Here is a 54440-nt window from a genome sequence, read left to right on the forward strand (position 1 = left end):
GGGCCCCGCGCTCGTCCCGCAGGTGGGAACCGCCCGCGCGGGCAGCGGCAAGTACAGCGAGGACAAGGACGTCTGGACGAAGGTCCGCATCGCCAACCGGCCGGACTACGCGGTCACTTCACAGCTCTCCGCCGCGGACGACGACAGCAGGCGGCTGCGGGTGGGGGCGCGCAACGACGGCTCCGGCGACCCCGGCGGCGGTCTCGGAGGTGTCTCGCTCACCGTGACCCTGCCGCCGGGGACGGACGTCCGCAAGGAGCCCATGGAGGAGATCGACGACGACGTGTTCGAGCCGCTGTGCCGACACCGCGGGCTCACGTACACCTGCCCCCTGAGCCCGCCCGCTCCCCACGAGTCCTCGACGGTCGACTTCGAGGTGCGCGAGAGCGGGGACGGGGTGACAGGAAAGGCCAGGGCCGCCCTCAAGGCCGCCGACACCAGCCGGGACCACGCCGACGAGGACACGACGAACAACACCCGTACCTTCGCCCTGTTCGGAGCGGATGCCCACCTTGTGGCCGCCGACACCGAGTCGGGGCCGGGGACAGGTGTCGTCGTCGCCTGGGTGTGCGCGGGGGCCGCGGTGCTCGCCGGTGCGACCCTGCTCGTACGGCGGAGGGTGCGCGGCCACCGGTGACGCGACGGCCCTCAGATCCTCCGGATGTCCGAAAGTCAGTCGGCCTGCTTCGGTACCGACGGAGTCGACTGCCACGGTGCGCCGGGCACCACCAGCGGGCTGCCGGTCACCGGGTCGGGGACGACCACCGAGTGCAGGCCGAAGACGGTGTGCACCAGATCCGCCGTGATGACGTCGGACGGCGGGCCCTGCGCGACGATGCGGCCGTCCCGCATGGCCACGAGGTGATCGGCGTAGCGGGCGGCCTGGTTGAGGTCGTGCAGCACGGCGACGACGGTGCGGCCGCGCTCGTGGTTGAGGCGGCGCACCAGGTCGAGGACCTCGACCTGGTGGGCGATGTCGAGGTACGTGGTCGGCTCGTCGAGGAGCAGCAGCTCGGTCTCCTGGGCCAGCGCCATGGCGATCCACACCCGCTGCCGCTGCCCGCCGGACAGCTCGTCCACCGGACGGTCCGCGAGGGCCGTGGTGTTGGTGTGCTCCAGGGCCTGCGTGACGGCGTGCTCGTCGGCCTCGGACCACTGCTGCCACCACTTCTGGTGCGGCTGCCTGCCGCGGGCCACGAGGTCGGCGACCGTGATGCCGTCGGGCGGGGTCGGGCTCTGCGGGAGCACACCGATGGCGCGGGCGATGTCACGGCCGGGGATGCGGGCGAGCTCGGCGCCGTCCAGCAGCACCGAGCCGCTCTTGGGCTTGAGCAGCCGTCCGAGCGCGCGCAGCAGCGTCGACTTGCCGCAGGCGTTGGGTCCCACGACGACGGTGACCTTGCCGTCGGGGATCTCCAGGTCGAGGCCGTCGACGACGGTCCTGTCCTCGTACGCGAGGGTGAGGGACCGGGCGGTGAGCCGGCTCGTGCCGTCGGTCGTACGGCGGGTGGCGGTACTCATGAGGTGCTGCCTCCGGAACGGCTGAGGCCGCGCGCGATCAGCCACATCAGGTAGGGGGCGCCCACCGCTGCGGTGAGGACGCCGACGGGGAGTTCGACGGGCGAGAACAGGCGCCGGGCCAGCAGATCGGCGACCACCACGATCAGCGCACCGGTGAGCGCCGACGAAAGCAGCGGGATCTGCGCGGTACGGGTCAGGCGGCGGGCGATCTGCGGGGCGAGCAGGGCGACGAAGTCGACGGGCCCGGTGGCGCCCGTCGCCATCGACGCGAGCACGACGCCGAGCACGGTCAGGCCGAGCCGCATCCGGTTGAGCCGGACGCCGAGGGCGGTCGCCGTGTCGTCGTCGAGGGACGCCGAGCGCTGCGCCCGCGCCGCCCACAGGACGGCGGGCACGGCGACGAGCAGGACCAGGGCGAGCGGGGCCGCCTGGTCGTAGCCGCGGCTGTTGAGCGAACCGGTGAGCCACACCTTCGCCTGCTGGGCCACGAGCGCGTCGCCCTTGGTGAGGAACAGCTGGGTGAGCGAGCCGAGCGCGACCGAGATGCCGATGCCGATGAGGACGAACCGCGAGGCCTGCATGCCGCGCCGCCAGGCGAACACGTACACCAGCAGCGCCGCCCCGATGCCGCCCGCCACCGACACGTACGGCAGCGCGGTGTACGAGGCGAGGCCGAAGCTCATCGCGGCGACGGTGACCGCGCCCGCGCCGTGGGTCACGCCGATGATGTCGGGGCTTGCCAGCGGGTTGCGGGCGACGGTCTGCACGAGGGCGCCCGCGATCCCGAACGCGAGCCCGGCGAGCAGCCCGACGGTGAGCCGGGGCAGTCGCAGCGTGCCGACGACGAGCTGGTCGGGACTCGGCCTGCCCAGCAGGACGTCGACGACCGAGGCGGGGGAGACGAAGGCCTCGCCGACGCACAGGTACGCGACGACGGCCGCCGCGAGCAGCACGGCGAGTGCGCAGGCGACGACGAGGGACCTGCGGTGCACCAGGAAGCTGGAGCGGCCGGGCCGCAGCACGGTGTGTCCCGCGGGACGCAGCCGGCGGGCGGGCGTGGTGGTCGCGCTGTTCATGCGGCGGCCACCGCCCGGCGACGTACGAGCACGATCAGGAACGGCACACCGAGCAGGGCGGTCATCACGGCCACCGGCACCTCCGACGGCGGGAAGACGATACGGCCGATCACGTCGGAGACCAGGAGCATCACGGGGCCGAGCAGGGCGGCGGCCGGCAGCACCCAGCGGTGCGCGGTGCCCACCAGGGCGCGCGCGATGTGCGGAACGGCCAGGCCGGTGAAGGCGATCGGCCCCGCGGCAGACACCGCGGCGCCGGTCAGCACGGTCGCGGCGACGGCGCCCTGGACGCGCAGGAGGCCGACGTTGTGGCCGAGGTTGCGGGCGGCGTCGTCGCCGAGCGCGAGCGCGTCGAGGCCGCGGGCCGCGACCGCGACGAGCACCAGGCCGACGAGGACGAACGGCCAGATCTGGCCGACGACTTCGCCGTCCCTGCCGCTGAGCGAGCCCACCTGCCAGAACCGGAACTCGTCGAGCGCGTGCGCGTCGGTGGTCACGATGCCGGAGACGATCGCGGCCAGGAACGCGTTCATCGCCGCGCCGGATAGCGCCAGCTTGACGGGCGACGCCCCGCGGTAGCCCCCGGCCGCGACGGCGTACACCGCCACCGCCGCGAGCGCCGCGCCCGCGAACGCGAACCAGATGTACCCGGTGAGGCTGTGCACACCGAGGAACGCGATCGCGCACACCACACCCGCCGACGCGCCCTGGCTGACACCGAGGATGCCCGGCTCGGCGATCGGGTTGCGGGCGATGCCCTGCATGACCGTCCCCGCGACGCCGAGCGCCGCCCCGGCGAGGATGCCGATGAGGGTGCGCGGCACCCGCAGGGAGCGCACCAACTGGGCGTCGGGGCTGGTGCCGTGCTGCACCAGCGCCCGCACCACCTCAGCGGGTGCGATCTGACGGCTGCCGACGGCCAGGCTCAGCAGGACGGCGACGAGGAGCATCGCCGCGCACCCGAGCAGCCAGGCGATCCGGCGGCGGGAAGCTCGCGCCATGTGCCGCGCTCACTCTCTTCTCTTTCGGGCTTCGCTTACGGGGGCGGCTACTTGGTGAGGTGTCGGCCCAGGTCGTCGAGGACCGCGTCGGCCGCCATGGTGCCGAGCCCGAGGTACCAGGTCTCGTCCGGGACGTCGTAGGCGTGACCGGCCTTGACCGCCTTGAGGTTCTTCCACAGCGGGTTCTTCTGGACCGCGGACTTCTCCGTGGCGTTCGGCTTCCCGTAGACACCGGTGAAGATGTAGTCGGCGTCGGCCTGGTCGATGTTCTCGGCGCTGACCTCGGCGGCCAGGTCGGAGATGTCCTGGTTCTTGGGCCGCGGGATGCCGACGTCCTTGAGGATGGTGCCGATGAACGAGTCGTTCGCGTAGAGGCGGATCTTGCCCTCGGGCATGAAGCGCAGCATCGTCACGGTCGGCTTGTCGGCGCCGAGTTCCGTACCGAGGTCCTTGGCGCGCTTCTCGTACGCGGAGAGGTTCTTCTTGGCCTGCGCCGTCTTGTCCAGGGCGGCGGCGTTGAGGAGGTAGTTCTCCTTCCACGTGAAGCCGGGGCGGATGGAGAAGACGGTCGGCGCGATCTGCGACAGCTCGTCGTAGGAGTTCGCGGCGCGCAGCTGGCTGCCGAGGATCAGGTCCGGCTTGAGCGCGGCGATGGCCTCCAGGTTGAGGCTGTTGATGGTGCCGACGTTCTTCGGGTGGCCCGCGTCCTTCTTGAGGTACGACGGCAGCTCCGGCGAGCCCTCGCTCGGCGCGAGGCCGACGGGCTTCACGCCGAGCGACACGACGTTGTCCAGCTCGCCGACGTCCAGGACGACGACGCGCTTGGGCCGCTGCTTGATCTCCGTGCTGCCCATGGCGTGCTTCACGGTGCGCGGCCACTCGCCAGGCTTGGCGTCGGTGCCCATTGCGGCGGTCTTCTTGGCCGCGTCGCCGAAGTCCTCGCCGCCCTGCGCGACGGACTTCGAGTCCTTGCCGGAGCCGGCGGCCGCGGACTCGCCGCCGCCCGCCGCGCCGTCGCCGGATCCGCCGCACGCCGTGAGGGACAGCAGACCGGCGAGAACGATCGAGGCCGCGGCAGCGCCGCGCCGTCGGAGAAGCATGGTGCCCCCGGAGCAGTCATCAAACATTCAAAGGAAAGGTGAGGCATACCTTACGCACAGGAATGGATGGTTCGACAAGAGGGGCCGGATCTTGTGGGCGGTGTGGACGGGGTGTCGTTGTGCGCGATGTGCAAGGAGTGGGCGGAGCGGTCTCGCCCGTGGTCGCTCATGAGTTGAACCGAGACGTCTCGTCTTGTTATGGTGTCCGCATGGCTTTCCTCTTCTTCGTCTGAGTCCGGGTGCGGCGCACCGCCGCCGTCTCTGTCCGCCCGTTAGACCCTTCGCACGCCCAGAGGAACCCCCATGCGCGAACGCGCTCGCACCACCCTGCCCACCGCCGCCTCCGCCCCGGCCGCGGCGCAACTGTCCGTCCGGTCGGTCACCAAGTCGTACGGCACCCGGACCGTGCTCGACCAGGTGTCCTTCACCGTCCGCCCCGGCGAGAGGGCCGCCGTCGTCGGGGAGAACGGCTCCGGCAAGTCCACGCTGCTGCGGCTGCTCGCCGAGGTCGAGGAGCCCGACGCCGGCGAGGTGACCGTCCGCTTCCCCGGCGGCATCGGTCACCTCGCCCAGACCCTGGACCTCGACGCGGACCGCACCGTGCAGGACGCCGTCGACCTCGCCCTCGCCGACCTGCGCGCCATGGAGCGCGCGCTCCGGGCCGCCGAGGAATCCCTCGGCGCCGCGACCGAGGCCGAACTCGCCGCGTACGGCGAGCTGTTGATCGCGTACGAGGAGCGCGGCGGCTACGAGGCGGACGCCCGCGTCGAGGCCGCCATGCACGGACTCGGCCTCGCCCGGATCACCCGCGAGCGCGCGCTCGGTTCGCTGTCCGGCGGCGAACAGTCACGCCTCGCGCTTGCCTGCACCCTGGCCGCGGCACCCGAACTGCTCCTCCTCGACGAACCGACCAACCACCTCGACGCGACCGCCGTGCGCTGGCTGGAGGAGCACCTGCGTGCCCACCGCGGCACCGTCGTCGCGGTCACCCACGACCGAGGGTTCCTGGAGCGCATCGCCACCACGATCTTCGAGGTCGACCGCGACGAGCGCACCGTGCGCCGCTACGGCGACGGGTGGGCCGGTTACCGCGCCGCGAAGGCCGCCGCCCGGCGCGGGGCGGAGCAGCGGTACGCGGACTGGGTCGAGGAGGTGGCCCGCGCGGAGGAACTGCTCGAGGCCGCGGGACGGCGGTTGGCCGGTACCGGCGGTGACCCGAAACAGGGCTTCGGCAAACACCGCCGTTCCAGCGAGGCGAAGCTCGGCGGGCAGGTCCGCTCCGTGCGCGAACGCCTGGACCGCCTCCGGCGCACCCCGGTGGCCAAGCCGCCGGAGCCCCTCCGCTTCACCACGTCACTGCCATCGACGACCGAAGGACCCCCATCGGGTCCCTTGGCCGAGCTCGACAACGTACGCGTCGGCGAACGCCTGCGCCTGGACGGCCTGTTGACGATCCAGCCCGGGTCCCGCCTCCTGGTGACGGGCGAGAACGGCGCGGGCAAGACGACGCTGCTCCGTGTCCTGGCGGGCGACCTGCTCCCGGACGCGGGCACGGTGCGCCGCTCCGCCCCGACCGGCTACCTCGCCCAGGAGCTGCCCACCCACGCCACACGCCTGCCGCTCCTCGCCGCGTTCGCCTCCGGACGGCCGGGCCTTCCGGACGAGTACGCCGAACAGCTCCTGTCCCTGGGCCTGTTCCGCGAACACGACCTGCACGTCCCGGTCGCCGCGCTGTCCGTGGGACAACAACGCCGCCTCCAACTCGCGACGCTGCTGACCCGACCGGCCGACCTCCTCGTCCTCGACGAGCCGACCAACCACATCGCCCTCGACCTGATCGAGGACCTCCAAACGGCGCTGGCGGCCTACCCGGGCGCGGTGGTGGCGGTCTCCCACGACCGCGCTTTCCGTGCCCGGTTCAAGGCCGAACACCTGGAACTGCGGGCGGGCCGTCGAGTCTGACCCGCCCGGCCATTTCAGGCTCCCGCCCGCCCCACCGGCTCCTCACGCCGCACCTCCACCACCGGCCCCGGCGGGAGCTCGGCCTCGCCGCGGCGTGAGCGTCCGCCGTTGAAGGCCAGGTTCAGGGCGAATGCCAGGAGCGTCGCGCTCGTCACCGGGGAGCCGAGGACGATGCCCACGCCCTCGGGGAAGCGCGAGTAGAGGTCGGGGGCCACCTCGGGGGCCATGCCGACGCCGATCGACACCGCCACGATCAGCAGGTTGTGCGTGCCGTCGAAGTCGACCTTGCGGAGCGTGTTGATGCCGACCGCGGCGACCGTCGCGAACATCACGAGCCCCGCGGCGCCGACCACCGGCTGCGGCAACCCGGCGACCAGCGCCCCGAGCTTGGGCACCAGGCCGAGGACCACGAGGATGCCGCCCGCGATCGTCGCGACGTGCCGGCTGCGCACCTTCGTCATCGTCACCAGGCCCACGTTCTGCGCGAACACCGTGTCGAGGAAGGCGTTCATGACGCCTCCCAGCACCCCGGAGAGCCCGTCCGCCGCCAGTCCGCGCGCCATGTCGGCGGTCGTGAGCCGCTTCCCGGTCAGCTCCGCGACCGCGATCAGATCCGCCGTCGACTCGGCGAACAGGACCAGCATCACCACGCACATCGAAAGGACGGCGACCGCGGGGAACTCCGGGGCGCCGAAGTGGAACGGGGCACTGACCCCGACCCAGTCCGCCGTCCGCGCCGCCGAGAAGTCGACCAGGCCGAGCGGAACGGCGACCGCCGTCCCCACCAACAGGCCGAGGAGTACGCCGGTCTGGGCGAGGAAGCCACGCCCGAACCGGGCCACCAGCAGGATCACGACGACCACGAACGCGGCGAGCGCGAGCCGCGAGGGCGCCGCGTGATCGGCGGCCTTCGGATCGTTCCCGACGACCAGGTCCACGCCCACACCGATCAGCGCGAGCCCCACCACCGTGATCACGACGCCGCTCACCAGGGGCGGGAAGAAACGGACCGCCTTCGCGAACGGGTAGGCGACCAGCAGCCCGAACACCCCGGCCGCGAGCATCGACCCGTACACCGCCTGAAGGCCGTACTCCCCGGCGATCAGGATCATCGGCGTCACCGCGGTGAACGCGGCCCCCGCCATCACCGGCATCCGCACACCGAGGAAGCGGCCGACGCCGGCGCCCTGAATCGTCGTGACGACGCCCGCGACGAGCAGATCGGCATTGATCAGGACGGCGATCGTCGCGGCATCGAGGCCGGCCGCGGCGCCGAACACCAGCGGCACGGTCACACACCCCGTGTACATCACGAGCACATGCTGGAGTCCCAGCACCGCGAGCCGCCCGAAACCGGCCCGCTGTCCGCCCTGCGCGGGCATCGTCACGTCAACCACCGTCCTATCGCGCGAAGTTGGCAGCGATCCGCTGCTGGATGTAGTCGGCCGCGGTGATCGGCGGGTAGCGGCCCTCCGGGCCCTCGATCACCACGTCACGGTCGGCCTGCGCGAAGAACGCGATGCTGTGCCGCGCCGACCGGTCGTCGTCCGGGCCGGGCGACCTGACCCGGTGGAAGTTCGACGGGAGCCGGTCGTCGCTCCACCGCATCAGCATGTCCCCGATGTTGCAGGTGATCACGGAGTCCGCCGGCTCGACCGGCGTCCACTCCTGCGCCTCGGCCTCCTTGCCGGGACACACCTGGAGGCCACCCTGCCCGTCCCGCTGGAACAGCAGCGTCAGGCAGTCGAAGTCGGTGTGCGCCCCGGCCCGCCACACGTTCTCGGGGATCACCGCGTCGTCGGGCACGGCGAAGTAGTGCAGCATCCGCAGCGTCGACTGGTACCGCGGGCTCGCCGGGTCGTGGGCGCGCGCGAAGAACCCCGCCGGCATCCCGAGCCGGTCCGCGAAGCAGGACAGCACCTTCATCGCCAGGTCCCGGCACTGTGCCTCGAACGCCAGCACGCGCTCCTGGAACCCGGGCAGCGCGTCGTCGGGCCACAGCCCGTCCATGTGCGGGCGGGTCACCTGGAACGACTCCTTCTGGTCGGGCGTCCCGATGGAGGGACGCACCTGGGTCATCGACTCCCAGCCGGAGTTGAGCCCCTTCTTCAGGCCGTGCCGCGCCTTGGTCTCGTCCGGCAGCGCGAAGAATGCCTCGGCGTCGGCGAACGCGCCGTCCACGGCGTCGGGTTCGATGCCGTGGTTGACCAGTTGGAAGAAGCCGATGTCGGTGGCCGCCGCCCACAGCTCCTCGGTGATCTCCGCCTTGCGGCGGTCGAAGTCGGTGAGGTCGATGCGGCGGATCTCGCGGGCGGACGTCTCCGTCCCGGCCCCGCCCATGCGGGTCTCCTTGGCCAACTCGTCGAGTGTGTACGTGGTGTTCGTCATCGCGTCTTTCGCTCCTCGGACACGCAGTGGCGTACGGGATGCAGTCACCGCCCCTGCGATCCCCAGCGCGGACACTCAGAGGTCCGCGTGCACGGTCACGTCGGACCCCTTGGTGGGCCCGGCGCCGTGGGCTGGCGCGGGCCCCGGTCGCCGGGGCCCGCACGCGATGGGGTCAGCCTGCACGGTGTGTGTTACTGGTGGGGATCGTGCTGTTACGCGGCCGTAAAGCCCGCGGCGAGGCCCGCCGCCAACTCCCGGGACGGCAGCCGGACGTGCTCACCGTCGCGTACCAGCACCTCGCCCCCGACCAGCACGGCCGCCACCGTCCTGCTGCCCGCGCAGGTCAGCAGCGTCGCCCCCGGATCGCGGACCGGGAGGCAGGCGTAGTCACGGTCGAAGCGGTGCAGGACGAGGTCCGCCCGCATCCCCACCCGCACCCCGCCGTCCGGGTTCTCCTCGATCCCGAGCACCCGGTTCGCGCCGCCCGCCGCCATCGCCAACATCTCGGGGAAGCCGAACAGATCCGCCTTGCGGTGCGCGGCCCGCTGCAGATACGCGCCGATGCGCAGCGCCTCCAGGATGTCCTGCGTGTCGTTGCTCGCGGCCCCGTCGACGCCGAGTCCGACGCTCAGTCCTGCCTCCAGCATCTCGGGCACCGGCGCGATCCCGCTGCCGAGCCGCATATTGCTGAGCGGGTTGTACGAGACACCGACGCCGTGTCGGGCAAGGGTGGCCCGCCCCTCGGCGCCGAGCTCCACGCAGTGCACGGCGAGCAGCCGCTCCCACAGAAACCCGGCCCGCTCCAGGTAGGCGACGGCACCGACCCCCGTACGGTCACGGCACATCACGTCGTCCGTCACGGTCTCCAGCAGGTGCAGCGAGACGGGCAGCCCGCGCTCCTCGGCGTACGCGCGCACGGCGCCCATGCCCTCCGGCGTCAGACACCGCGGATTGGGCACGGCCACGCCGACGTCGACCCGGCTGCCGCGCGCCCGCGCGATCAGCTCGTCGGTGTGCGCGAGGGCCTCCTTCAACGGCTGCATGAGCCGCGGATCGAAGCCCCACTTGCGGCTCGCGTCGGCCCGGTCGGCGACTCCCCGGCACAGCACGGCCCGTACGCCGCTGTCCTTGAGGGCCCGCAGCACCGCGTCGTGCACCTCGGGTGAGGGGTGCGGCCACATGTGCTCGACGAGCGTGGTGGTGCCGCTGCGCAGTGCCTCGGCCGCGGCGGCGGCAGCGGTCGCGTACGCCCGCTCCGGTGTGAGCAGCGCCGCCTCGTCGCCGACGGCGCTGAGCCACGCCAGCAGCCCGAGTCCTTCGCCGATGCCGCGCAGCCCCGCCTGGAAGAGGTGGGTGTGGGTGTTGACGAGGCCCGGCGTCAGGTGTCCGCCGCTTCCGTCCAACACTTCACCACTGTGCGGGAGTTGACCGTGCTTCGTGAGCGCCGTGACCCGTCCGTCGGCGATGTGCACGTCCATCCCGGGCAGCCAGCGGCCCCCGCTGAAGACGGTGACGTCCGTGATCGTCCCGAGCGTCATCGGGCGGGCTCCTTCCGGGGGCGGGCCGCGCCCGTGCGGTGGAACAGCAGATTGAGCAGGAACGCCACGATCCCGGTGACGGCGATGCCGCTGTCCAGGACGGTGCGCAGGTACGAGGGGAGCGGCGCGTAGAAGTCCGGCGCCCCGAGCGGGATCATGCCGAGTGCGAAGGCGAGGGCGACGGTCAGCAGGTTCCGCGGCTCGCTCAGATCGGCGCGCGCGAGGATGCGCAGCCCCACGGCGCCGACGGTCCCGAACATGACGAGCGAGACCCCGCCGAGCACAGGGCCCGGCACGGCGGCGACGGCCGCCCCCAGCACGGGCACGAACGCGAGCACCACCATCAACACCCTGGACAGCGCCACGACATGACGGCTCTTCACACGGGTCACGCTCACCAGGCCCACCGACTGCCCGAACGTCACGATGGGGAAGGAGGCGAGTGCCCCCGAAACGACGGTGGCCGCCCCGTCCGCGCGCAGCGCCCGTACGACGGTGGGCGCGTCGTCGCCGCGGCCGACGATCTGGCCGACCGCGAGGGTGTCGCCGACGGACTCCACCATGTTCACGAGCTGCACGACGAGCATCGCCGCGATGGCGGGCACCACGAACGTGGGCGCCCCGAAAGCGGTCGGATCGGGCGCCGTGACGATGTGCGCGTCCGCGACCCCCGACCCGTCGAACAGCCCCAGCGGCAGCGCGGCCGCGGTCCCCACCGCCATGGCGAGGAGCACGGAGAACCGGGCGAGAGCGGGTGGTGCGAGGCGCTCCACGACCACCACGAGCAGCACCGTCCCCGCGGCGAGCGCGAGCCCGCTGCCGCCGCCCCCGTCGCCGGTGACGAGACTGGCGGCCGAAGGCACGAGCGAGAACCCGATGACAGCGATGACCGTCCCGGTGACCAGCGGCGGAAACAGATGCAGGCAGCGCCCGAACCACGGCGCGACGGCCAGCGTCACCAGACCGGACACGACGGTCGCCCCGAACACGGCGGCGAGCCCGTGCTCCTGCCCGATCAGGATCGCGGGAGTGATCGCGGTGAACGTGGAGCCCATCACGACCGGCAACCGCGCCCCGAACCATTTCAGGCCCAGTGACTGCAACACGGTGGCGATCCCGCTGACCAGCAGGTTCGCGCTGATCAGCAGCCGGATCCGGTCCTCGGGCAGATGCAGCGCGGTCCCCACGAGCAGCGGCATCGTGGCCATGCCCGCGTACGCGACGAGCAGATGCTGAAGACTCAGCGGCACGAGCCGACGCCACGGCGGGCGGGCGTCGACGGGGTGGGGTCCTGGGTGTGCGGGCGCGACGGCATGCTCGACAACAGCCATCGTTCCTCCTCACAGCTCGGCGGAAGACGGCTGGTTAGCGCCCGGACGAGCGCGCAGCCGGACGCCCACCGGCCGTTGCAGCCATGACCGGTGTGGGGGTGACACTAGAGAGGCGGTATTTCGTCGCCGTTGCGCTCAGGAAACCGCGGCGTACCCGGGTGGGGCGTGGAGGGGGCGGGCCTCAGGCGCCCGCGGGAGCGTTCGGTGGCGGGCCCAGGATCTCGATGTGGTGGCGGGCCGCGGCGTGGCCGAGGACCGCGGGGTCGACCGGGCCGGGGTCCGGGAGGCGGCGCTCACGGGCCGGGGTGCCGGCCTCCGCGGCGAAGTCCTCGAAACCGGACGGCGTGGTGATCTGGAGACACCGCAGCGGTTCCTCGGAGCCGACCACGAAGGTGTGCGGCAGCCCCACCGGCAGCAGCACGAAGTCCCCTGGGCCGGCGGCGAGTTCCTGCTCGTCGCACAGGAAGCGGACCGAGCCCGACAGGACGTAGAACATCTCGTCCTCTTCCAGGTGCCGGTGCAGCGGCGGGGCGAATCCGGCGGGATTGAGGAACTCCACCACACTGACGCGACCTCGCGTCTGGGGCCCCGCGGCCTTCACGGTGGCGAGGTTGCCGGTGAACCACAGCGCCTGACCCTCGCTGCTCGTCATGACGTAAGGACGGTCGACGGACGCCATGGCCGCCTCCAGGAGTGGAGATCGAACGGGAGAGACCGTACGTCGTGAATTTTACGCCGGTATGTCGGTCCGAGAGAGGTCGGCGCGGGCCCGACGCCCGGCCGACCCGATGGGGCCGGCCGGGGAGGGGCGGTGGGGTCAGCGCACGTCCACGCAGTCACCGGTCGCGGTGACGGGCGGCGTGGTCGAGGTGCCCTCGAACTTGTACCGGTAGCAGCGGTCGGTGGTGGCCGTGCGCGTCTGCTTCTCGACGCCCGCCAGGCTGCCGGTGCCGGTCTTGTGGCTGCTGGTGGTGGCGTACGAGCCGGTCAGCGAACGCTCCTGGAGGCGGACGGTCTGCTGGGTGTAGCCCGCGTACTTGTGGGTGTCCCAGTTGGCGCGCTCCAGCTTGCCGGTGATCGTGATCGTCCTGCCCTTGGCGACGGGCTCGGGGGCGGCGTTGTTGCTCAGCCGGGACCAGCGCTTGAGGTACCAGGTCCTGGCGTTGTCGGTGTCCACGTCCGTGGCCGCGTCGGTGACCGCCCAGAGGGCGATCTTCCAGGCTCCGGCGTCCTCGTTCGCGAGGTCGCTCCGCGGGTCGATCTTGAAGGTGGCCGTGCAGCTGAACGTGGTGTCACCGGACCGGACACAGGGGTCGACGTCGTCGGCGAACTGCTCGGAGTTCATGAACTGCTCGAGGCCGCTGTCGCGGTCGGTGCCGCGCCAGATCGACGCGTTGCTGCCGTAGAGCTTCGTCCCGCCGCTGAGCGTCCACTTCACGGTGATCGTCTGCGTGTTCGTCGTGCCGACGCGGGCGCTGTTGCCGCCGTCGACGGTGACGCCGGAGACGACGGTGGACGCGTCGGCGCTCGCGGCCAGGGTCTTGGCCCTGGGCGCGGCGTCCTTCGCCGCGGAGGCGTCGGCGGCCGCGGCCCTGCTCTGCTCCTGCGCCTCGGCCGCGTCGGTCCCGCCCGCCATCGCGGACGGTGTGACGAGCAGGCCGACGGCGAGCCCGGAGGCCGCCAACGCGCCGACGCCCAGGGTCACCTTCTTGCCGGACGTCAACTTCTTGCGGGAGTGCTGGGACATGAGGAGGCTCCGTTGTCACCTGTCGACGGGCGGACGCGGGTCGGGGTGAGCCGGACCCGCGTCGCGCACGGCCTCAGCGGCCGCACAGTCTTGATCGGCGATGGAGCGAAAGGGTTGTACGCGCGCGGCAGTTGGGGCGCGTGAGGTGCGTCACTCCGGGGGCCGCGCGCGCCGCTCCTAGTCCTCGACCTTGCTCCGGCTCTGGTACGCCAGGTCCTGGTAGTCAGGGTGGCGGGCCATCCAGCCGGAGATGAACGGGCACACCGCGAGGACCCGCAGGCCGTCCGCGCGTGCCGCGTCGAGCGCCGCACGGGCCAGGGCCGAGCCGATGCCCTGGCCGTTGTACTCCGGGGCGACCTCGGTGTGCGTGAAGACGACCAGGCCGCTCTCCTTGGTGCGCATGTACTCGGCGACGCCCGCCCGCTGCCCGTCGACACGGGCCTCGTAACGGTTCGCCTCGGCGTTGTCGGTGATCTCGATGGCCATCGGGGCCCTCCGTGTCGTGATGATGGTTCGTGATGGTGGATACGGCTCAGGGGTGTGGCGTATGTGGCGCTGTGCGTAGTTTCACGCAGGGAAGGGGCTCGGTCACTGGACCGACGGGCCCGGCATGGCGGACCGGCGCACCGGGTGCTTGCTGAGGATCGAGACCCGGTTGAAGGCGTTGATGGTGATCGCCGCCCAGATCGCGGCGGAGATCTCGGCGTCGTCGAACACCTCGCGGGCGGCCGCGTACGCCGACTCCTGCGCGGTGTCGTCGTCCGGGTGCGTCACCGTCTCGGCGAGGCCGAGCGCCGCCCGCTCCCGCTCGGAGAACACGGCCGCGTCCCGCCACCCCGGCAGCACGCCGAGGCGCAACGGGGACTCGCCGTCACGCAGGGCCGTACGGGTGTGGCGATCGAGGCAGAAGGCGCAGCCGTTGATCTGCGACACGCGTACGTTGATCAGCTCGAGGAGCGCCGGTTCCAGACCGGCCGCCGTGGCCGCGGCGCGGACCGTGTCGGAGGCCTGGCGGAAGGCGCGGTACGCGTCCGGGGTCTGCTTGTCGATGAAGATCCGCCGCCGGTCGCCGACGTGCGTGTCCGTCGTGGCTGCGCTGGTGCTCACTGAGGCCCTCCCTCGTTCGTGGCCGCCGGTCGGGGTGGCGGCCCACGTCAATATAGTTTACTGTTCAACCACCGCGCTACGGGGAAGATCAACAAGAAGATCCACAGAGGGGGCCGAGAGTCATGACCGAACGTGAACAGGAGCTGGTGAGGCGGCGGGTGGAGGTGCTGCCCGCCCGCGAGGTGCCGCTCGGCGGGCCACGGGCCATGACCGTACGCCGTACCCTCCCGCAGCGGCAGCGCAGCCTCATCGGCGCCTGGTGCTTCGCCGACCACTACGGGCCCGACGCCGTCGCCGCCACCGGCGGGATGGACGTCGCGCCGCACCCGCACATCGGTCTCCAGACGGCGAGTTGGCTGTTCGACGGCGAGATCGAGCACCGCGACAGCCTGGGCACCCATGCCATGGTGCGGCCCGGCGAGCTGAACCTGATGGCCGCCGGACACGGCATCAGCCACTCCGAGGTCTCCACCCCCGACACCACGATCCTGCGCGGCATCCAGCTCTGGATCGCCCTGCCGGACGGCCGCCGCGACGTGGCACCTGCGTTCCAGCACCACGCCCCCTCCGCCGTCGCCCTGGACGGGGGAGAGGCGAAGGTCTTCCTCGGTACGCTCGCCGGCGACACCTCCCCGGTCCCCACCCACACCCCGCTGCTCGGCGCCGAGATCGTGCTCGAAGCGGGCGCGCGGGTCACCCTCGCCGTCGACCCCGCCTTCGAACTCGGCGCCCTGGTCGACGAGGGGGCCGTTCGGGTCGAAGGAACCCTCGTGCCCGGCGGCGAACTGGGCTACCTCGACCCCGGCGGTGACACCATCACCCTCGCCAACGAGGGGAGCGGCCCGGCCAGGCTCCTGCTGCTCGGCGGCACGCCGTTCGGCGAAGAGATCGTGATGTGGTGGAACTTCATCGGCCGCAGCCACGACGAGATCGTCGCCGCGCGCACGGAATGGCAGGCCGCCGCCGAACGCTTCGGTACCGTCACCGGCTACCCCGGCGACCGCCTCCCGGCCCCCGAACTGCCCAACAGCACCCTCAAGTCACGCGGCAACCGCACACACCACTGACACGCCCACCAGCCACCGTTCAAGGAGACACGCACCATGACCACCCCCACCACCCCGATCGTGGAACACCGTCCCGACGAGCAGCGCTACATCATCGCCGTCGACGGCGAACTGGCCGGACTCACCGAGTACCGCGACCGCGGCGACCAGCGGGTCTTCTTCCACACCGAGGTCGACGAGCGGTTCGCGGGGCGCGGACTGGCCGGGACCCTGGTGACGGAGGCCCTCGCCGATGTCCGCAACAGCGGCAAGCGGGTGGTTCCGGTCTGCCCCTACTGGGCCAAGTACGTGAAGAAGCGCGAGGAGGAGACCGCGGACGTCGTCGACGCCGTGACCCCGGAGATCACGACCTGGCTGCGCGGTCGGCTGGGCTGACGGACGAGCCGCTCCTTCGGACGCCCCTTCTTCGCCGACGCGCCGTCAGAAAGCCTTCGGCCGGGCCTGCCCGGCCGTGGGTACGCTCGTTCCCTGCCCTCGCCCCGCCGGGCCGTCGCCCACGACCGAGACGCGAGAAGGGACCACGGCATGACTGCCGACGCCGACGCCGCATCCGCGAAGACCTCTCCCGAACCCGTCCGTGACACCACCGCCGACCACCTGCTCACGCCGGACAACTGCGCGGTGGTCTTCATCGACTACCAGGAAGGCCAGTACGCCACCATCGGCTCGGCCACCCGTGAGGAGATCGACCTCGGCGCCATCACCCTGGCCAAGCTGGCGGGCGCGTACGAGGTCCCGACCATCCTCTCGACCGTCGGCGTCGGGATGGGCGTCAACCAGGGCACGGTCGCCGAGATCGCGGGTGAGCTCCCCGACGTACCGGAGATCGACCGTACGGGCGTCAACTCCTGGGAGGACGCGGACTTCCGCGAGGCCGTCACGGCGACAGGACGCAAGAAGATCGTGATGGCGGGGCTGTGGACGGAAGTGTGTCTCGCGTTCCCCACGCTCGACATGCTCCGTGAGGGCTTCGAGGTGTACCCCGTCGTCGACGCGGTGGGTGGTGTCTCGCCGGTCACCCATGCCACGGCCGTCGAACGGATGACACACGCGGGCGCGCAGCCGATCACGTCACTCGCCTTCGGCTGCGAACTGATGCGCAACTGGGCCCGTCCGGAATCGGACCGCTTCCGCGTCGTCATCAACGACTACTTCGACCGCAAGCGGGCGATCGGCGACAAGACCGGGACCCTGTTCAGGTAACCGCCCCCTCCCCGAAACCTACGAGGTGTCACCCCCCGCCCACGGGGCGTCACTCGACGCCTGATTAGATGTGCATGCCAAGAAAGACGTGTGCCGCCGACGGTGCACGTCGACAACGGCATGCACACACGGGGAACTACGGGGAATCACGGGGATCTGATGAAGACCACGCACGTCAACACGCACGTCAACACGCAGGCCGGCGCGCGCGTCCTGACCGCCCGCCGCGCCGCCACCGCGCTCGCCTGCGCCGCGGCCCTGCTGTCGCTGACCGCCTGCAACGACGGCGACAAGGCCGACGGCGCCTCCGACAGCAAGGCGTCGACCGCCGCGGACAAGCCGGCCCAGGCGGACGCGAAGCCGAACGGCGCCGAGAAGCTCTCCGCCGTCGAACTGCGCACCAAGGGCATGGAGACGAAGGCCGCCGCGGGCTCAGTCCACGAGGTCATGTCGCGCTCGGACGCCAAGTCCGACCTGCGGCTGTCCGCCACGGAGTGCGTCGGCAAGGTCGAACTGATCGGCATGGGCGGCTTTGACGTCATCCGCAAGGGCGACGACGTCTGGGGCAAGGTCGACGCGAAGTTCGCCTCCTGGCTGAAGAAGAACGGCAGCACCGTCCCGGCCGACCAGTGGATGCACGGTTCGCCGACCGACGGGGCCACGAAGGTGTTCGCCAGCTATTGCCACGGCGAACAGTTCGGCAAGCAGGAGAAGAGCTCGCTGAAGTTCACGAAGGGCGCCGACGGCGAGGTCGACGGTCAGCCGGTGGCCACGGTCGTCGCCAAGGGCACGGCCCCGGGCAAGCAGGCCACGTACAGCATCGCCACCACGGGCAAGCCGTACCTGCTGAAGCAGGTGGCCCCGTACAGCAACGGCACGGGCGACCAGACCATCACCTGGTCCGACTTCGGCACCCCGGTCTCGGCGAAGGCCCCGTCGGGCAAGGTCGTGAAGGCGCCGCAGATCTGACGCCTGAACGCCGCGGCTCGCGAGAACCGTCGCCCTCGCGAGCCGCGGCGCCGCCCGCTCAACCACCAGCCCTCAGCTGCCAGTTGAGCCACCGACGTACGTGAGGATGCGCTCGATGTCCCACGCGTGGTGCGCCGCGTCGTGGGAGTTGTTGCGCGCCACGTCCTCGGCGCGCTGCACACCGCGGTCGGCGTGCTCGAGTGTCACGTCCTCGTCCAGCGCCGCGGACACCGACTCCACCCAGGCATCGGCCGCACGCTGCAGCGACCACAGCGCACCGGCCAGGGACACGTCGTTGTAGTGACGGGCCTGTGCCAGCAGATCCTGGTCGTATCCCGGCACCTGACGTATGCCGGCGATCCTCGCCCCTGCCAGGCGCTCCGCCCACGTGCGCAGGTTGTCGGTGACGTGACTGACGTAGGCCGAGACGTTCCAGGCGAGGTCCGGATGCCGTTCGTCGCCCCGGCGACCCCTGGCCTGATCGGCGTACCGCGCGTGCAGGCGCCTGACCTGTTCCACGGCTTCGCCGGGAGTCAGTGACCAGTCGAATCCGCAGTCCCGGCACGGGTTTCCATAGAGCTGTGCTCCCCAAAGTTCCATGGGAGGCCAGCCTATCGAGCCGCCGCCGGCCGGTATCACTTGGCCGAGATGCTCCACGCGCCGTCGGCATCCGCAGCGGTCTGCTGGAGGGCGGACCATGGCGTGGTGTCGAGCTTGAGGGTGTCCAGCAGGTAGGCCGATATCGCGTCGGCCACCAGGGTTACGCGGGTCGGGTTCTCGTCCGTCGTCTCGGCGACCGCCTCGCCCGCGACGCCGCCCATGGTGTGTTCGCCGTCGGTGACGGTGAGGAGGGTCTTCGGGGACGGGGCGAGGTGGTACGCGTCGGTGAACCAGTCGGGGCCCCGGGTGGAGAGCTGGGACTGGTCCTTGCCGCCCGCGACGACCAGGGCCGGGGTGGTCATGGTCGTGAAGTCCGGTCGCATGAACGGCAGATGCTCCGCGGCGAACGGGGTGAGGGTGTCACCGTTCCCGGCCGCGGCGATCAGCGCGCCGGCCGAGACCGCGGGGTGGGAGAAGTCCTCGCCGGGCACGCCGTCGGCGTCGAGCACCCGCGCCCCGAGGAGCGTGCCCGCGGTCTGCGCGCCCCAGGAGTGGCCCACGACCGCGACGCGCGTGAGGTCGGCGCGGCGCTCCAGGTCGCCGGCCTGCCGAAGGGTGTCGGCGAGGTGGTCCACGACCGCGTGAAGATCGGAGATACGGACCCGCCAGATGGTGCTGAATCGGGGATCGTCCCAGCTCAAGCCGTTGCCACGGGAATCCAGGTGGGTCGGCTGCGCGACGACGAACCCTGCGGCGGCCCACCGGTCGACGAGGGGCTCGTAGCCGTCAAGGGACCACGCGTTGCCGTGGGAGAACACGATGACGGGCAGCCCGTCGCCCGACACCGGCGCGGTGACCTTCACCTGCAGGTCGATGTCGCGGCCGGGCGCGGGCACCGTGAGGGGCTTGACCGAGAGGATTCGCTGATCGAGGTTGCGGAAGGGCATGGGAGACCTGCGCTTTCTCTGAGAGGCGGCGCTGCCGTAGATTGACGGAACGCCGTTCCGTCAATTTAGCGGAACATTGTTCCGCGAGTAAAGGAGGGCCTGTGCCCGAGCAGGTGGGAGTACGTCAGGCGCAGGCTCGGCGCACCCGTGAGGGTGTGCTGGCGGCCGCCGCGGAGGTGTTCGTCGAGCAGGGGGTGCAGGCGCCCATCCGGGACATCGCGGAGCGCGCGGGCGTCGGCGTCGGCACGATCTACCGGCACTTCCCGACACGCGCCGACCTCGTCACCTCCGTCTTCCGGCATCAGATCGACACGTGCGCGGCGCTGGCGCCGCGGCTCCTGGAGGAGTCGGAGTCACCGTTCGCCGCGCTGACGGGCTGGGTGGACGCGTTCGTGGACTTCCTCGTGACGAAGCACGGCCTCGGCGCGGCCCTCGGCTCCGACGACCCCGGCCTCGAGAACCTCCACGACCTCATGCTCGGCACGCTCGTCCCGGCGTGCGGGACGCTCCTCGAGGCGTGCGTCGCCGCCGACGAGATCGCCCCTGACACCGTCACCGCGTACACGCTCATGCGCGCCGTCGGGAACCTCTGCATCACCGGACCCGACTACGGCCGGGACGACGCCAGGCGCATGGTCGCCGTGCTCCTCGCGGGGGTCCGCGAGCGGGCGTGAGCGGGGTGGTTCGTCAGGCGAAGGAGAAGAGCGCGGCCGCTTCGGCGGGCGTGGTCGCTTCGCGGCGGCCGGGCACGTCGTGCACGGCGATCGCGCCCTCGGCGCGGAGCCGGTCGCTACCGGCGTCCCGGGCCATGGCCTCGGCGTAGGCGCGGACGTCCGCGGCGGTGAGGTCGGTGCGGCCCCGCTCGGTGTACTGCTGGAGCAGGTCGGCGACCTCCGGGACGAAGCGCAGCATGGTCACCGGGGCGTCGAAACGGCGGGCGACGGCGACGAGCCGCTCGCGGGCCCGAGGCGTGACGTTCGTCGACTCGGCGACCGCGCTGCGCCCGGCGGCGAGCCTGGCGGCGATCCTGCGGTCGCGTTCCTCGAAGATCCGGGCGTCCGCCGCGTCGGACACCGCCTCCACGGGTGAGGTGCCGAAGAACTCCGCGCGGATCTCGTCGCTGGACACCACGGCATCCGCGTCGATCCGCCCGCTCTCGATCAGCGCCCGAACGAAGCTCGTCTTGCCGGAGGCGGGCGGGCCGACGAGCACGACGAGCCCTGCGGGGATGTACGGCACGACCCCATCCTGCCGGACCGCGAGGACCATTGCGCGAGATTACGTAATTACGTAATCTCGTTGTATGGGGTTGGAAGAGCGCGTGGCCGAGCTCGAGCGGCGCATGGCGGAGTTGGAGAGCGGGGGGCCCGCCGCGCCACCCGTGGGTGAGGGCGACTTCTGGGCCCTGGACGCGCTGAAGGAGCGTCACCCGGTCACGCGGGACGCGGACGGCGCCGTCATGTTCACCGGAGCGGTCCGGGTGCCCACCGGGCACCGCTACGAATGGCAGTACGGGCAGCTCACGGAGGCGCTGTTCGACGACGACTGTGACTGGCAGCAGGCGGCCGAGTCGTTCGCCGCGCTCGGCAACCCCGTACGCCTCAGGCTGTTGCGCGAAATCCTGGGCGGCGTGCGCACGGCGGCCGAGCTGGCCGCCCTCGCGGACATCGGCACGACGGGCCAGATCTACCACCACCTGCGACAACTGACCGGCGCGGGCTGGCTCCACACGCCGGACCGCGGGCGCTACGAGGTCCCCGCGGGCCGCGTGGTGCCCCTGCTCGTCCTCCTCACCGCCGCGCGCCCCGTGACCTGACCACCGACCGCACCAGGGGGAACCATGTCCGAAGGCCGTCGCAAGCTCGCCGCCCGGGTCCAGCACGGGCTCTGGCTCGTCTTCTTCGTGCAGATCGTCGTCGGATTCTTCACGGAGCTGCCGTACGGCTACGGGGTGAGCTGGCTGCCCGCGATCGGCGCGATCGCGATCGGTCTGGTGGCCTCGCGCGCCGCCCGTGAGCGGATCAAGTCCCGGCCCCCGGCGCCGATCGAGGTCGCCCCTCCGGTGGTCGGCAGGTGGTCGGCCGTCAACAGCCCGGCGGACAAGGTCCCGAGCCACGGCACGCACAACCTCGCCCAGACGTACGCCATCGACATCGTGGCCGAGCCGACGGAGGGGCCGCCCCGGCCGGCTCCCGTGTGGTTCTGGCCCCCGGCCCGCCGTGGCCGCGAGTACCCCGCCTTCGGGGAACCCCTGCGTGCCGTCGCCGATGCCACCGTCGTGCGCGCCGAGGACGGCCAGCGCGACCACCTGAGCCGCAGCTCCCTCCTGGGGGTGCTGTACTTCTGGCTCGTCGAGGGGATCGGCCGGACACTCGGAGGGAGCCGCCGGGTCGTGGGCAACCACGTCGTCCTCGACCTGGGGGAGGGGACGTACGCCCTGTACGCGCACGTCCAGCAGGGCTCGCTCGAGGTCGGGCCCGGTGACCGGGTCGCCGCCGGACAGGTGCTGGCCCGCTGCGGAAACTCCGGCAACTCCACTGAGCCGCATGTGCACTTCCAGCTCATGGACGGCCCCGACCCGGACACGGCGGGCGGGCTCCCGTTCACCTGGCGCGACGTCGGAGTGCCCGCATCGGGCGAGACGTTCACCGTGGGCGCGGGGCAGGAGAGTCGTTCCGGGGCGAGTCGATGACTCCGGCTCCAGCGGCTAACGAGGTGTCGCCAGGACGTCCTGGAGGACGTCCTCGAGGGTGACGCGGGAGAGTTCGTTCCTCAAGGTGTCCTCGATGCCGTCGTAGATGCCCCGCATCGTCGGCTGGATGCCGTGGCCCACCACGCAGTCCTGGTCGGGGGTGGCCCGGTGCATCGCGAAGAGGGGGCCGGTCTCCACGGCCTCGTACACGTCGAGCAGGTTCATCGACTTCAGTTCGCGCGCCAGCGTCCAGCCCGCGCCCGCGCCTCGGCGTGACTCCACGAGCCCGGCGGCGCGCAGTTCGCTCAGCAGGCGCCGGACGACCACGGGGTTGGTGTTCGCGCTGGACGCGATCTGCTCGGAGGTGGCGACGTCGTGGCCCTGGCGCTGGTAGAGGCCGATCCAGGCCAGCGCGTGGGCGGCAAGGGTCAGCCTGCTGTTGGCGCTCATGAACCCTCGGCCTCCTCTCTGCCGCAACGCTTCATGTTACGACGGCCGCAGTCGTAACAGAAATGGTTGCGTCTGTCGGTCGTAACAATTAGCGTTACGACGAACGAGCGAACAGCAGTGAGGTCGGTCGAGACCTCATGTCACGCAACGAGGTGGGAACAATGAGCAAGCCGCTTGAGGGCAAGGTCGCCCTGGTCACCGGAGGTACGCGCGGACTGGGGGCCGCGACCGTACGACTCCTCGCGGAACGCGGTGCCGACGTCGCCTTCACCTACGTCAGCTCCGAGGACCGGGCGCGGGCCGTCGTCGAGGAGGTGCAGGAGCGGACCGGGGTGAAGGTCGTCGCCTTCCGCTCCGACCAGGCGGACACGAGCGGGGCCCCGGCGCTGATCGACGACGTCGTCGCGCGCTTCGGCGGCCTGGACATCCTGATCAACAACGCGGCGATCGGGATTGGGCGCACGGTCGACGACCCGGACACCGACACCACCGCGGTCGACCGGGTGCACGCCACCAACTACCTCGGCGTCATCGCCATCATCCGCGCCGCGTCCCGGGTACTGCGCGAGGGCGGCCGCATCGTCACGGTGAGTTCGGGTCTCGGCTCCCGGGTCGGCGTCCCGGGCCTCGCCGACTACTCGGCGACCAAGGCGGGGGTCGAGAGGTTCACCATGGGCGCCGCGCGGGACCTCGGGCCGCGGAACATCACGGCGAACGTCGTGGAGGCGGGCCTGATGGAGGGTGGCATGGACGCCCCGGACCCCGACACACTCAAGGCGCTGCTCAGTTCGCTCGCCCTGCAGCGCAAGGGCCGCCCCGAAGAAATCGCCGAGGCGATCGCCTTCTTGGCGAGCCCTGCCGCGTCGTACGTCACGGGGGCGGTGCTGGACGCGCACGGCGGGTACAACGCCTGACCGGTTCGGTTCCTGCGGCCCGGTGCCTACAACTGGTCGCCCACGGAGGGTGATTCGGGTGGGTGGTGGCCGCCGCCGTCCTTGAGGTCCTCGTCGCAGGTCCGCCCGTTGTAGGACTGGTCGTTGGGGATCAGCAGGACCTTCGCGACGCGTTCCGGGTGGTCGACGGCGAGATAGGGGTCGGCCGTGAGAGCGTCGGCCGGCCCGAACGCCTCGCTGGAATGGACCGTCCGGCACCCGAGCGCCACACGCTTCTCGTCCACCGCGCAGCTGTCCACGGCGGGACCGACGTTGGGGGAGGCGAATGCGTACGCTCCACCGAACCGGACGCGGAAGTGGACCTGGTCGCCCTCGGCCGGCGTCTGCGGGTGCGGTTCGAGCCGCCAGTCGACGATCTCGGCGGTGGCGCCGGTCGGCCGCTCGGACGTGTCCACGATCCGCACCTCGGCCGCGGCCTTGCCGCGCTTCGCCGTCGTGTCGGTGCAGTTCCACACGAGGGAGCAGCCGGACAGTGCGACGACGCTCGCCAGGGTCGCTGGAACGGCGATACAGGTGCGCGCGAGTGTCATGGAGTTATCTCCAGTCGAGGGCGGAGGAGGGGGGGCGTGGCGTGGCGGGCGGCATCTGTGGCGTGCGCCGCCACGCTCAGCCTCCCGCCGCGGCCCCCGCCGCCCCCAGCGCAGCCAGCGTGAACCCGTCCCGCAGCGTGCCCTCGCGGATCGCCTTCGCGAGGTCCGACGGGGTCCACCACCGTGCGGCGGCCACCTCGCCGTCGCCCGCCGCGTCGGCGTGCGGCGTGGCGTCGTCGGGGACCCGGACCTCGACCACCGTCACCTCGCTCTCCAACATGCCGGAATCCACGTCCAGATGGGCGATGACCGTCGCGTCGGTGCCGGTCACGCCCGCCTCCTCCTGGAGTTCGCGGAGTGCGTCGGAGACGGGATCGCTCTCGCCGAAACCACGGGGCAGCTCCCACGCCCAACGGCCCAGCGTGGGCCGCCACTGCCGGACCAGGAGGACGTCGTCGCCGCGGCGTGCCAGCACCACGACTCCCGGACGGCCGCCACCGACACGCACCCGGTGCAGCACGGTCTCCGTGCCGGACGGCGACCGGTAGGTGTCGAGGTGGACCTCGCACCAGCGGCCGCCGTCGGAGTCGACGTACGCCCTCCGGGACTCCGCGCGAGGTGTCTCGGCGTCCATGGGGACCTCCGGTGTCGATCGGGGCAACGTACTCGCCGTTGGTCGCCGTACGTAGCAGGGCAATGGGTACTCGTAGGCTATGCGGGCCACGGGGCGTACAGCTATGGCGACGGAAGTTCGATCACGTCGTACCGTCCGCGGAACGAGCCCAGGCGGTTCACCCCGGCCGTCACCGCCGCCACCAGCATGGGTGCCAGCGCGCCGCCCGCGCCCGCGGCGAACGCTCCCGGCAATCCGCCGCCCAGGATTCCGGTCGCCGCGCTCATCCCGCCGCCCGCCACCATCTGCGCGGTGGCGCCGCTCGCCTGCCTGACGAAGCGCTGGAGGCGTGTCACGGGCACCTCGTCCTCGCCGCCGGACGCCGGCTCCTTCGTACGGCCCGCGAGCAGATCGCCCACCTCCTGCAGCGCCGCCAGGTCCTGCCGTCGCCACCATCCGGTCAGCGCGTCGGCGGCCTCGTCCGTGAAGCGCTGCCACTCCGCCGCCGTCATCAGACCGAGCCGCAGTTCGAAACGGGTGGGGAAGAGGACCACGCGGGTAGACGCCGGCAGTCCGGTGGTCTCGCGGCGCAGCAGGCCGCGGCGGGGCGAGGAGAGCCCGAGCGCGCAGCCCTCGCTGATCGCGATGGCCCGGTAGTACGTCTCGTCGAAGGACTCGCGCAGCATCTGCGCGTCCGCCCGTTCCGCGGCGTCCCCCGAGCGCAGGAGCGGGTCGAGGTTCTCGTGCAGGAGGCTGCGGTTGGGCAGGCCGTTCCTGTCGTACCGGCCGCTGGTCCAGGCCTCAAGTTCCGCACGGCCTGCGGTGCTTGACAGGGCGTCCGGTCGGGGCGGCGGGCACAGGGCGTACGCGGCCGGGTAGTCGGCGGGGGTGAGGGAGGAGACCCGCAGCAGTCCGCTGTCGGCGGCGTCCAGCCAGTGGCGCCAGCGGGCGACCGTGCGCCGCCGGAGGGGCGCGTCGAGCACACCCGTCGCGGCGAGCAGCCGGTCGGCCGCGCCCGCCGGGCCCTCGGCCGCGAGGAGTTCGGCGGCCGATTCGCGGTCGGAGCGGGCGCTCAACTCCCGGTGCAGGAGCAGGCATTGGCTCTCCGGCAGCGGCAGGGAGTAGAAGACGAAGCCGGTCGTCAGCATCCCGATCAACTGCCCGGCCAGGTCGGCGCCGCGGGCGTTCACCCGGAGCGGGAGCGCCGCGCCTCCGTCGATCGCGCGGACGGCGAGTTCGTCCAGGAGCTCGGCGGGGCGCAGGTCGGCGAAGGCCGCGCCGTCGAGGAGCTGCGGGTAGACGAGGAAGAGCGAGCCGCCCTGAATGACCTCCCAGCGCAGCCGGCCGAGCAGTTCGGCCCGCTGCCGCGCCGACGGCCGTTCCAGCGGCACCCCGGCCCCGCTCGCGTCGGCGCTCAGCCTGGCACGCTGCCGTACGCTGTCCCACTCCGTGCTCAGAACCGCAGCCATGCGCCCCGAATCCCCTGCTCCGCTGTTCAGTTGACCGCCGAGGCACTGCCCGACGGTGTCGACACGTTCCACGGCGCAGGGTCGCACGTGGTGCGGCCGTGGTCGAGACCGCCGGCAGGGGGAAGGCCGTTCCCCTGCCGGCGGGGTCTGTTTCCCCCTTCACCCCCACAGGCCCAGCGCGAACTCCGCCGCGACGGCCGACAGGAGGAAGGAGGCGATGATCGCCGTCGTGCCGACGGGAAGGATGCGCCAGCCGATCTTCCGCAGCATCGGAAGGTCCTTGCCGAGGCTCAGGCCCGCGACGGTGAGGAGCATCGTGATGACGGTGAGGATGTCGACGCTCTCGCCGACGGAGGCCAGCCGGTCGGCGATGGGGGAGACGGGCGAGGTGGCGAGCGCGCCCAGCGTGATGACGACGACGATCGCGGGCAGGCGGCCCCGCGTGAGCCGGGCGGCGCCGAGGCCCGTCAGGACGAGCGCGGCCAAACCGAGGTGTGGCGCGACGGCCGGGTCCCCGTCACGACCATCGCCGAGCGCCACGGCTTCTCGACCCAGCGGGTCGCCGACGCCCTGGCCACGCTGAGGCGCAACGGCGACCTGCACTTCCGCACCGACCTCGCCCGCGAGGTGTCGGGCTGGCCCGTCTACACGTGGTACTTCGTCGAGGCCTCGGCCCGCACCATCGAAACGGTCCGCACGTCCCTCGCCACCGTCCCCGAGGTCCGCCTCGCGTTCACCTCACCGAGCCGCTACAACCTGATCCTCGCGGTGTGGCTCCGCAGACTCGCCGACGTCAACCGCTTCGAAATGGCCCTCGGCTCCGCCCTCCCCGACTCCCGCATCGCGGACCGCTCGGTGGTCCTCAGCATCAGAAAACACATGGCACAGTTGATCGGCCCTGACACGCGGGCGATCGGGCATGCCGGGGGAGGCTGACCAGGCGCCAGGCGCACACGACCTCAACCGGCTTGGTGTGTCTACGAGTTCGGCGTGCGTGCTGCATGTGATGCGTCGTCGTCCCGTGCCGTCACCGCCCCTCCCTCCAGCGCCTCCGCGATCTCCTCGGCCGTCCAGCCGGCCGCGGCCAGTACGGCTCTGGTGTCGGCGCCCGGCGGGCTCGGCGGGGCGGCGGGGCGGCCCGGGGTGCGGCTCAGCTTGACGGGCACTCCGATGCCCCGGTAGCCGTCCTGTTCGACGACCAGTTCGCGGTGGCGTACCTGCGGCGCCGTCAGTGCCTCGGCGATGTCGTGGACGGGGGACGCCGGTACGCCCCTGGCGAGGAGTTGCTCGGAGAGTTCGGCGCGGTGGCGGACCGCGATGCGCTCGGCGAGGATCGCCCGCAGTTCCGCCACGTTGCGCACGCGGTCCGGGTTGGTCGCGAAGCGCGGGTCGGCGGCGAGGGACGGCTCGCCCAACACCGCGGCGAGCGAGGCGAATTGGCGGTCGTTTCCCGCGCCGATGAAGAACAGGCCGTCGCGCGTGGCGAAGTTCTCGTACGGGGCGATGGTGGGGTGCGCAGAGCCGGTGCGGGTCGGGACGCGGCCGTCGGCGAGCCATGACGCCGAATGCGGGTGGAGCAGGCTGACGACGGTGTCGAGGAGCGTGCTGTCGACGAGCTGACCGCGTCCCGAGCGCTGTCGCTCGTGGAGGGCGAGCAGGATCCCGGAGAAGGCGAGGATGCCGGTGACCTGGTCGACGACCGGGACGCCGATGCGCAGCGGTGGGCCCTCCCGCTCGCCGTTGACGCTCATCAGGCCGCCGTACGCCTGGAGCACGGCGTCGTATCCGGGCAGTCCGCCGAGCGGGCCTTCGGTGCCGAAGCCGGTGATGCGGCAGTGGATCAGCGCGGGCCAGCGCTCGCGGATCACCTCGTCCGGGTAGCCCCAGGCGGCGAGGGTGCCGGCCTTGAAGTTCTCCACCAGCACGTCGGCGTCGGACATGAGGGCGGCCAGGACGGCGCGGCCCCGGTCGGTGGCCAGGTCGACGACGATGTTCTGCTTTCCGCGGTTGACGTTCGCGTAGTACGCGCTGGTGTCGTCCGTGAGGAACGGCGGACCCCAGCGGCGGGTGTCGTCGCCGGACGGGGATTCCACCTTCACGACGGTGGCTCCGTGGTCGGCGAGCATCTGCGTGCACAGCGGCCCTGCGAGGACGCGGGAGAGGTCGAGGACCTTGAGCCCGGCCAGCGCGCCGTGCGCGGTCTCGGCTGCGGGTTCGGGCGCGGCCATCAGTAGGACCTCGGCAGACCGAGCACGTGCTGGGCGACGTAGTTGAGAACCATCTCCTGGCTGACGGGGGCGAGCCGCATCAGGCGTGACTCCCGGAAGTACCGCTCGACGTGGTACTCCTTCGCGTACCCCATGCCGCCCAGTGTCTGGACGGAGGCGTCGGCGGCCTGGAAACCGGCGTCGGCACACAGCCACTTCGCCATGTTCGCCTCGCGGGCGCAGTGCTGTCCCTGGTCGTAGCGCCAGGCGGCGTTGCGGGCCATGAGGCGGGCGGCGTCCAGGCGGGTGAGGGCCTCGGCGAGCGGGAAGGCGATGCCCTGGTTGCGGCCGATGGGGCGGTCGAAGACGACGCGGTCCTTGGCGTACCGGGTCGCCACGTCGAGGGCGGCGCGGCCGATGCCGAGCGCTTCGTGGGCGAGCAGGATCCGCTCCGGGTTGAGGCCGTCGAGGAGGTAGCGGAACCCTTGGCCCTCCTCGCCGATGCGGGCGGTGGCGGGCACCCGCAGGCCGTCGATGAAGATCTCGTTGGAGGCGACCGCGTTCCGCCCCATCTTGGGGATCGGCCGGATGTCCATGGCGGTGCGGTCGATGTCGACGAGGAAGACGGAGAGCCCGTCGGTCGGCTTGGCGACCTCGTCGCGGGGTGTGGTGCGGGCCAGTAGCACCATCTTCTGCGAGTCACCGGCCTTGGTGATCCAGATCTTGCGGCCGTCGATGACGTAGTGGTCGCCGTCCCGGCGGGCGAAGGTCGACACCCGGGTGGTGTCGGTGCCCGCGTCGGGTTCCGTGACACCGAAGCACACGTGCAGGTCGCCGGTGACGGCGTGCGGCAGGACGTCGCGGCGCAGCTGTTCGCTGCCGTGCTTGGCCAGGACGTTGAGACCGAAGATGGTCAGGTGCATGGTGCTGCACCCGTTCATGCCCGCCCCGGATGCCGCCACCTCCTCCAGGAGGAGCGCGGCCTCGAGGACACCCAGGCCACCGCCCCCGTACTCCTCGGGGACGGCGATGCCGAGCCAGCCCGCCTTGGCGAACGCCTCGTAGAACTCCCAGGGGAATTCGGCGCGTTGGTCCTGCTGGGCCCAGTAGTCGGGAGTGAAGGACCGTGCCAGGTCGCGCACTCCCGCCTGGATGTCCTGCTGCTCTGCGGTCAGTTCGAAGTCCATGGCACTGTCACTTCCTTGTGTGGTGACTCGCGGGGTGGTCGGCGCTGCCGGGGGCCGAGGCGGCGAGCAGCGAGCGGGCGTGGGCCAGTACGGGGGCGTCGACCATGCGGCCCTCGTACCGGAAGACGGCTCCCTGGCTCTCGGCCGCCGCCAGCACCTCGCGCGCCCAGCGGGTCTCGGCCTCGGTGGGGGCGAACGCCGCGCGGATGGCCGGCACGTGGCTGGGGTGGATGCAGGCCTTCGCGCGGAAGCCGACGGCCGCCGCGTCCTCGGCCTCGACCGCGAGGCCGTCGAGATCGGGGATGTCGAGGTGCACGGCGTCGACGGCGTACTTGCCCGCGGCGGTCGCCGCGAGCAGCACCTGGGCGCGCGCGTGCAGCACCACCCCGCGGTAGCCACCGCCAGGACCGCGGCTCGACCGTCCGCCGAGGTCGGCGACGAGGTCCTCGCCGCCCCACATGAGGCCGGCGCAGTTGTCGGCGCGGGCGAGTGTCTCGGCGGCGAGCACTCCGGCCGCGGTCTCGCACAGCGCGAGGACGCGGCGCGGCGCGCAGGCGTGGACATCGGCGGCGGAGGCGGCCTTGGGGAGCATGACCATGGTGTGCGCGGGCAGCGCCGCGAGGTCGTCCTCGCCCCATCGTGTGTCGAGTGCGTTGATCCGTACGAAGGTGTGTGCCGGGTCGAGGCGGGGGAGGGCCTCGACGACCGACCGGCGGGCGCGGGCCTTGTCCTCGGGGGCGACGGCGTCCTCCAGGTCGAGAACGATGCTGTCGGCGCGGTCGGCGGCCTTGGCGAATCGGTCGGGCCGGTCACCGGGGCAGAACAGCAGGGCGGGGCCCTTGACCTCGCTCATCGACCGTCCCCTGGAGGCGTGTCGACCGGTGCGCGTCGCATCAGGGCCACGCGCCGTACGACGGCCACGAGTTCGCCGCGCTGATTGCGGCCCCGGTGCTCGAACGTGACCACGCCGTCGCCTGGGCGCGAGGCGGAGGCGCGCTTGGCGACGACCTCGGTTTCGGCGTAGAGCGTGTCGCCGTGGAACACGGGGGCGGGGAAGGCGACGTGCTCGAAGCCCAGGTTGGCGACCGTCGTCCCCTGGGTGAGCTGGCCGACGCTGAGCCCCACCACGGTGGAGAGCGTGAGCAGGCTGTTGACCAGCCGCCCGCCGAACTCCGTTTCGGCCGCGGCGTGTTCGTCCAGATGCAGGCTCTGGGGGTTCATGGTCAGGGTGGTGAAGAACGTGTTGTCGGCTTCGCCGATGGTGCGGCCCGGCCGGTGGGCGTAGCGCACGCCGGGTTCCAGTTCCTCGAAGTACAGGCCGCGTTGAGTGATCTCGGCGAGCGGTGCGGTGTCCGGCTCGGCGGGCGTCTCGGTGTGCATGACGATGTCCGTTCGTATTTGCGTCATCGCGTTCGCAGATACGATCAACGTAGGCGTGCGGATGCGGCCGGTCAAGAGTCGACCGGGAGCTCCGGCGCCGGATAGGGTTCGTAGATACGAACCGAGAGGGAGGGCCGTCGTGGCCGAGACCGTCGCCAAGGCGCACCGGACCGTGAGCCGGGTGACCGACATCCTCGAGATCGTCGCGCAGCGGGACGGTGCTCGTATGCACGAGCTCTCCACCGCTCTCGACGCCCCGAAGTCGTCGGTCTTCGGGCTGGTCAAGGGGTTGGTGTCGACGGGGTACCTGGTCGAGGAGCACGGCGTCTACACCCTCGGGCCCGCGCTCGCGAACCTGCTGTCGCAGCCCTCCCTCGACGTGGCAGGGGCGGCGCAGCCCAGCCTCGACGCGCTGCGGGACCGGTTCCAGGAGACCGCGATGCTCGGCGTGGCGGTGGGTGACTCCGTCGTGTACCTGGCCTCCGCCGAATCGCAGCAGCTGATCCGGTACTCGGCGCCCATCCGTGTGCGCCGCCCGCTGTATCCGCCGAGCGCGGGCAAGGTGATCCTGGCGTACCGCACGGGCGCGCAGCGCGAGGCGTATCTGCGCGCCGCGCTGCCCGACGACGACGCACGCGGTGCCGCGCTCGACGAACTCGCCGCCGTACGCGCCGAAGGCGTGGCGTTCAACAGGGGCGAGACGCTGCCCGACGTCAGCGCGGCCGCCCGGCCGATCGTCGTCCAGGGCGCGGTACGTGGTGTCATCTCGGTCGCCGGCCCCACTCAGCGCATCGCGGACCACCTTCCCGCCATCGCGGACGCGCTCACCGGGGCGGCGTCCGCGGCGGCGGCGCGGCTCGGCGACCGCTAGCAGGCGCCGCCTCCCACCTCCTCCCTCGCCGGGGCGCCCGTGCGCCCCGGCGTCTTCGTGTGCCCGGGATTGCGCGGTGCCGACTCCTTGACGCCCACTTTCGCGCTCGCCTAGCCTTCGCATATCCGAGTGATGGTTCGTATATAAGAACTCACTGTTCAAGGCATCCCACTCCTCCGAGCCCCGACGCGCGCCACATCGCGCGGTCCGCGTCCGGCTCGGCACCGAAAGAAGAGGGACATGGCACGTACGCTCGACGAAGAGCGCGCCACCGCCTCGCGGGCGCCGAAAGGCGTGCGCTCGGCCGTCATCGCGGGCTCCGCGATGGAGTGGTTCGACTTCTATCTCTACGCCTCGATGGCGGCCCTGGTGTTCGGGAAGGTGTTCTTCCCCGCCGGGGAGCCCGCCCTGGCCACCATGGCCGCGCTCGGCACCTTCGCGGTCGGTTTCTTCGCCCGCCCCGTCGGCGGCATCGTGTTCGGGATGATGGGCGACCGGCTCGGCCGCAAGAAGGTGCTGTCGCTGACCTTCACCCTGATGGGAGCGTCCTCCGCCTGCATCGGCCTGCTCCCGGGCTACGCCTCGATCGGCGTCATGGCTCCGGTCCTCCTCATCGTGCTGCGCCTGCTCCAGGGGCTGGGCGCGGGCGCCGAGTTCGGCGGCGCGATCGCCGTCGCCTACGAGCACGCGGACGCGAAGTCGCGCGGGCGGCAGGGCTCCTGGCCCGCGCTCGGGGTGAACGTGGGCCTGCTCGCCTCGTCGCTCACCGTCGCCGCGCTCACCAGCATGAACGACGACTTCCTCTACAGCTACGGCTGGCGGATCCCGTTCGTCCTGAGCTTCCTCCTCGTCGGCATCGGCCTGTGGGTGCGTCGCAACCTCCCCGAGACACCGGCGTTCAAGGAGCTGACGCAGGAGGAGCGCGTCCGCCCCGCGCGGAAGAAGAACCCGCTCATCCAGCTGTTCCGGACGGACTGGCGGGGCCTCGCCGTCGTCATGGCCATCACCATCGGCTACAACGGCGTCAGCTACACCTTCAAGACCTTCTCGCTGTCCTACCTCACCGACTTCCAGGGGGTGTCGGCCAGTGTCGGCGCGCTGGGCATCAGCATCGCGAGCTGCTGCTCACTCGTGACGGTGCCGCTGGCCGGACGGCTGAGCGACGCCATCGGTTCGAAGAAGGTCGTCGTCCTCAGCGCGGTCGCCACCGCGGCGCTGGCCTTCCCGTTCTTCTGGCTCCTGGACACCCGCAACAACTGGCTGATCTGGCTCGGGCTCACCCTGGCCACCGGCATCACCGTGCCCGCGCTGCTCTCCGCACAAGGCGCCTTCCTCGCCCGCCAGTTCCCGCCCGCGGTGCGCGGGACCGGGCTCGGCACCGGACGCGAGGTGGGCGGCGCGTTCTCCGGCGGCCTGGCGCCCGTCGCGGCCTTCGCCATCGTGCAGGCGTCGCCGTCCCATGCGACGTGGGGTGTGTCGCTGCTGTTCCTCGCGGGGGCGCTGTTCATCGGCGTCGGGGCCGTGTGCGACCAGAGCCGGCGGTACAGCAGCGACCTCAACTGACGGGGGCGTGGGGGCGGGGCCTGGGGGCGTGCCGCCCGACGCCCCGTCAGATGCCGTGCGGCACGCCCAGATCCGCCCTCGCCTGCTCGTGGTACCGGTTGATCAGGTCGATGAGGGTGTGTCCTGGCTCGTCCACGGCGGCGGCGCCGGCCCGTGCGCTGTTCTCCTCCTGCCACAGGACGCGGTTGACCTCGTGGGCGGAGCGGATCGCGGCGGGGGAGGCCAGGAGGACGAGGGTCTCGAACAGGACGCTGCGCCTCAACTCGGCCGCCTCCATGGCGGCGAGGTGCTCACGGCGCTCGTCCGAGTCGTCCGCCGCCTGGCGGGCGCGCTTGGCCGTGCTGGAGATCTCCTTCACGCATGCCGCGTACTCGATGTACGTGGTGAGCTTGCGCTCGTCCCAGCGGGTCGCCATCGCCCGTCGATGGCGGGTGCGTTCGGCCACGGTAGTGGCCAGGAACGAGGTCAGGGCGCCGATGAGGACACCGGCGAGCGTCACTATCTGAGCGATCATGGACGCAGACTCTGGCGGTGACCGCCAGCCGGTGGCAAGGCCGTTATGTGTCGCCCAGCCGAGCCACCTTCCGGACCTGGCCCTCGTGCAGGTCGTCCACCCACTCCCACCCCGGCCGCGCCGACGCTCCGAGGCGCGGGTCGGCGGCGGGGTTTCGGCCCTCGCGGAGGGCATGGACGTAGGAGCGGTCCTGGGCGATGCGTGTGCGCAGCTCGTCGGGGCCGCAGACCGAGCCGTGGCCGGGTACGGCGGCGGCGATGTCGATCCCCGCCGTCGCCTCCTCCAAGCGGCGCAGGCCCAGGAGGTAGTCCTCGATCGGGTCCGCGGAGTCGTCGAGCATGGGGATGAGGACGTCGGACAGCATGTCGCCCGCGACGAGGACGCGGCTCGGCTCGATCAGCAGTGCCGCGTGGCCGGGGGCGTGTGCCGGGTGTTCGATGACGCGGATGGCGGGGCCGTTCCACGGGAGGTGTGCGGCGCCCGCGGGCAGGCCCGTGACGAGGCCGAAGGCGTCCAGGGGAGTGTCGTCCGCGATCTCCGGGGGCAGTCCGTCGGCCAGCCGCGTCCGCCAGTCCGGCTGCGCCCGAAGCTCCTTGAGTTCCGCCGCGCAGCGCGCCGTGCCGTAGCGGGGTGCCTCGCCGAGGGCGGGGTGCCACAGGGCGTGGTCCCAGTCGGGGTGTGTCGCGAAGGCCGCCGTCACCGGCAGGCCGAGCTCGCGCAGGTCGTCCGCCAGGCAGGTCAGTTCGGCGTTCGTGATGCCGGGGTCCACCAGGAGGGCGCCGTCGCCGCCCTGGACGACCACCGTGTTGTTCTGGAGGAGGGCGCTCTGGTGGACGAGCACTCCCTCAGCGACCTGCTTCAGCATGGTGTCCTCCCGGCGCGCGTGCGCGATTTTGTGGAGTTCCAGTGAAAGTTGTCGAGGTGCCTGTTTGGGGTGGGCGGGCCGGATTTCGGGGCCTGAGTGGTGGCGTTCTGGCCGGAATTGGTGCCTCCATGGCCGGTAAGAATCGGCTGCGAGGAGGGGTGGAGGTTGTGGCTTCAACGGCGTTGCGGGGGTGGCGGGTTGATGTGACATGGCCCTGATAGCATCCCGGCGGCGATCTTGATCAACTCGTCCCGCGCGCCGCCTTGACAGTGGGCCGCCGGACGAGAGCGGGGGTACGGGTCGCCGGATTTCCTGCCCGTGCCAAGAGAGGCGTCAATGACACACGCACTTGTGTGGATCCTGGGTGCGATTGCGCTGATATCCGTCGCCGCTGTCGTTGTACTCACTGCCCGCACCCGAGCGCTGGCCGCGAACAGGCGCCACGCGGAGGCCGAGTCGCGACAGCAGTTGAGTCAGGCGAGTCAGCAACTCGCCGCGAAACAAGCCGAGTTGAACTCGCTGCTGACCGAGCGGGACAGTGTCATCGCGGAGGCGCGCGGAGCCGCTGAGGACCGTACGAAGTCCGTGCTCAAGGGCGCGGCGAGCCTCCTCCAGAGCCTCGCGGCGGAGCAGACTGCGCTGCTGGACACCGTGCAGCGCAAGTACGGCGGCCACGAGGTGCTGAGCGACCTCTTGGACGTCTCGCACGCGAACGCCCAGATGGCGCGCAAGGCGCAGGGCATCGCCGTGATGTGCGGGGCCCCGCTGGGCCGCCGCAACCGGCCCGCCAGCGTCTACGACGTCGTACGCAGCGCCCAGGCGCAGATCCGCAACTTCCAGCGCGTCTCGATCATGCAGCAGACCGGCCTGGCCCTGAAGGCCTCCGCCGTCGCGCCGGTCGCGCTCGCCGTGGCCGAACTGCTCGACAACGCCGCGAGCTTCTCGCAGCACGACGCCCCGATCGAGGTCAACTTCCAGCGCGTGCAGGGCAATCTCTGCATCATCATCGACGACGCCGGCGTCAGCATGAGCGACGAGGACCGGCAGCGGGCCACCGCCCTGCTGTCCGGCGACGAGCTGCCGCGCCTTTCCCAGCTGGGCACGCAGCCGAAGTTCGGCTTCCCGGTGATCGGGCTCATCGCCCGCCAGTACGGATTCGACGTGGACGTCACCGGTGTGTCCCGCTACGGCGGCGTACGGGCCGTTGTCCGACTTCCCGAGGAACTGTGGACCATGGAAGAGGCGACCCCCAAGGCCGCGCCCGCCGCGGCCCCGCAGGCACAGCAGCCCGCGCGCACCGCCGCCGCGCAGCAGGGCCCGACCCGCTCCGAGGTGGCCCCGCAGCGCACCGCGCACGGACTCCCCAAGCGCGCGTCCCGGCAGTCGCCGGCCGCGCCCGCCGCCTCGGCCGCCCCGGCCAGTGCCCCGCTCCCGGCGGAGAACACCGCGCCGGTCGCGCCACGCGCCTCAAGCAGCGGGCTCGGCGCCTTCCAGCGCGGCGCCATCGAGGCCCGCGCCGGCGAGACCGCGCAGGGCGAAGGGTCTGATGACCTGTGAGCACAGACCTCTCCTGGATGCTCGACGACATCGTGCGGAACGTGCCGGGAGCCCGGCACGCCGTACTCCTCTCCGCCGACGGACTTCCCCGGGCGTCGACCGACGGTCTGGCCGAGGGGCACGTCCACACCATCTCCACGGCCATGTCAGGGATCCAGGCGCTCAGCCGGGCCACGGCACCCTTCATCGGGACGGCGCCGAACGCGGCCTGGACGCAGACCGTCATCGAGTTCTCGCACGGCTGGATCTTCCTGATCGGCGCCGGTCAGGGCGCCTATCTGGCGGCGGCCGCCGAGCGCGACGTGAACATGCAGCAGATCAGCTTCCGCATGCACCGCCTCGTGGCCAGGCTCGGCCACAACATGACGTCCGCGCCCCGCGTGCAGCACGGGGAGAGCAGCCAGAACCGCAGCCCCTCCGTGGCGTCGGGCGAGGTGCCCGCCCAGGTGCTGCCCGACCTCGACGCGGCGCTCGCCGATGTGCACGGCGCCCGCCACGCGCTGCTCCTGGGCGCCGACGGACTGCCGCGCGGCGCCACCACCGGGTTGCCGCGCGACCTCGCCGACCGGATCTCGGCCGCGATGACCGGCATCCACGCCAACAGCCGGGCCACCGCCCAGTTCGCGGGGCCGCCCACGAACGCGGTGTGGCAGCAGACGGCCATCGAGTTCCAGCACGGCTGGATCTTCCTCATCGCGGCCGGGGACGGGGTGCTGCTCGCGGCGTCGGCCGACCACGACTGCAACATCGAGGCGTTGACGGCCCGGCTGCACGAGGTGGCGCCGAAGATCGCGGCCCCTGCCGTGACAGGCAGGACACCCGGGAATGTCTGAGCCGAACGATCCGGGCCCCGTCGTGACGTCCGACCTCGTGCCGCTCTTCGTCATCACGAACGGGAGGGCCCTGCCCCCGGAGCACGAGTACGAGCACACCGCGATGGTGACATCGGCCGACGGGACGGCGGCCGCCCTGCGCACCCTGTCCCCGGAGGCCCGCGCGGTCATGGACCTCGTCGCGGACGGCTTCCTGTCCGTGGCCGAGGTCGCCGGGCACACCGGGCTGCCGGTCGGCGTCGTACGCATCCTGCTGGCCCAGCTGGCCGAGGCCGACCTGCTCGTCGTCCGCAAGCCGGTCCCGCCCGCCGAGCAGGTGGACATGGACGTCGTCAGCGCTGTCCTCACCGGCCTGCAGAAGAAATTCGGAGCGTGAGCGTGTACCTCGATCCAACTGTCACCCAGGCGGTGAAGATCCTCATCGTCGGTCACTTCGGCGTGGGCAAGACCACGTGCATCGGCAGTCTCTCGGAGATCAAGCCGCTGCGGACCGAGGAACAGATCACCGTGGCGAGCGTCGGCCTCGACGACCTGTCGAGCACCCCGAACAAGACGACCACCACCGTGGCGATGGACTTCGGCCGCCTCACGCTCTCCGAGAGCCTGGTCCTCTATCTGTTCGGCACCCCCGGCCAGGAACGGTTCTCCGAGATGTGGGAGGACCTGTCACGCGGCGCGCTGGGCGCGCTCGTCCTCGTCGACCCCGAGCGCCTCGACGAGAGCTTCGCCGTCCTGGACCTCGTCGAGTCCTTCGGCCTGACGTACACCATCGCCGTGAACAGCTTCGACGGCGGCGCCGAGTACGCCCTCGAAGAAGTCCACGAGGCACTGAACCTCGAGGTGCAGACGCCCATCGTGCGCTGCGACGTGCGTGACGAACGCTCGTCGGCCGAGGCCCTGATCACCCTCGTGCAGCACCTCATGACCCAGCTCGCCGCCTAGGAGCCCCCGCATGTCCCAGCCGACCGACGACCACAGGACACCGCCACCCGGCTGCCCCGCGCACGCCCAGGGCGGCAACATCCAGCTGTACGGGCCCGATTACGCGGCGGACCCGGAGGCGTACTACGCCCACCTGCGCGCGCAGGGGCCCAGCGCCCCCGTCGACATCGCCCCCGGCGTCGAGGTCGAACTCGTCACCAGCTACGACGCCGCGCTGCACATCCTCCAGAACCCGGCCGCCTTCCCCCGCGACTCGCGGCGCTGGAACGCGCTGGCCGAGGGCCGCGTGCCGGCCGACAGCCCCGCCCTTCCGATGATGGGCTACCGGCCGAACGCCCTCTTCTCCGACGGCGCCGACCACGCCAAGCTCCGCCAGGCGGTCATCGCGGCGCTCGACACCGTCGACGAACGGGCGCTGATCCGGCAGACGCAGAAGTCGGCCGACTACCTGATCAGCAACTTCTGCTCGGACCGCGACGGCAGCGCGGAGCTGATGGCCGAGTACGCGAGCCCGCTGCCGCTGCTCGTCTTCTCCCATCTCTTCGGCTGCCCTCCCGAGATCGGCGACCGGGTGATCGCCGGGATCAGCGGCATCTTCGAGGGCACCGCGGGCGCCGACGAGGTGCTCGGCCAGGCGCTCGCCGAGCTGATCGCGCTCAAGCACCGCAGGCCGGGCGACGACGTCACCACCGAACTCATCCGCCAGCACGCCCTCCTGACGTCCGATCAGGCGGAGGCGGACCAGGCGGTGCTGCACCAGCTCGTCACCCTGCTCTCCGGCGGGACCGCGCCGCTCGCCGCCGCCATCGGCACCAGCAGCGCCCTGTACCTGGGGGAGGAGTGGCCGACCGGGCTTCCCGTCGAGGACGCCGTGTCCCAGGCCCTGTGGTCGTACGCGCCGATCGCCAACTACGCGGGCCACTACCCGATGATGGACGTCGAGCTCGGCGATCGGACGCTGCGGGCCGGCGACCCGGTGCTGATCTCGTTCGCCGCGGCCAACCGGGACCCGAAGCTCACCGAGCACCGCGCGCAGCTCAGCTCCAAGGCGCACCTGGCGTTCGGCGCGGGCCCGCACGCGTGCCCCGCGAAGGACCCCGCGTTCATGATCGCGGTCACCGCCGTCGAGTGCCTTCTGAACCGGCTGCCCGACATGGAGCTCGACGAGCCGTTCTCGAAGCTCGGCTGGGTGCCGTCGCCGTGGAGCCGGGTGCTGACCGAGCTGCCGGTCCACTTCACGCCCCGCTCCGTACCGGCCGCCCCCGCCGCGTACGAGTCCGCCGCCCCCGTGGTCTCCCAGCCGGCGCCCGACCTGGTGCAGCCGCCCGCGGCGATGCCCGCCGCCCAGGCGCCGCAGGAGGACGAGACGCCCAAGTCCCGCAAGGGAGGACTCTTCAGCCGCTTCCTGGCATGGACCAAGGGAGAGTGACGCAGGCAACTTCACTTGGCAAGGGAGTTGTCGGATAGTCAGATGATCTTGTGGGTAGTCATGGCGGCTGATGCTCGGGAAGGAGCGCTGTGGGAATCGTCGCCGTACTGCCGCAGGATCTGCGCCGTGCCACCGTCAAGGTCTTCTCACGTCTGCGTACCGCGAGGGGGCAGGCGGACCCCGCCCCCTACTACGCCGAACTCGCCGCGGCCGGGCCCGTCAGCCCGGCGCCCTGGGGCGGACACCTGGTCACCGGCTTCGCCGAGTGCGACCAGGTGCTCCGCGACAAGGGCTGGCACGAGCCCGACCGGGCCTGGCGCGAGCGGCAGGGGGAGGGCACCCGCTGGACCGCGCCCTCCTCGCGCGAGATGAGCCACACCCTGCCCACCCTCAACGGCGCGGAGCACACCCGAATACGCCGGGCGGCCGGTGGATTCGACCGCGGCTCCGTCGAGGGCCTGCGCCCGGCCGTCGAGGCCGCCACCGACCGCCTCCTGGACGACCTGCACGCACGACTCAGGGACGGGGAGGCCGAATTCACCTCGCTGGTCGGCGAGGAACTGCCCATCGCCACGATCGGACACTGGTTGGGGCTGCCGAGCGCCGACTGGCCGCGCCTGCGCGAGCTCACCCACGACCAGGTCTTCACCCAGGAACTCCTGCCGACGGCCAGCCAGCTCGCCCGCTCCGACGCCGCCACCGTCGAACTGCGCACCTACTTCACCGACTTGGTGCGAGCCCGCCGCGCGCATCCCGGAGACGATCCGGTCTCCCGCTGGATCGCCACCTGGGACACCCTCGAGCCCGACCGCGAGGAGGCCGACCGGCAGGTCTACCACCTGGCCCGCTTCGTCCTGCTCGCCGCCCTGGAGACCACCGCGACGCTGCTGTCGCAGGCCGTGCTCCGCCTCGTCGAGCGCCCGCGCCAGTGGGCCGCCGTCGCCGCCGAACCCGACCTCGTCCCCGGCGCGATCGAGGAGAGCCTGCGCTTCGACCCGCCCACCCATGTGATCAGCCGCGTCGCCGCGCGCGACACCGTCCTCGCGGGACGCGACATCCGCGAGGGCGAGATGGCCCACCTCATGATCGGCGCCGCACACCACGACCCGGCCCGCCATGCCGACCCCGCCACCTTCGACCCGCGGCGGGCGCCGGGCCACCTGGCGTTCAGCGGAGGCGTGCACTACTGCCTCGGCGCCCCGCTGGCCCGCATGGAGGCGCAGATCCTCCTCGCGGGGCTCACCCGCCGCTTCCCCCGACTCGCCCTGGTCCGCCCGCCCAGCTGGGCGCCCCGGGTGGCCTTCCGCCGTCTCCTGAAACTGGATCTCGCCCTCGCATGACCGACCATCCCGAGCCCTCCGACGGCTTCAAGACCCTCCGCGTCGAGCAGGACGGGCCGGTGCTGCACGCCCGGCTCCACGCGGGACGCACCGACGCCGTCCTCGACGTCGCCGCCATGGACGACCTCCTGAAGCTGCTCGAAGGCCTCACCGAGCGCACCGACGTCAAGGTCCTCGTGCTGTCGTCCCTGAACAGGGACTTCTGCCTGGGGGCCGACCGCGGAGAATTCGCCGCCGCCCGCGAGGCGGACCCCACGGGGGCCGCCCTGCGCCGCGTCGTCGACAAGGGCTACCGGCTGTGCCAGGCCCTGGAGACCACCGACGTCATCACCGTCGCCCGGCTGCACGGCCGGGTCGTCGGCGCGGGCCTTGCCCTCGTCTCGTACTGCGATCTGCGCGTCGGCGCCGAGACCAGCCGCTACCGGATGCCCGAGGTCGGCCTCGGGCTCCCGCCCGCCTGGGGAGGCGCCACGGGCCGGCTCATCACGGAGGTCGGTGTCGCCCGGATCCGTGAACTCATGCTCACCTGCCGCGAGTTCGACGCCGCCCAGGCGCACCGCATCGACCTGATCCACGAGGTCGTGCCCGAGGACGGCCTCGACGCCGCCGTCGCCGCCTGGACGCGGCTGCTCGGCCGCCGCCCCCACGAATCCATGATCGCCGCCAAGCGCATCCTGACCGGCTACGCGCGCGCCGACCGCACGGCCGACCTCGGCCTGCTCGACGCCAACCTGCTCGCCGCCCACCTGACCTGAACCAGGCCGGGGCGGCGACCGGCTCAGGCCTGCTTCGCCCCGTCGTACGACTCCCGCGCCGCCTCGACCTCGGGCAGCCGCCGGTCCGTCCAGTCGGCCAGCGCCCTGACCTGCGCCGCGGCCTCGCGCCCGAGGCCGGTCAGGGAGTAGTCGACGCGCGGCGGGATCACCGGCTGCGCGTCGCGGTGCACGATGCCGTCCCGCTCCAGGGTCTGGAGCGTCTGCGCGAGCATCTTCTCGCTGACCCCGCCGATCTCCCGGCGCAGCTCGCTGAACCGGAACGAGCGCTCCTCCAGGGCCAGCAGCACGAGCACGCCCCAGCGGCTGGTGACATGCTCCAGGACCAGCCGCTGCGGACACATGCCCGCGTCGCCGGTCGTCGTCCACTCCCGCACCCTGCTCACCTTCACACCAGTACCTTACTTCAAAGTGGGTACTTACGAATCCTTAGTACCCGTCCTACGGTGAGGGAGTAGCACTGATCAAGGAGATGGACACATGAGTTACGTCGTCACCGGCGCCACCGGAAAGCTCGGCCGCCTGGTCGTCGCGGGACTGCTCGACGCGGGCGTGCCCGCCCAGGAGATCGCCGCCGTCGTCCGCGACAAGGAGAAGGCCGCCGACCTCGCCGGTCGCGGGGTGGAGCTGCGCGTCGCCGACTACGGCGTGCCCGAGACGCTCGCCGACGCCTTCCGCGCGGGCGACCGGGTCCTGCTGATCTCCGGCAGCGAGGTCGGGCAGCGCGTCGCCCAGCACCGGGCGGTGATCGACGCGGCGAAGGCGGCGGGCGTGGCGCTCCTCGCGTACACCGGTGTGCTCGGCGGCCCGGACGCCGACTTCGAGCTCGCCGCCGAGCACAAGGTCACCGAGCGGGCGATCCTCGACTCGGGCCTTCCCTACACGTTCCTGCGCAACGGCTGGTACCACGAGAACTTCACGGAGAACCTGGCGCCGGTCCTGGAGCACGGCGCCGTCGTGGCGAACGCGGGCGAGGGCCGGTACGCCTCCGCCTCGCGCGCCGACTTCGCCGCGGCGGCCGTCGCCGTGCTGACCGGCGAGGGCCACGAGAACGCGACGTACGAGCTGAGCGGCGACGAGGCGTGGTCGCTCGCCGAGTATGCCGCCGAGGTCGCCCGCCAGTCCGGCAAGGAGATCGTCTACCGGCAGGTCACGCCCGAGCAGAACCGCGAGATCCTGCTCGGCGCGGGCCTCCCCGCCCCCTTCGCCGACATCCTCGTGGGCGTCGACACGGCGGTCGGGAAGGGCCTGCTCGCGCGGCGGAACGGCGACCTGGCGCGCCTCATCGGCCGCCCCACGACGCCGATCGCCGACGCGATCGAGGCGGCCCTGCGCTGACGCCCTTTCTCCGTATCAGGGCACGAGCCCCGCATGAGCCAGCGCCTGCTTGAGCAGCGCGCCGTGCCCGCCCGGCATCTCGCTCTGCACGGCGGGCGACAGGGCGTCCTCGGGGCTGAACCACACCAGGTCGAGGGCGTCCTGGCGGGGCTGGCAGTCGCCGGCCACCGGCACGATGTACGCGAGCGACACCGCGTGCTGCCGCGGATCGTGGTACGGCGTGACGCCCTGCGTCGGAAAGTACTCGGCGACGGTGAACGGCTGGAGCGACACCGGCACCCGGGGCAGCGCCACCGGGCCGAGGTCCTTCTCGAGGTGGCGCAGCAGGGCGTCCCGCACCCGTTCGTGGTGCAGCACGCGGCCGGACACCAGGGTCCGGCTGACGTTGCCGTCGGGGCCGATGCGGAGCAGGAGGCCGACGCTGGTCACCTCGCCGTTGTCCGCGACGCGCACCGGCACGGCTTCGACGTACAGGATCGGCATACGGGCACGGACCAGCTCCAACTCGTCGGAGGCCAGCCACCCGGGCGTTGTCTCGGTCATGTCGGGCATGGCGTGATCATATTTCAGCGGACCCGATCCGAGGCAGAAATGGGCGGGACCGGATCGTCGCGGAGGCGAGGCCCTGGCCGCAGGGCGCGGTGATTGCTCGCGGCCCCGACCGGCGAAGGTGTGTAAGGGGTGGAACTCGTGTGCAGCCGTTACGTAGGCTGACCCTCGATGGTCGCCTACGAGGGGAGAGCACGGTGCTCGCGAGCACGGTCAGGACTTGGGTGGCGGGGTGGGCGGTGTCGCGGCGGACGCCGCCGCCGGTCGAACAGCCGTGGGGGTACTACATCGAAGTGGCCGACAACCCCGCCGAGGTGGGCCGGCACGTCCTGCCCTTGGCCGACGAAGCGTCGGTCCGGGGCGCGGCCGCCGCGGTCACGGTTCCACGGACCTGGATGAAGATGCCCGCGGAACCCGAGGACGTCGCACCCTGGCTCGCGGAGGGGTGGGTGGTCGCCTGGGAGGAGACCGGACATCTGATGGCCGTCGACCTGGCGGCCACGACACCACGCACACCCGCGGGGTACGCCATGGACGTGGAGTACGTCGACGGGGTCGTGCACATGCGTGTGCTGGACGAGGCGGGCGGTCGGGCGGCTCAGGGGCAGGCGGCGATCATCGGCGATGCCGCGGTGGTGGACCGGGTGGTGACTTCGGAGGCCCACCGGAGGCGTGGACTCGGGAGCTTCGTGATGCGTGCGCTCGCCGACCAGGCCCTGGCCAGGGGCGCGGAAACGGGCGTGCTCGGCGCGACCGACGCGGGGCGCGCGCTGTACGAGACGCTGGGCTGGAAGAAGCACTCGACCATCGCGGAGTGCATCTATCGGCCGTGAATCGGCCCTGACGGAGCGGACTGCTCGTCCTCGACGGACCTCCACAGCTCACCCAGCGCCGCGTTGACCGCCGCCGGTTGCTGGGTGTGCGGGTAGTAGCCCGGGACGCGCAGGAGTCGGGCGTCGAGGGCCGTGGCCACCGCCTCGGCGCAGGCGATCAGGGGTTCGCCCGCGTACGTGCGGTACAGGTCCGGCGCATCCTCCCACGTTCCGCGGATGACGAGCGTGGGCCAGGGGGCGTCTCGCAGCGGTTCCAGGGGGACCACCGCCTCCCACACGGGCCGTTCCCGCATCGACGTGGCGACGGCGCGCAGCCGCTCGGGCGTGGGGTCGGGCATCGCCATGCCCAGGCCCTCCGTGGAGGCGCGCAGATACTGCTCCGCCGTGACCGACTCCGGCACACCGGCGCTCTCGCCCACGCGGCTCAACATGTCCCGCACCACCGGGTGTTCGGCTGCCGCCGAGAACGCGGACGGCTGGATCAGGGTGAGGGAGCGTACGAGGTCGGGGCGGCGGCCGGCGGCGAGCATGGCCGCCAGCCCGCCGTTGCCGTGCCCGACCAGATGCGCGCCGCCCTCTTGGCGCGCGAGGAGATCCACCACGTCGTCGGCGTCGACGTCGAAGTCGCTGCGGTCGATGTCGGGGCTGCCGCCGAAACCGCGGCGGTCCATCAGGACCAGCCGGTTGCGGTCGGCCAGCGGACGCTGGGCGCCAAAGCCGTACGTGTCGTCGCTGCCCCACGCGAAGATGCTGTGCACGAAGACGGCGGGCACGCCGGCGTCGCCGGTCTCGTCCCACACCGTGCAGTGAATGCCGCTCATCAGTGCTCCTGCCCCTCACTCGTGCGATCGCCGTCCCGACGATGATTTTCCCGGACGGGCCGGTCAGTACAGGCATGAAGACACACACGCTCGAGACCCCCGGGGCCGACCTCGCTCACGACGTCCGCGGTCCGCTGCCGACCGCCGACGGGCGGCCGCCGTTGTTCATGATCGGGCAGCCGATGGACGCCTCGGGTTTCGCCGCGCTCGCTGCGCGTTTCCCGGAGCGGACCGTGGTCACGTACGACCCGCGCGGGCTCGGGCGCAGCGTCCGCAAGGACGGGCGGGTCGATCACGATCCGGAGGTGCAGGCCGGGGACGTGCACGCCGTCGTCGAGGCGCTCGGGGCCGGGCCGGTCGAGATGTTCGCCAGCAGCGGGGGAGCCGTCACGGCCCTCGCGCTCGTGGTGGCACATCCGGAGGACGTGACCACGCTCGTCGCGCACGAGCCGCCGCTCATCACGCTGTTGCCGGACGGTGAGGCGGCGCTGCGGGCGCGGGCCGCGCTGCGGGACGTCTACGAGAAGCGCGGGTGGGGTGCGGGGATGGCGGCGTTCGTGGCGATGACCTCGTGGGAGGGCGAGTTCACCGACGCGTACTTCGCGTGGCCGGATCCCGATCCGGCCGCCTTCGGGATGCCCACGGAGGACGACGGCTCGCGCGACGATCCGCTGCTGTCCGACCGGTCGTGGGCGGTCAGCAGCCATCGGCCGGACGTGGCCGCGCTCGCCGCCGCGCCGACGCGTGTCGTGATCGCCATGGGGGAGGAGTCGGAGGGTGTGCAGACAGGGCGTACGGCGGTGGCGACCGCCGAGCTGCTCGGGCAGCGGGTGACCGTGTTCCCGAGTCACCACGGCGGGTTCCTCGACGGCGAGTTCGGGTACCCCGGAAAGCCGGACGAGTTCGCGCGGCGGCTGCGCGAGGTACTCGACGGGGCTTCCTGAGACACCTGCCATGCCTGGGACACCTGCTTGTCCTGCGCGAAGCGCTTGTGCGAAGAAGTATTTCCTGCCCTCACCGAGGTGTCTGTACGGTCCCGATCCATGGAGCCCACCTTTCCCACGGCCGAGAAAATGGCCGCAGCCCTGCGTGCCCGTGAAGTGACCTCGGTCGAGCTGACCGACGAGGCGATCGACCGCATCGAGAGGGACGACAAGACGGTCAACGCCGTCTGCGTACCGGACTTCGAGCGTGCCCGGGACGCCGCGCGCCGCGCCGACGAGGCACGCGCCCGCGGCGAGGACCGGCCGCTCCTCGGCATCCCGGTGACGATCAAGGAGTGCTACAACGTCACGGGAACGACCACGACCTGGGGCATGCCGGAGCACCGCGACTTCGTGCCGGCCGAGGACGCGGTGCAGGTGGCGCGGCTCAAGGACGCGGGCGCGGTGATCCTCGGCAAGACGAACGTGCCGGTCGGCCTGCAGGACATCCAGACCTTCAATGAGCTCTACGGCACCACCACCAACCCGTGGGACCCCGAGCGCACGTCGGGCGGCTCGTCCGGCGGTTCGGCCGCGGCCCTCGCCTGCGGGTTCGGGGCGCTGTCCATCGGCTCCGACCTCGCCGGTTCGCTGCGCACCCCCGCCCACTTCTGCGGCATCTACGCGCACAAGCCGACGCTCGGACTCGCCGCGACCCGCGGCATGGTGGCACCGCCGGAGGACCCGCTGCCGGCCGACCTCGACCTCGCCGTCGTCGGCCCGATGGCCCGCAGCGCCCGCGACCTCGGCCTCCTGCTCGACGTCATGGCCGGCCCCGACCCGCTGACCGCCGGGCTGGCGTACGAGGTGAGGCTGCCGCCCGCACGCCACGAACGTCTCGACGCCTTCCGGGTCCTGGTCGTCGACGACCACCCGCTCATCCCGACCGGCGCCGCCGTACGGGCCGGTGTGCAACGCGTGGCCGACGCCCTCGTCGCAGGCGGCGCCCGCGTCGAGCGGCACAGCCCGCTGCTGCCCGACCTGACCGAAGCGGCCACGCTCTACTCGCAGTTGCTGTTCTCCGGCTCCGTCGCACGCTTCCCCGTCGAGGCGTACGAGGAGCTGCGGGCGCGCGCCGCCGCGCTCGGCGCGGACGACCGGAGCCTCGACGCGGCCCGGCTGCGCGCCATGGTGTTCAGCCACCGTGACTGGATCGAGGTGAACGAACGCCGCGAACTCCACCGCCACGCCTGGCGGCGGCTCTTCGAGGAGTACGACGCCGTGGTGTGTCCCATCACACCGACGCCCGCCTTCCCGCACGACCACCACCCCGACCCGCGGGAGCGCGGGATCGACGTCGACGGTGTCACGTACCCGTACTTCGACCAGCTCGTGTGGGCCGGTGTGGCCACCATGCCGGGCCTGCCCGCGACCGCCGTGCCCACCGGCCTCTCGCCCGAGGGGCTGCCGGTGGGTGTGCAGCTCATCGGCCCGATGTACGAGGACCGCACCCCGCTCCGGCTGGCCGAACTGCTGGAGGACGAGATGGGTGGCTTCCAGGCGCCGAAGTAGGGCGTTCGGGGATCACGAGAAGTCGGCCGCTGTGATGCCGTCCGCGTGCCCCGGCGGCCACTGCACCAGCTCGATCCGGTAGCCGTCCGGATCGCTGAGCCATGAGGTCCGGGGCCCTTCTGGCCCGCCCGGGTGCTCGACGGGCCCCGGCTCGAGCCCCGCGTCCGCGAGCCGTCGCACGGTCCCGGCCAGATCCTCCACCTGCACCGCGAGGTGGTCGAACCCCGTGCCCACCTCGATCGGCGCGGCGCCCGGCCGGTGGACCAGTTCGAGCGAGGCCGCCGGCTCACCGGGGAAGCTCAGGATCGCCAGGTGACCCGCGTCGCCCGCCTCGACCCTGCCCAGCTCCACGTAGCCGAGCGCGGAGTAGAAGGCGAGCGAGCGGTCCAGGTCGGTGACGCGGTAGGAGACGAACAGCGTCTTCATACGGCCTCCTCCGGGGTGCGTCGGCGCGGCGTCATGCGGACCCCTCGGGGCGCCGCACACGGTAGCGCAGGTGCGTGACGTCACGGTCGTCGAGCCGTCGCACGAGGTCGAGTTCGATCGGCTCCGCGCCCAGGTGCTCGAACAGCCGGCGGCCGTCCCCGAGCAGCACCTGGACGAGATGGATCTCCATCTCGTCCAGATGCCCGGCGCGAAGCAGCGCCTGCGCCGCGCCCGCCCCGTGGACCATGACCGGCCTGTCGCCCGCGGCCTCGCGGGCCAGCCGGGCGCACTCGTCGACGTCCGTCACGAACCGTGCGTGACCCGGCGGCTCGTCCCCCTCGTCCACGTGGTGGGTGAGGACGAGGATCGGTACGCCGTCGTGGTGGTCGCCCTGCCAGCGCCCGGCGAGTTCGAAGGTGCGGCGCCCGGAGATCAGCGCGCCGGTCGCCAGGGCCTCCCGGTACACCTGACCGCTGGGCCCCTCGGACTTCCGGTCGTCGAGCCAGTTGAAGAGCCGACCGCCCGTGCGCCCGAGCTCCTGGCCCGGACGGTCGTCGGGACCGGCGATGTATCCGTCGAGCGACATCGACATGTAGAGCCGAATGGGACCGCTGGGACCGCCCATGTCCGGCCTCCCTCTTTGCTCGGCATCAGAAGGTGACACAGGGAGGACTCCCGGGAGCGGCCCATCTCATCGGCCCCGTCGCCGACGTGCACATGGCCCCGCTCGAATGGCCGTCCCTCGTATGCCGCATTTCGCGTAACTCGGACATATCGCCCCGCGTTGTCACGCGCTACCGCCGGTGACGACCCCTGGATGCGCATTGCCACGGTTCAGTGTGATCATTCCCGTCTATCGGGTGCAGGCCTATCTCCACGAGTGCCTCCAGTCCGTCCTGGAGCAGTCCTTCACGGATCTGGAGCTGATCGCGGTCGACGACTGCTCGCCGGACGCGAGCGGCGCGATCCTCGACGAGTTCGCGGACCGCGACCCGCGGGTCCGCGCCGTCCACCTGACCGAGAACGTCGGCCTCGGCCGCGCCCGCAACGCCGGCCTCGAACGCGCCACCGGCGACTACGTGATCTTCCTGGACAGCGACGACTCCCTCGTCCCCGACGCCCTGCACGCCATCGCCGACCGGCTCAGGAACACCGCGGACCCCGACGTCCTGGTCTACGACTACGTACGCGCCTACTGGACCGGCAGGGACGCCCCGTCCAACCCCGGCAGCGTCCACCTCGCCGAGACCGGCCCCGCCTCCTTCGCCCTCGACGAGCGCCCCGGCCTGCTGCGCGTGCTGCACGTCGTATGGAACAAGGCGTACCGACGCGACTTCCTGGAGCGCGCCGGTTTCGTCTTCGCGCCCGGCTACTACGAGGACGTCTCCTGGACGTATCCGGTGCTGGTCACCGCCGAGTCCATCGCCGTGCTCGACCGCGTCTGCGTGCGCTACCGGCAGCGCAGGACCGGAGCCATCACCTGCTCGCCCGGCCGCCGCCACTTCGAGCTGTTCGGCCAGTACGACCGGGTCTTCGCCTACCTGGACGCCCACCCCGAGGCGGCGCGCTGGCGGGCGCTGATCTTCCGGCGGATGCTCGACCACTTCAGCACCGTGTTCACGGCGCCCGACCGGCTGCCGCGCGGCAGCCGCGCCGAGTTCCTGCGCAGGGCCCGCGCCTACGGCCGCCGGTACCGCACCCTCGGCGCCCGACCCCGCCTGCGCACCCGTGTCCGGCACGCCCTCGTCCGGATGGGCGCACACCGCAGCTACCGGGCGCTGCAGATCGCCCGAGGCCTCCAACGACGTGTCAGCGGCGCCGGCTTCGCCGCGCTGCGCGCCGCCAGGGCCGCCGCCCTCCAGATCCACTACCGGATCCAGCGGCTCCTGCCGCTGCGCGCCCACGACGCCGTGTTCTCCGCCTACTGGGGGAGCGGCTACCGCTGCAACCCGGCCGCCGTCGAGGCGAAGGTCCGCGAGCTGGCGCCGCACATCAGGACCGCGTGGATCGCCGACCCCGAACACCATCACACGGTCCCGCCCGGCACCCGCTGTCTGGTCCCCGGCACGGCCGCGTACTGGACCGCGCTCGCCCGCTCCAAGTACCTCGTCAACAACGTCAACTTCGACCGAAGACTCGTCAAGGGCCGAGGCCAGGTGTTCGTGCAGACCCAGCACGGCACCCCGCTCAAGCGCATGGGCCTCGACCTGCTTGACCGGCCGCTCGCCGTCGGCGACACCGACGTCCACCGGATGCTCGCCAACTGCGACAAGTGGGACTACGTCCTGTCCGCGAACCGCCACTCGACCCTCGTCTGGGAGCGCGCCTACCCGGCGGCCTACACCACCCTCGAGTACGGCTATCCGCGCAACGACATCTACCGCACCGCCACCGACCAGGACGTGGCCCGCCTCCGCGAGTCCCTCGGCATCCCCGCGGACACCACCGCCGTCCTGTACGCGCCCACCCACCGGGACCACCGCCGTGCCGAGCGGCACACCCTCGACCTGGAGCGCGTGACACGCTCCCTCGGCCCCGGCTTCACGGTGCTGGTCCGTGACCACCACCTCTCCGCGATCCCGCGCCTGGGCGAAGGATCGCCGCGGCTCCTCGACGTCTCGGACCACCCCCGCGTCGAAGAGCTCTGCCTGGCCAGCGACGCCCTGGTCACGGACTACTCCTCGCTGATGTTCGACTACGCCCACCTCGACCGCCCGATCGTCGTGCACACCGGCGACTGGGAGATCTACGAGGCCACCCGCGGCAGCTACTTCGACGTCCGCGACTTCCCGCCCGGCGCGGTCGCCGGCAGCGAGGCCGCGCTCATCGACGTGTTCCTCAGCGGCCAGTGGCGCGACGCGGAGGCCGCCCGGCGGCGCGCCGCCTTCCGCGAGCGGTTCTGCCCGTACGACGACGGGGGCGCCGCCGAGCGGGTCGTACGCCATGTCTTCCTCGGCGGGGCGGAGGAGCGGCGGGCGGAGCCCGTGCCCGGCCGGCTCCAGGAGCCGGGGCCCACCGCGACCGTGCCGACCGGCGCAGCCTGACCGACCGTCGAAGGAGAGTGTGTTGCCCCGTTTCAGTGTGGTGGTGCCCGCCCACGAGGTGCCGGGACGGCTGCCCGACTGCCTGGACTCGGTGCTCGGCCAGGGCTTCGCGGACGTCGAGGTGATCGCGGTGGTCGGCGCGCCGGACGAGCTGTGCGCGTCGATCGCGCGGGGCCGCGCCGACCGCGATGCGCGTCTGAAGGTGGTGCGGTCGGCGCCCGGCGACGGACTGCCGGGCGCGCGCAACGCGGGAACGGCCGTCGCCGAGGGCGAGTTCCTGCTCTTCCTCGACGGCGACGACACCCTCGCGCCCGGAGCCCTCGAACGCATCGACGCCCGGCTCACCGAGACCGCCGACCCCGACCTGCTGTACTTCGACCACGAGCGGGTGCACTGGTACGACGGCGGCACGGGTCCCGCCCTCGGCCGCCTGTGGCAGGGCGCGCCGGTCGGCACCTTCACGGCGCGCGAGCACCCGGCGCTGCCCGACGTGTGGGTACCGGCGTGGAGCGCGGCGTACCGCCGCGATTTCGTGACGCAGCATCAACTCGCGTTCGTTCCCGGCATGTTCACCGACACCGTCTGGAACACGGTGGCCGCGCTCAAGGCCGAGCGCATCGCCCTGCTCGACCGGGTCTGCGTGCGTCACCTGCTGCGCCGCCAGGGCAGCCGCACCTACGCGCCGGGCCTGCACCACATGGACCTGCTCGACCAGTTCGACCTGGTGATGCGCCGCGCCACCGAGCTGACGGACGATCCGGTGCTGCTCGACCGCCTCTTCCAGCAGATGGCGGGCAAGGTGCTCAAGACCGCGGCGACACCCGGCCGCCTCCCGACCCCGGCGCTGCGCAGGCGCTACTTCCGCCGGGCCGCCCGCCTCTACCGCGAGCACCGCCCCACCGGAAGCCGCCGCCCCGGCGGCAGCGTCGGCCTCCAGCACACCCTGCTGGCCTCCGGCTCCTACGCGGCGTTCGGCGCGCTGCGCGGCACCAAGCGGCGGCTCGGGAAGACCGTCCGCTTCGGCCGCAGATGGGCGGGCCGCGTACGCAGACGTGTCGTCAACCCGTACCGGACGTATCTGCGGCGGCCCGTCGACGAGAACCTCGCCGTCTTCTCCGCCTACTGGGGGAGCGGCTATCGCTGCAACCCCGCCGCCGTGCACGCAGCCGCCCGCCGCCTGGCCCCGCACATCAAGCCGGTGTTCCTCGTCGACGAGCGCCACGCCGACACGCGCCTCCCGGACGACGTCGAGCGCGTCGTCATCGGCACTTCCCGCTACTGGGAGGTGATGGCCACCGCCAAGTACACCTTCAACAACGTCAACTTCGAGATGGCCGTCGAGAAGCGGCCCGGCACCGTCCATGTGCAGACCCAGCACGGCACTCCGCTCAAGCGCATGGGCGTCGACCTCGTCGAGTACCCGGCGGCCGCCGCCGCTGCCGGGTCCCTCGCCAAGCTGCTCCAGCGCGTGGACCGCTGGGACTTCAACATCTCCTCGAACCACCACTCCACCGAGGTCTGGGAGCGCGCCTACCCGGGCGCGTACGAGAGCCTGGACGTCGGCTATCCGCGCAACGACGCGTACTACACCTCGACCGCCGCCGACGTCGCCGCGATCCGGCGCCGACTCGGCGTCCCCGACGGCAAGGTGGCCGTGCTGTACGCGCCGACCCACCGCGACTACCGCACGGAGTTCCTGCCGCAGCTCGACCTCGCCGCGTTCTGCCGGGACATCGGCGACGGGTTCGTCGTGCTGCTGCGCGCCCACCACTCGTACGCGGGCGCCCCGGCCCTCGAAAGGCTGCTGCGGTCCGGCGCGCTCATCGACGTCACCGACCACCCCTCGACCGAGGACGTGTGCCTGGCGGCGGACGCGCTGGTCACGGACTACTCGTCGATCATGTTCGACTACGCCAACCTGGACCGGCCCGTCGTCGTGTACGCCGACGACTGGGACGTCTACCGGGAGACACGTGGTGTGTACTTCGACCTCGTCGACGCGCCGCCGGGCCCCGTCGCCCGCACCCAGGACGAGCTGACGGCCGCCTTCCGCGACGGTGCGTGGCAGGGCGCCGAGTCGGAGCGGCTGCGCGGCGCGTTCCGGCGCCGGTTCTGCCAGTTCGACGACGGGTTCGCGGCGGAGCGGGTGGTGCGCCGGGTGCTGCTCGGCGAACCGGCCGCGGCCCTGCCGCCGATCGTCCCCCTGGAGCGGCGCGTCCCGGCGCCCGCGGCTGCCCGCGTCCCGCAGCACCCCTGACCCGTCCCCACCCCACGACCAGGAAGAGTCCGTGCCTCGCTTCAGCGTCATCGTCCCCGTCCACAAGGTCCAGGGCCATCTGCGCTCCTGCCTCGACTCGGTGCTCACCCAGAGCTTCACCGACATCGAGGTCGTCGCGGTCGACGACTGCTCGCCCGACAACTGCGGCGCGATCCTCGACGAGTACGCGGCGCGCGACAGCCGGGTCACCGCGATCCACCTGCCGGAGAACGTCGGCCTCGGCCGCGCCCGCAACGCGGGAGTCGCCCGCGCCACCGGCGACTACCTGCTCTTCCTCGACAGCGACGACTGCTACACACCAGGCGCCCTGCGGGCCATCGACGAACGGCTGCGTGCCACCGACGACCCGGACGTCCTCGTCTTCGACCATGTGCGCACGCACTGGTGGGGGCGCGGGGGCCGCAGCATGACAGCCGACCTGCTCGCCTCCGCCGGCACGGACACCTTCGACATCCTCAGCAGCCCCCAGTATCTGCACCTGTTCCTGGTGGCCTGGAACAAGGCGTACCGCCGCGACTTCTTCACCGGCCAGGGATTCACCTACCAGGAGGGCCTGTACGAGGACGCCCCCGTCACGTACCAGGCGCTGATCTCGGCGCGCCGCGTCGCGTGTCTCGACCGGGTGTGCGTCGAGTACCTCCAACGAAGGCGCGGAGCCATCACCCGCACACCGGGGCGCCGGCACTTCGACATCTTCACGCAGTACGCGGGCCTGTTCGCGTTCCTGGACGCCCACCCCGAACTGGGCGCGGCCCGGCCGCACCTCTTCGAGCGGATGATCAACCACTTCCTGGCGACGCTGCCGCTCACCGAGCGCGTGCTGCCCGAGGACAGGCCCGCCTTCTACCGGCGGACCGTCGACTTCCACCGACGCCACAGGCCCGAGGGCTTCACACCGCCCGACGACGCCTACCGCACGCAGTGGCGTCTG

At 71.9% G+C, this 54440-nt stretch carries 58 protein-coding genes (2 of these 58 only partly in view); 27 read left to right on the plus strand and 31 right to left on the minus strand.

Features of this window, described 5'->3' with window-relative positions; translation table 11 throughout:
• On the plus strand, positions 1 to 637 hold the 3' end of the coding sequence (locus tag ACTWJ8_RS34115) for a hypothetical protein (protein WP_443261398.1). The gene continues 893 nt to the left of window position 1, outside the view; the window shows 637 of its 1530 coding nt (coding positions 894-1530); its start codon lies beyond the left edge, outside the window; it ends in the stop codon at positions 635 to 637.
• A 35-nt stretch (positions 638 to 672) separates the two neighbouring features.
• Here the strand turns inward: ACTWJ8_RS34115 and ACTWJ8_RS34120 are convergent, their stop codons facing one another.
• From ACTWJ8_RS34120 to ACTWJ8_RS34135, 4 genes are read right to left on the minus strand one after another with little or no spacing between them, the layout of a single operon-like run.
• Positions 673 to 1521 (minus strand): ABC transporter ATP-binding protein, encoded by an 849-nt coding sequence (locus ACTWJ8_RS34120; protein ID WP_443261400.1) that lies wholly within the window; start codon positions 1519 to 1521, stop codon positions 673 to 675.
• Positions 1518 to 2597, minus strand: a complete 1080-nt coding sequence (locus ACTWJ8_RS34125; RefSeq protein ID WP_443261401.1) for a FecCD family ABC transporter permease — start codon at positions 2595 to 2597, stop codon at positions 1518 to 1520. Before ACTWJ8_RS34125 ends, ACTWJ8_RS34120 begins: the two co-directional genes overlap by 4 nt.
• On the minus strand, positions 2594 to 3598 hold the full coding sequence (locus ACTWJ8_RS34130; RefSeq protein ID WP_443261403.1) for a FecCD family ABC transporter permease: 1005 nt from the start codon (positions 3596 to 3598) through the stop codon (positions 2594 to 2596). The genes ACTWJ8_RS34125 and ACTWJ8_RS34130 overlap by 4 nt, the downstream gene beginning before the upstream one ends.
• Before the next feature lie 47 nt (positions 3599 to 3645).
• Positions 3646 to 4698: an ABC transporter substrate-binding protein gene (locus ACTWJ8_RS34135; RefSeq protein WP_443261404.1), complete on the minus strand. Its 1053-nt coding sequence runs from the start codon at positions 4696 to 4698 to the stop codon at positions 3646 to 3648.
• A gap of 303 nt (positions 4699 to 5001) precedes the next feature.
• Here ACTWJ8_RS34135 and abc-f point away from each other — a divergent pair, with 303 nt between their 5' ends.
• Positions 5002 to 6660, plus strand: a complete 1659-nt coding sequence (gene abc-f, locus ACTWJ8_RS34140; RefSeq protein WP_443261405.1) for a ribosomal protection-like ABC-F family protein — start codon at positions 5002 to 5004, stop codon at positions 6658 to 6660.
• Positions 6661 to 6674: 14 nt separating this feature from the next.
• Here abc-f and ACTWJ8_RS34145 read toward each other — a convergent pair whose 3' ends face one another.
• The 8 genes from ACTWJ8_RS34145 to ACTWJ8_RS34180 form a co-directional block, all read right to left on the minus strand.
• The gene (locus ACTWJ8_RS34145) at positions 6675 to 8042 is read right to left on the minus strand and encodes a nucleobase:cation symporter-2 family protein (RefSeq protein WP_443265082.1); all 1368 of its coding nucleotides are present in this window, start codon (positions 8040 to 8042) and stop codon (positions 6675 to 6677) included.
• Positions 8043 to 8061: 19 nt separating this feature from the next.
• On the minus strand, positions 8062 to 9048 hold the full coding sequence (locus ACTWJ8_RS34150) for an isopenicillin N synthase family dioxygenase (RefSeq protein ID WP_443261406.1): 987 nt from the start codon (positions 9046 to 9048) through the stop codon (positions 8062 to 8064).
• 212 nt (positions 9049 to 9260) lie between these two features.
• Entirely contained in the window at positions 9261 to 10586 is a 1326-nt protein-coding gene (locus tag ACTWJ8_RS34155) for an amidohydrolase family protein (RefSeq protein ID WP_443261407.1), read from the minus strand.
• The gene (locus ACTWJ8_RS34160) at positions 10583 to 11917 is read right to left on the minus strand and encodes a uracil-xanthine permease family protein (protein WP_443261408.1); all 1335 of its coding nucleotides are present in this window, start codon (positions 11915 to 11917) and stop codon (positions 10583 to 10585) included. Before ACTWJ8_RS34160 ends, ACTWJ8_RS34155 begins: the two co-directional genes overlap by 4 nt.
• Positions 11918 to 12098: 181 nt before the next feature.
• Positions 12099 to 12596 carry a quercetin 2,3-dioxygenase gene (locus ACTWJ8_RS34165; protein ID WP_356373394.1) on the minus strand — a complete coding sequence of 166 codons (498 nt, stop codon included), beginning with the start codon at positions 12594 to 12596 and terminating at the stop codon, positions 12099 to 12101.
• Positions 12597 to 12734: 138 nt separating this feature from the next.
• Positions 12735 to 13664: a calcium-binding protein gene (locus tag ACTWJ8_RS34170; protein WP_356373393.1), complete on the minus strand. Its 930-nt coding sequence runs from the start codon at positions 13662 to 13664 to the stop codon at positions 12735 to 12737.
• Positions 13665 to 13841: 177 nt separating this feature from the next.
• The gene (locus ACTWJ8_RS34175) at positions 13842 to 14150 is read right to left on the minus strand and encodes a GNAT family N-acetyltransferase (protein ID WP_356373392.1); all 309 of its coding nucleotides are present in this window, start codon (positions 14148 to 14150) and stop codon (positions 13842 to 13844) included.
• A gap of 102 nt (positions 14151 to 14252) precedes the next feature.
• A complete protein-coding gene (locus tag ACTWJ8_RS34180; RefSeq protein ID WP_356373391.1) occupies positions 14253 to 14771 on the minus strand; it encodes a carboxymuconolactone decarboxylase family protein in 519 nt (172 codons plus the stop codon).
• Between the two features lie 122 nt (positions 14772 to 14893).
• Between ACTWJ8_RS34180 and ACTWJ8_RS34185 the strand changes: the two genes are divergently transcribed.
• From ACTWJ8_RS34185 to ACTWJ8_RS34200, 4 genes are all read left to right on the plus strand, one after another.
• Complete coding sequence (locus ACTWJ8_RS34185; RefSeq protein WP_443261410.1) at positions 14894 to 15838, plus strand: pirin family protein; 945 nt, start codon at positions 14894 to 14896, stop codon at positions 15836 to 15838.
• Positions 15839 to 15874: 36 nt separating this feature from the next.
• The gene (locus ACTWJ8_RS34190) at positions 15875 to 16213 is read left to right on the plus strand and encodes a GNAT family N-acetyltransferase (RefSeq protein WP_443261411.1); all 339 of its coding nucleotides are present in this window, start codon (positions 15875 to 15877) and stop codon (positions 16211 to 16213) included.
• Between the two features lie 150 nt (positions 16214 to 16363).
• Entirely contained in the window at positions 16364 to 17041 is a 678-nt protein-coding gene (locus ACTWJ8_RS34195; protein WP_443261413.1) for a hydrolase, read from the plus strand.
• Positions 17042 to 17200: 159 nt separating this feature from the next.
• On the plus strand, positions 17201 to 18010 hold the full coding sequence (locus tag ACTWJ8_RS34200) for a hypothetical protein (protein WP_443261414.1): 810 nt from the start codon (positions 17201 to 17203) through the stop codon (positions 18008 to 18010).
• 72 nt (positions 18011 to 18082) lie between these two features.
• Here the strand turns inward: ACTWJ8_RS34200 and ACTWJ8_RS34205 are convergent, their stop codons facing one another.
• Both ACTWJ8_RS34205 and ACTWJ8_RS34210 read right to left on the minus strand, forming a co-directional pair.
• Positions 18083 to 18529: a hypothetical protein gene (locus tag ACTWJ8_RS34205; RefSeq protein WP_443261415.1), complete on the minus strand. Its 447-nt coding sequence runs from the start codon at positions 18527 to 18529 to the stop codon at positions 18083 to 18085.
• Between the two features lie 116 nt (positions 18530 to 18645).
• Positions 18646 to 19557, minus strand: a complete 912-nt coding sequence (locus tag ACTWJ8_RS34210; protein ID WP_443261416.1) for an alpha/beta hydrolase family protein — start codon at positions 19555 to 19557, stop codon at positions 18646 to 18648.
• Between the two features lie 101 nt (positions 19558 to 19658).
• On the opposite strand from ACTWJ8_RS34210, the gene ACTWJ8_RS34215 reads away from it, so the two are divergent.
• Entirely contained in the window at positions 19659 to 20231 is a 573-nt protein-coding gene (locus ACTWJ8_RS34215) for a TetR/AcrR family transcriptional regulator (RefSeq protein ID WP_356373385.1), read from the plus strand.
• Between the two features lie 13 nt (positions 20232 to 20244).
• Here the strand turns inward: ACTWJ8_RS34215 and ACTWJ8_RS34220 are convergent, their stop codons facing one another.
• On the minus strand, positions 20245 to 20796 hold the full coding sequence (locus ACTWJ8_RS34220) for an ATP-binding protein (protein WP_356373384.1): 552 nt from the start codon (positions 20794 to 20796) through the stop codon (positions 20245 to 20247).
• Between the two features lie 64 nt (positions 20797 to 20860).
• On the opposite strand from ACTWJ8_RS34220, the gene ACTWJ8_RS34225 reads away from it, so the two are divergent.
• Both ACTWJ8_RS34225 and ACTWJ8_RS34230 read left to right on the plus strand, forming a co-directional pair.
• A complete protein-coding gene (locus tag ACTWJ8_RS34225; RefSeq protein ID WP_356373383.1) occupies positions 20861 to 21373 on the plus strand; it encodes an ArsR/SmtB family transcription factor in 513 nt (170 codons plus the stop codon).
• Between the two features lie 24 nt (positions 21374 to 21397).
• Positions 21398 to 22249 (plus strand): M23 family metallopeptidase, encoded by an 852-nt coding sequence (locus ACTWJ8_RS34230; RefSeq protein WP_356373382.1) that lies wholly within the window; start codon positions 21398 to 21400, stop codon positions 22247 to 22249.
• Between the two features lie 15 nt (positions 22250 to 22264).
• Here the strand turns inward: ACTWJ8_RS34230 and ACTWJ8_RS34235 are convergent, their stop codons facing one another.
• The gene (locus ACTWJ8_RS34235; protein WP_356373381.1) at positions 22265 to 22699 is read right to left on the minus strand and encodes an Rrf2 family transcriptional regulator; all 435 of its coding nucleotides are present in this window, start codon (positions 22697 to 22699) and stop codon (positions 22265 to 22267) included.
• Positions 22700 to 22860: 161 nt separating this feature from the next.
• On the opposite strand from ACTWJ8_RS34235, the gene ACTWJ8_RS34240 reads away from it, so the two are divergent.
• A complete protein-coding gene (locus ACTWJ8_RS34240) occupies positions 22861 to 23613 on the plus strand; it encodes an SDR family NAD(P)-dependent oxidoreductase (RefSeq protein WP_356373380.1) in 753 nt (250 codons plus the stop codon).
• Positions 23614 to 23639: 26 nt separating this feature from the next.
• Here ACTWJ8_RS34240 and ACTWJ8_RS34245 read toward each other — a convergent pair whose 3' ends face one another.
• From ACTWJ8_RS34245 to ACTWJ8_RS34260, 4 genes are all read right to left on the minus strand, one after another.
• Complete coding sequence (locus tag ACTWJ8_RS34245) at positions 23640 to 24182, minus strand: hypothetical protein (protein WP_443261418.1); 543 nt, start codon at positions 24180 to 24182, stop codon at positions 23640 to 23642.
• Between the two features lie 76 nt (positions 24183 to 24258).
• A complete protein-coding gene (locus tag ACTWJ8_RS34250) occupies positions 24259 to 24816 on the minus strand; it encodes an NUDIX hydrolase (protein WP_356373378.1) in 558 nt (185 codons plus the stop codon).
• 101 nt (positions 24817 to 24917) lie between these two features.
• Positions 24918 to 26264 (minus strand): hypothetical protein, encoded by a 1347-nt coding sequence (locus ACTWJ8_RS34255; RefSeq protein WP_356373377.1) that lies wholly within the window; start codon positions 26262 to 26264, stop codon positions 24918 to 24920.
• A gap of 159 nt (positions 26265 to 26423) precedes the next feature.
• On the minus strand, positions 26424 to 26750 hold the full coding sequence (locus ACTWJ8_RS34260) for a hypothetical protein (protein ID WP_356373376.1): 327 nt from the start codon (positions 26748 to 26750) through the stop codon (positions 26424 to 26426).
• Positions 26751 to 26756: 6 nt separating this feature from the next.
• Here ACTWJ8_RS34260 and ACTWJ8_RS34265 point away from each other — a divergent pair, with 6 nt between their 5' ends.
• Positions 26757 to 27200 (plus strand): Lrp/AsnC family transcriptional regulator, encoded by a 444-nt coding sequence (locus tag ACTWJ8_RS34265; protein ID WP_356373375.1) that lies wholly within the window; start codon positions 26757 to 26759, stop codon positions 27198 to 27200.
• Between the two features lie 41 nt (positions 27201 to 27241).
• Here ACTWJ8_RS34265 and ACTWJ8_RS34270 read toward each other — a convergent pair whose 3' ends face one another.
• The 4 genes from ACTWJ8_RS34270 to ACTWJ8_RS34285 are packed head-to-tail and all read right to left on the minus strand — an operon-like array spanning position 27242 to position 31065.
• Positions 27242 to 28492 (minus strand): CaiB/BaiF CoA transferase family protein, encoded by a 1251-nt coding sequence (locus ACTWJ8_RS34270; RefSeq protein WP_443261419.1) that lies wholly within the window; start codon positions 28490 to 28492, stop codon positions 27242 to 27244.
• Complete coding sequence (locus ACTWJ8_RS34275; protein ID WP_356373373.1) at positions 28492 to 29658, minus strand: acyl-CoA dehydrogenase family protein; 1167 nt, start codon at positions 29656 to 29658, stop codon at positions 28492 to 28494. Before ACTWJ8_RS34275 ends, ACTWJ8_RS34270 begins: the two co-directional genes overlap by 1 nt.
• Positions 29659 to 29665: 7 nt before the next feature.
• Positions 29666 to 30511, minus strand: a complete 846-nt coding sequence (locus tag ACTWJ8_RS34280; protein WP_443261420.1) for an HpcH/HpaI aldolase/citrate lyase family protein — start codon at positions 30509 to 30511, stop codon at positions 29666 to 29668.
• Positions 30508 to 31065, minus strand: a complete 558-nt coding sequence (locus ACTWJ8_RS34285; RefSeq protein WP_356373371.1) for a MaoC family dehydratase — start codon at positions 31063 to 31065, stop codon at positions 30508 to 30510. The genes ACTWJ8_RS34280 and ACTWJ8_RS34285 overlap by 4 nt, the downstream gene beginning before the upstream one ends.
• 112 nt (positions 31066 to 31177) lie before the next feature.
• Here ACTWJ8_RS34285 and ACTWJ8_RS34290 point away from each other — a divergent pair, with 112 nt between their 5' ends.
• Both ACTWJ8_RS34290 and ACTWJ8_RS34295 read left to right on the plus strand, forming a co-directional pair.
• The gene (locus tag ACTWJ8_RS34290; protein WP_443261421.1) at positions 31178 to 31909 is read left to right on the plus strand and encodes an IclR family transcriptional regulator; all 732 of its coding nucleotides are present in this window, start codon (positions 31178 to 31180) and stop codon (positions 31907 to 31909) included.
• Between the two features lie 240 nt (positions 31910 to 32149).
• The gene (locus tag ACTWJ8_RS34295) at positions 32150 to 33472 is read left to right on the plus strand and encodes an MFS transporter (protein WP_356373369.1); all 1323 of its coding nucleotides are present in this window, start codon (positions 32150 to 32152) and stop codon (positions 33470 to 33472) included.
• A 46-nt stretch (positions 33473 to 33518) separates the two neighbouring features.
• Here the strand turns inward: ACTWJ8_RS34295 and ACTWJ8_RS34300 are convergent, their stop codons facing one another.
• Together ACTWJ8_RS34300 and ACTWJ8_RS34305 are read right to left on the minus strand one after the other, a co-directional pair.
• On the minus strand, positions 33519 to 33986 hold the full coding sequence (locus tag ACTWJ8_RS34300; RefSeq protein WP_443261422.1) for a hypothetical protein: 468 nt from the start codon (positions 33984 to 33986) through the stop codon (positions 33519 to 33521).
• Positions 33987 to 34029: 43 nt separating this feature from the next.
• The gene (locus tag ACTWJ8_RS34305; protein WP_443261423.1) at positions 34030 to 34851 is read right to left on the minus strand and encodes an MBL fold metallo-hydrolase; all 822 of its coding nucleotides are present in this window, start codon (positions 34849 to 34851) and stop codon (positions 34030 to 34032) included.
• 336 nt (positions 34852 to 35187) lie between these two features.
• Here ACTWJ8_RS34305 and ACTWJ8_RS34310 point away from each other — a divergent pair, with 336 nt between their 5' ends.
• The 7 genes from ACTWJ8_RS34310 (at position 35188) to ACTWJ8_RS34340 (ending at position 41707) form a co-directional block, all read left to right on the plus strand.
• Positions 35188 to 36408, plus strand: a complete 1221-nt coding sequence (locus ACTWJ8_RS34310) for an ATP-binding protein (RefSeq protein ID WP_443261424.1) — start codon at positions 35188 to 35190, stop codon at positions 36406 to 36408.
• 17 nt (positions 36409 to 36425) lie between these two features.
• A complete protein-coding gene (locus ACTWJ8_RS34315; RefSeq protein WP_443265083.1) occupies positions 36426 to 37241 on the plus strand; it encodes a roadblock/LC7 domain-containing protein in 816 nt (271 codons plus the stop codon).
• Complete coding sequence (locus ACTWJ8_RS34320; protein ID WP_356373365.1) at positions 37234 to 37617, plus strand: DUF742 domain-containing protein; 384 nt, start codon at positions 37234 to 37236, stop codon at positions 37615 to 37617. The genes ACTWJ8_RS34315 and ACTWJ8_RS34320 overlap by 8 nt, the downstream gene beginning before the upstream one ends.
• A 2-nt stretch (positions 37618 to 37619) precedes the next feature.
• Positions 37620 to 38183: a GTP-binding protein gene (locus ACTWJ8_RS34325; protein ID WP_356373862.1), complete on the plus strand. Its 564-nt coding sequence runs from the start codon at positions 37620 to 37622 to the stop codon at positions 38181 to 38183.
• 10 nt (positions 38184 to 38193) lie between these two features.
• On the plus strand, positions 38194 to 39612 hold the full coding sequence (locus ACTWJ8_RS34330; protein WP_443261425.1) for a cytochrome P450: 1419 nt from the start codon (positions 38194 to 38196) through the stop codon (positions 39610 to 39612).
• Between the two features lie 89 nt (positions 39613 to 39701).
• Entirely contained in the window at positions 39702 to 40952 is a 1251-nt protein-coding gene (locus ACTWJ8_RS34335; RefSeq protein WP_356373363.1) for a cytochrome P450, read from the plus strand.
• Positions 40949 to 41707, plus strand: coding sequence for an enoyl-CoA hydratase/isomerase family protein (locus tag ACTWJ8_RS34340; protein WP_443261426.1), 759 nt, complete (start codon positions 40949 to 40951; stop codon positions 41705 to 41707). The genes ACTWJ8_RS34335 and ACTWJ8_RS34340 overlap by 4 nt, the downstream gene beginning before the upstream one ends.
• A gap of 23 nt (positions 41708 to 41730) precedes the next feature.
• Here ACTWJ8_RS34340 and ACTWJ8_RS34345 read toward each other — a convergent pair whose 3' ends face one another.
• Positions 41731 to 42069 (minus strand): winged helix-turn-helix transcriptional regulator, encoded by a 339-nt coding sequence (locus ACTWJ8_RS34345; RefSeq protein WP_443265084.1) that lies wholly within the window; start codon positions 42067 to 42069, stop codon positions 41731 to 41733.
• A 136-nt stretch (positions 42070 to 42205) separates the two neighbouring features.
• Here ACTWJ8_RS34345 and ACTWJ8_RS34350 point away from each other — a divergent pair, with 136 nt between their 5' ends.
• The gene (locus ACTWJ8_RS34350; protein ID WP_443261427.1) at positions 42206 to 43063 is read left to right on the plus strand and encodes an SDR family oxidoreductase; all 858 of its coding nucleotides are present in this window, start codon (positions 42206 to 42208) and stop codon (positions 43061 to 43063) included.
• Positions 43064 to 43078: 15 nt separating this feature from the next.
• Here the strand turns inward: ACTWJ8_RS34350 and ACTWJ8_RS34355 are convergent, their stop codons facing one another.
• The gene (locus ACTWJ8_RS34355) at positions 43079 to 43606 is read right to left on the minus strand and encodes an NUDIX hydrolase family protein (RefSeq protein ID WP_356373860.1); all 528 of its coding nucleotides are present in this window, start codon (positions 43604 to 43606) and stop codon (positions 43079 to 43081) included.
• A gap of 203 nt (positions 43607 to 43809) precedes the next feature.
• Here ACTWJ8_RS34355 and ACTWJ8_RS34360 point away from each other — a divergent pair, with 203 nt between their 5' ends.
• Positions 43810 to 44445: a GNAT family N-acetyltransferase gene (locus ACTWJ8_RS34360; RefSeq protein WP_443261428.1), complete on the plus strand. Its 636-nt coding sequence runs from the start codon at positions 43810 to 43812 to the stop codon at positions 44443 to 44445.
• Here ACTWJ8_RS34360 and ACTWJ8_RS34365 read toward each other — a convergent pair.
• Positions 44433 to 45266 (minus strand): alpha/beta fold hydrolase, encoded by an 834-nt coding sequence (locus ACTWJ8_RS34365; protein ID WP_443261430.1) that lies wholly within the window; start codon positions 45264 to 45266, stop codon positions 44433 to 44435. The two genes, ACTWJ8_RS34360 and ACTWJ8_RS34365, sit on opposite strands and share 13 nt — an antisense overlap.
• 74 nt (positions 45267 to 45340) lie before the next feature.
• On the opposite strand from ACTWJ8_RS34365, the gene ACTWJ8_RS34370 reads away from it, so the two are divergent.
• Positions 45341 to 46210, plus strand: coding sequence for an alpha/beta fold hydrolase (locus ACTWJ8_RS34370; protein WP_443261431.1), 870 nt, complete (start codon positions 45341 to 45343; stop codon positions 46208 to 46210).
• A 99-nt stretch (positions 46211 to 46309) separates the two neighbouring features.
• Positions 46310 to 47761 (plus strand): amidase, encoded by a 1452-nt coding sequence (locus tag ACTWJ8_RS34375; RefSeq protein WP_443261432.1) that lies wholly within the window; start codon positions 46310 to 46312, stop codon positions 47759 to 47761.
• A 12-nt stretch (positions 47762 to 47773) separates the two neighbouring features.
• On the opposite strand, the gene ACTWJ8_RS34380 is transcribed toward ACTWJ8_RS34375, so the two are convergent.
• Together ACTWJ8_RS34380 and ACTWJ8_RS34385 are read right to left on the minus strand one after the other, a co-directional pair.
• Positions 47774 to 48187 (minus strand): VOC family protein, encoded by a 414-nt coding sequence (locus ACTWJ8_RS34380; protein ID WP_443261433.1) that lies wholly within the window; start codon positions 48185 to 48187, stop codon positions 47774 to 47776.
• 31 nt (positions 48188 to 48218) lie between these two features.
• Positions 48219 to 48812: a dihydrofolate reductase family protein gene (locus ACTWJ8_RS34385; RefSeq protein WP_356373356.1), complete on the minus strand. Its 594-nt coding sequence runs from the start codon at positions 48810 to 48812 to the stop codon at positions 48219 to 48221.
• Between the two features lie 199 nt (positions 48813 to 49011).
• Between ACTWJ8_RS34385 and ACTWJ8_RS34390 the strand changes: the two genes are divergently transcribed.
• The 3 genes in view from ACTWJ8_RS34390 to ACTWJ8_RS34400 are tightly spaced (at most 31 nt apart) and all read left to right on the plus strand, a layout consistent with a single transcriptional unit that may run on beyond the window.
• Complete coding sequence (locus ACTWJ8_RS34390; RefSeq protein ID WP_443261434.1) at positions 49012 to 51231, plus strand: bifunctional glycosyltransferase/CDP-glycerol:glycerophosphate glycerophosphotransferase; 2220 nt, start codon at positions 49012 to 49014, stop codon at positions 51229 to 51231.
• Positions 51232 to 51253: 22 nt separating this feature from the next.
• A complete protein-coding gene (locus ACTWJ8_RS34395) occupies positions 51254 to 53488 on the plus strand; it encodes a bifunctional glycosyltransferase/CDP-glycerol:glycerophosphate glycerophosphotransferase (RefSeq protein WP_443261436.1) in 2235 nt (744 codons plus the stop codon).
• A gap of 31 nt (positions 53489 to 53519) precedes the next feature.
• Positions 53520 to 54440, plus strand: the start of a protein-coding gene (locus ACTWJ8_RS34400) for a bifunctional glycosyltransferase/CDP-glycerol:glycerophosphate glycerophosphotransferase (protein ID WP_443261437.1). It continues 1320 nt past the right edge of the window; only the first 921 of its 2241 coding nucleotides appear in the window; it begins with the start codon at positions 53520 to 53522; the stop codon falls past the right edge of the window.

The sequence above is a fragment of the Streptomyces sp. SDT5-1 genome, from assembly GCF_052245995.1.
Taxonomy (GTDB): domain Bacteria; phylum Actinomycetota; class Actinomycetes; order Streptomycetales; family Streptomycetaceae; genus Streptomyces.

Bases quoted from the DNA above. Each gene is read 5' to 3' on its own strand.
- ACTWJ8_RS34120 (WP_443261400.1), bottom strand. From the start codon at position 1,521: ATGAGTACCGCCACCCGCCGTACGACCGACGGCACGAGCCGGCTCACC.
- ACTWJ8_RS34125 (WP_443261401.1), bottom strand. From the start codon at position 2,597: ATGAACAGCGCGACCACCACGCCCGCCCGCCGGCTGCGTCCCGCGGGA.
- ACTWJ8_RS34130 (WP_443261403.1), bottom strand. From the start codon at position 3,598: ATGGCGCGAGCTTCCCGCCGCCGGATCGCCTGGCTGCTCGGGTGCGCG.
- ACTWJ8_RS34135 (WP_443261404.1), bottom strand. From the start codon at position 4,698: ATGCTTCTCCGACGGCGCGGCGCTGCCGCGGCCTCGATCGTTCTCGCC.
- abc-f (WP_443261405.1), top strand. From the start codon at position 5,002: ATGCGCGAACGCGCTCGCACCACCCTGCCCACCGCCGCCTCCGCCCCG.
- ACTWJ8_RS34145 (WP_443265082.1), bottom strand. From the start codon at position 8,042: ATGCCCGCGCAGGGCGGACAGCGGGCCGGTTTCGGGCGGCTCGCGGTG.
- ACTWJ8_RS34150 (WP_443261406.1), bottom strand. From the start codon at position 9,048: ATGACGAACACCACGTACACACTCGACGAGTTGGCCAAGGAGACCCGC.
- ACTWJ8_RS34155 (WP_443261407.1), bottom strand. From the start codon at position 10,586: ATGACGCTCGGGACGATCACGGACGTCACCGTCTTCAGCGGGGGCCGC.
- ACTWJ8_RS34160 (WP_443261408.1), bottom strand. From the start codon at position 11,917: ATGGCTGTTGTCGAGCATGCCGTCGCGCCCGCACACCCAGGACCCCAC.
- ACTWJ8_RS34165 (WP_356373394.1), bottom strand. From the start codon at position 12,596: ATGGCGTCCGTCGACCGTCCTTACGTCATGACGAGCAGCGAGGGTCAG.
- ACTWJ8_RS34170 (WP_356373393.1), bottom strand. From the start codon at position 13,664: ATGTCCCAGCACTCCCGCAAGAAGTTGACGTCCGGCAAGAAGGTGACC.
- ACTWJ8_RS34175 (WP_356373392.1), bottom strand. From the start codon at position 14,150: ATGGCCATCGAGATCACCGACAACGCCGAGGCGAACCGTTACGAGGCC.
- ACTWJ8_RS34185 (WP_443261410.1), top strand. From the start codon at position 14,894: ATGACCGAACGTGAACAGGAGCTGGTGAGGCGGCGGGTGGAGGTGCTG.
- ACTWJ8_RS34190 (WP_443261411.1), top strand. From the start codon at position 15,875: ATGACCACCCCCACCACCCCGATCGTGGAACACCGTCCCGACGAGCAG.
- ACTWJ8_RS34195 (WP_443261413.1), top strand. From the start codon at position 16,364: ATGACTGCCGACGCCGACGCCGCATCCGCGAAGACCTCTCCCGAACCC.
- ACTWJ8_RS34200 (WP_443261414.1), top strand. From the start codon at position 17,201: ATGAAGACCACGCACGTCAACACGCACGTCAACACGCAGGCCGGCGCG.
- ACTWJ8_RS34210 (WP_443261416.1), bottom strand. From the start codon at position 19,557: ATGCCCTTCCGCAACCTCGATCAGCGAATCCTCTCGGTCAAGCCCCTC.
- ACTWJ8_RS34225 (WP_356373383.1), top strand. From the start codon at position 20,861: ATGGGGTTGGAAGAGCGCGTGGCCGAGCTCGAGCGGCGCATGGCGGAG.
- ACTWJ8_RS34230 (WP_356373382.1), top strand. From the start codon at position 21,398: ATGTCCGAAGGCCGTCGCAAGCTCGCCGCCCGGGTCCAGCACGGGCTC.
- ACTWJ8_RS34235 (WP_356373381.1), bottom strand. From the start codon at position 22,699: ATGAGCGCCAACAGCAGGCTGACCCTTGCCGCCCACGCGCTGGCCTGG.
- ACTWJ8_RS34240 (WP_356373380.1), top strand. From the start codon at position 22,861: ATGAGCAAGCCGCTTGAGGGCAAGGTCGCCCTGGTCACCGGAGGTACG.
- ACTWJ8_RS34245 (WP_443261418.1), bottom strand. From the start codon at position 24,182: ATGACACTCGCGCGCACCTGTATCGCCGTTCCAGCGACCCTGGCGAGC.
- ACTWJ8_RS34250 (WP_356373378.1), bottom strand. From the start codon at position 24,816: ATGGACGCCGAGACACCTCGCGCGGAGTCCCGGAGGGCGTACGTCGAC.
- ACTWJ8_RS34255 (WP_356373377.1), bottom strand. From the start codon at position 26,264: ATGGCTGCGGTTCTGAGCACGGAGTGGGACAGCGTACGGCAGCGTGCC.
- ACTWJ8_RS34270 (WP_443261419.1), bottom strand. From the start codon at position 28,492: ATGGCCGCGCCCGAACCCGCAGCCGAGACCGCGCACGGCGCGCTGGCC.
- ACTWJ8_RS34275 (WP_356373373.1), bottom strand. From the start codon at position 29,658: ATGGACTTCGAACTGACCGCAGAGCAGCAGGACATCCAGGCGGGAGTG.
- ACTWJ8_RS34280 (WP_443261420.1), bottom strand. From the start codon at position 30,511: ATGAGCGAGGTCAAGGGCCCCGCCCTGCTGTTCTGCCCCGGTGACCGG.
- ACTWJ8_RS34285 (WP_356373371.1), bottom strand. From the start codon at position 31,065: ATGACGCAAATACGAACGGACATCGTCATGCACACCGAGACGCCCGCC.
- ACTWJ8_RS34295 (WP_356373369.1), top strand. From the start codon at position 32,150: ATGGCACGTACGCTCGACGAAGAGCGCGCCACCGCCTCGCGGGCGCCG.
- ACTWJ8_RS34300 (WP_443261422.1), bottom strand. From the start codon at position 33,986: ATGATCGCTCAGATAGTGACGCTCGCCGGTGTCCTCATCGGCGCCCTG.
- ACTWJ8_RS34305 (WP_443261423.1), bottom strand. From the start codon at position 34,851: ATGCTGAAGCAGGTCGCTGAGGGAGTGCTCGTCCACCAGAGCGCCCTC.
- ACTWJ8_RS34310 (WP_443261424.1), top strand. From the start codon at position 35,188: ATGACACACGCACTTGTGTGGATCCTGGGTGCGATTGCGCTGATATCC.
- ACTWJ8_RS34315 (WP_443265083.1), top strand. From the start codon at position 36,426: ATGCTCGACGACATCGTGCGGAACGTGCCGGGAGCCCGGCACGCCGTA.
- ACTWJ8_RS34320 (WP_356373365.1), top strand. From the start codon at position 37,234: ATGTCTGAGCCGAACGATCCGGGCCCCGTCGTGACGTCCGACCTCGTG.
- ACTWJ8_RS34330 (WP_443261425.1), top strand. From the start codon at position 38,194: ATGTCCCAGCCGACCGACGACCACAGGACACCGCCACCCGGCTGCCCC.
- ACTWJ8_RS34340 (WP_443261426.1), top strand. From the start codon at position 40,949: ATGACCGACCATCCCGAGCCCTCCGACGGCTTCAAGACCCTCCGCGTC.
- ACTWJ8_RS34345 (WP_443265084.1), bottom strand. From the start codon at position 42,069: ATGTGTCCGCAGCGGCTGGTCCTGGAGCATGTCACCAGCCGCTGGGGC.
- ACTWJ8_RS34350 (WP_443261427.1), top strand. From the start codon at position 42,206: ATGAGTTACGTCGTCACCGGCGCCACCGGAAAGCTCGGCCGCCTGGTC.
- ACTWJ8_RS34355 (WP_356373860.1), bottom strand. From the start codon at position 43,606: ATGACCGAGACAACGCCCGGGTGGCTGGCCTCCGACGAGTTGGAGCTG.
- ACTWJ8_RS34365 (WP_443261430.1), bottom strand. From the start codon at position 45,266: ATGAGCGGCATTCACTGCACGGTGTGGGACGAGACCGGCGACGCCGGC.
- ACTWJ8_RS34370 (WP_443261431.1), top strand. From the start codon at position 45,341: ATGAAGACACACACGCTCGAGACCCCCGGGGCCGACCTCGCTCACGAC.
- ACTWJ8_RS34375 (WP_443261432.1), top strand. From the start codon at position 46,310: ATGGAGCCCACCTTTCCCACGGCCGAGAAAATGGCCGCAGCCCTGCGT.
- ACTWJ8_RS34380 (WP_443261433.1), bottom strand. From the start codon at position 48,187: ATGAAGACGCTGTTCGTCTCCTACCGCGTCACCGACCTGGACCGCTCG.
- ACTWJ8_RS34385 (WP_356373356.1), bottom strand. From the start codon at position 48,812: ATGGGCGGTCCCAGCGGTCCCATTCGGCTCTACATGTCGATGTCGCTC.